Source organism: Bordetella sp. BOR01, assembly GCF_019218885.1.
Lineage (GTDB): Bacteria > Pseudomonadota > Gammaproteobacteria > Burkholderiales > Burkholderiaceae_B > Bordetella_A.
The window spans coordinates 1,465,876-1,523,113 of sequence record NZ_JAHUWT010000001.1; the positions used below are offsets into that span (position 1 = coordinate 1,465,876).

Annotated in this window: 50 protein-coding genes (2 of these 50 running past the window's edge); 23 read left to right on the forward strand and 27 right to left on the reverse strand. The window is 66.9% G+C overall.

Annotation, left to right across the window (positions count from 1 at the left end):
• The 4 genes from KW845_RS07080 to KW845_RS07095 form a co-directional block, all read right to left on the reverse strand.
• Positions 1-148 carry the start of a DMT family transporter gene (locus KW845_RS07080; RefSeq protein ID WP_218368425.1) on the reverse strand. Its footprint begins 758 nt before the window's first position, so the window shows 148 of its 906 coding nt (coding positions 1-148); it begins with the start codon at positions 146-148; its stop codon lies off the left edge, out of view.
• A gap of 303 nt (positions 149-451) precedes the next feature.
• Positions 452-787 carry a thioredoxin gene (locus KW845_RS07085; protein ID WP_218368650.1) on the reverse strand — a complete coding sequence of 112 codons (336 nt, stop codon included), beginning with the start codon at positions 785-787 and terminating at the stop codon, positions 452-454.
• Between the two features lie 73 nt (positions 788-860).
• A complete protein-coding gene (locus tag KW845_RS07090) occupies positions 861-2,123 on the reverse strand; it encodes a Zn-dependent hydrolase (RefSeq protein WP_218368426.1) in 1,263 nt (420 codons plus the stop codon).
• A gap of 70 nt (positions 2,124-2,193) precedes the next feature.
• Positions 2,194-3,615: an MATE family efflux transporter gene (locus KW845_RS07095; protein WP_218368427.1), complete on the reverse strand. Its 1,422-nt coding sequence runs from the start codon at positions 3,613-3,615 to the stop codon at positions 2,194-2,196.
• A 299-nt stretch (positions 3,616-3,914) separates the two neighbouring features.
• Here KW845_RS07095 and KW845_RS07100 point away from each other — a divergent pair, with 299 nt between their 5' ends.
• From KW845_RS07100 to KW845_RS07110, 3 genes are all read left to right on the forward strand, one after another.
• The gene (locus KW845_RS07100; RefSeq protein ID WP_218368428.1) at positions 3,915-5,771 is read left to right on the forward strand and encodes a phosphoenolpyruvate carboxykinase (GTP); all 1,857 of its coding nucleotides are present in this window, start codon (positions 3,915-3,917) and stop codon (positions 5,769-5,771) included.
• Positions 5,772-5,873: 102 nt separating this feature from the next.
• Entirely contained in the window at positions 5,874-6,503 is a 630-nt protein-coding gene (locus tag KW845_RS07105; RefSeq protein WP_218368429.1) for a class I SAM-dependent methyltransferase, read from the forward strand.
• A gap of 83 nt (positions 6,504-6,586) precedes the next feature.
• Positions 6,587-7,027, forward strand: a complete 441-nt coding sequence (locus KW845_RS07110) for a DNA-deoxyinosine glycosylase (protein WP_255592494.1) — start codon at positions 6,587-6,589, stop codon at positions 7,025-7,027.
• A 19-nt stretch (positions 7,028-7,046) separates the two neighbouring features.
• On the opposite strand, the gene KW845_RS07115 is transcribed toward KW845_RS07110, so the two are convergent.
• Complete coding sequence (locus KW845_RS07115) at positions 7,047-8,012, reverse strand: 3-hydroxyacyl-CoA dehydrogenase family protein (protein WP_218368430.1); 966 nt, start codon at positions 8,010-8,012, stop codon at positions 7,047-7,049.
• A 101-nt stretch (positions 8,013-8,113) separates the two neighbouring features.
• On the opposite strand from KW845_RS07115, the gene KW845_RS07120 reads away from it, so the two are divergent.
• Positions 8,114-9,031, forward strand: coding sequence for a LysR family transcriptional regulator (locus tag KW845_RS07120; RefSeq protein ID WP_218368431.1), 918 nt, complete (start codon positions 8,114-8,116; stop codon positions 9,029-9,031).
• Between the two features lie 47 nt (positions 9,032-9,078).
• On the opposite strand, the gene KW845_RS07125 is transcribed toward KW845_RS07120, so the two are convergent.
• Positions 9,079-10,824: an IlvD/Edd family dehydratase gene (locus KW845_RS07125; RefSeq protein WP_218368432.1), complete on the reverse strand. Its 1,746-nt coding sequence runs from the start codon at positions 10,822-10,824 to the stop codon at positions 9,079-9,081.
• Between the two features lie 244 nt (positions 10,825-11,068).
• Here KW845_RS07125 and KW845_RS07130 point away from each other — a divergent pair, with 244 nt between their 5' ends.
• From KW845_RS07130 to KW845_RS07145, 4 genes are all read left to right on the forward strand, one after another.
• Positions 11,069-12,073 carry a tripartite tricarboxylate transporter substrate binding protein gene (locus KW845_RS07130; protein ID WP_218368433.1) on the forward strand — a complete coding sequence of 335 codons (1,005 nt, stop codon included), beginning with the start codon at positions 11,069-11,071 and terminating at the stop codon, positions 12,071-12,073.
• Positions 12,074-12,153: 80 nt separating this feature from the next.
• Positions 12,154-12,915, forward strand: coding sequence for an IclR family transcriptional regulator (locus tag KW845_RS07135; protein WP_218368434.1), 762 nt, complete (start codon positions 12,154-12,156; stop codon positions 12,913-12,915).
• Positions 12,916-13,050: 135 nt separating this feature from the next.
• Positions 13,051-14,235, forward strand: coding sequence for a CaiB/BaiF CoA-transferase family protein (locus KW845_RS07140; protein WP_218368435.1), 1,185 nt, complete (start codon positions 13,051-13,053; stop codon positions 14,233-14,235).
• Complete coding sequence (locus KW845_RS07145; protein ID WP_218368436.1) at positions 14,232-15,005, forward strand: enoyl-CoA hydratase/isomerase family protein; 774 nt, start codon at positions 14,232-14,234, stop codon at positions 15,003-15,005. The genes KW845_RS07140 and KW845_RS07145 overlap by 4 nt, the downstream gene beginning before the upstream one ends.
• A gap of 22 nt (positions 15,006-15,027) precedes the next feature.
• Here the strand turns inward: KW845_RS07145 and KW845_RS07150 are convergent, their stop codons facing one another.
• The 4 genes from KW845_RS07150 to KW845_RS07165 are packed head-to-tail and all read right to left on the reverse strand — an operon-like array spanning position 15,028 to position 19,274.
• Complete coding sequence (locus tag KW845_RS07150) at positions 15,028-16,632, reverse strand: GMC family oxidoreductase (protein ID WP_218368437.1); 1,605 nt, start codon at positions 16,630-16,632, stop codon at positions 15,028-15,030.
• Positions 16,633-16,651: 19 nt separating this feature from the next.
• A complete protein-coding gene (locus KW845_RS07155) occupies positions 16,652-17,656 on the reverse strand; it encodes an ABC transporter substrate-binding protein (protein WP_218368438.1) in 1,005 nt (334 codons plus the stop codon).
• Positions 17,657-17,694: 38 nt separating this feature from the next.
• On the reverse strand, positions 17,695-18,510 hold the full coding sequence (locus KW845_RS07160) for an ABC transporter ATP-binding protein (protein WP_218368439.1): 816 nt from the start codon (positions 18,508-18,510) through the stop codon (positions 17,695-17,697).
• Entirely contained in the window at positions 18,507-19,274 is a 768-nt protein-coding gene (locus KW845_RS07165) for an ABC transporter permease (protein WP_218368440.1), read from the reverse strand. The genes KW845_RS07160 and KW845_RS07165 overlap by 4 nt, the downstream gene beginning before the upstream one ends.
• Positions 19,275-19,366: 92 nt before the next feature.
• Between KW845_RS07165 and KW845_RS07170 the strand changes: the two genes are divergently transcribed.
• From KW845_RS07170 to KW845_RS07180, 3 genes are all read left to right on the forward strand, one after another.
• Entirely contained in the window at positions 19,367-20,092 is a 726-nt protein-coding gene (locus KW845_RS07170) for a GntR family transcriptional regulator (protein WP_218368441.1), read from the forward strand.
• Positions 20,093-20,100: 8 nt separating this feature from the next.
• A complete protein-coding gene (locus tag KW845_RS07175; RefSeq protein WP_218368442.1) occupies positions 20,101-21,243 on the forward strand; it encodes a mandelate racemase/muconate lactonizing enzyme family protein in 1,143 nt (380 codons plus the stop codon).
• A gap of 167 nt (positions 21,244-21,410) precedes the next feature.
• Complete coding sequence (locus KW845_RS07180) at positions 21,411-21,884, forward strand: DUF2501 domain-containing protein (protein ID WP_218368443.1); 474 nt, start codon at positions 21,411-21,413, stop codon at positions 21,882-21,884.
• Positions 21,885-21,935: 51 nt separating this feature from the next.
• Here KW845_RS07180 and KW845_RS07185 read toward each other — a convergent pair whose 3' ends face one another.
• The 5 genes from KW845_RS07185 to KW845_RS07205 form a co-directional block, all read right to left on the reverse strand.
• The gene (locus KW845_RS07185) at positions 21,936-22,268 is read right to left on the reverse strand and encodes a YegP family protein (protein ID WP_218368652.1); all 333 of its coding nucleotides are present in this window, start codon (positions 22,266-22,268) and stop codon (positions 21,936-21,938) included.
• A gap of 138 nt (positions 22,269-22,406) precedes the next feature.
• Entirely contained in the window at positions 22,407-23,600 is a 1,194-nt protein-coding gene (locus KW845_RS07190; RefSeq protein WP_218368444.1) for an MFS transporter, read from the reverse strand.
• A gap of 115 nt (positions 23,601-23,715) precedes the next feature.
• A complete protein-coding gene (locus KW845_RS07195; RefSeq protein ID WP_218368445.1) occupies positions 23,716-24,087 on the reverse strand; it encodes a VOC family protein in 372 nt (123 codons plus the stop codon).
• A 106-nt stretch (positions 24,088-24,193) separates the two neighbouring features.
• Positions 24,194-24,886 (reverse strand): YafY family protein, encoded by a 693-nt coding sequence (locus tag KW845_RS07200; protein WP_218368446.1) that lies wholly within the window; start codon positions 24,884-24,886, stop codon positions 24,194-24,196.
• A 10-nt stretch (positions 24,887-24,896) separates the two neighbouring features.
• A complete protein-coding gene (locus tag KW845_RS07205; RefSeq protein ID WP_218368447.1) occupies positions 24,897-26,774 on the reverse strand; it encodes an ABC transporter ATP-binding protein in 1,878 nt (625 codons plus the stop codon).
• A 504-nt stretch (positions 26,775-27,278) separates the two neighbouring features.
• Between KW845_RS07205 and KW845_RS07210 the strand changes: the two genes are divergently transcribed.
• Together KW845_RS07210 and KW845_RS07215 are read left to right on the forward strand one after the other, a co-directional pair.
• A complete protein-coding gene (locus KW845_RS07210) occupies positions 27,279-27,476 on the forward strand; it encodes a hypothetical protein (RefSeq protein ID WP_218368448.1) in 198 nt (65 codons plus the stop codon).
• Between the two features lie 29 nt (positions 27,477-27,505).
• Positions 27,506-27,907: a VOC family protein gene (locus KW845_RS07215; protein ID WP_255592415.1), complete on the forward strand. Its 402-nt coding sequence runs from the start codon at positions 27,506-27,508 to the stop codon at positions 27,905-27,907.
• A 20-nt stretch (positions 27,908-27,927) separates the two neighbouring features.
• Here the strand turns inward: KW845_RS07215 and KW845_RS07220 are convergent, their stop codons facing one another.
• The 7 genes from KW845_RS07220 to KW845_RS07250 form a co-directional block, all read right to left on the reverse strand.
• A complete protein-coding gene (locus tag KW845_RS07220; RefSeq protein WP_218368450.1) occupies positions 27,928-29,409 on the reverse strand; it encodes a PepSY domain-containing protein in 1,482 nt (493 codons plus the stop codon).
• Positions 29,406-29,681 (reverse strand): iron transporter, encoded by a 276-nt coding sequence (locus tag KW845_RS07225; protein WP_218368451.1) that lies wholly within the window; start codon positions 29,679-29,681, stop codon positions 29,406-29,408. Before KW845_RS07225 ends, KW845_RS07220 begins: the two co-directional genes overlap by 4 nt.
• Entirely contained in the window at positions 29,675-32,173 is a 2,499-nt protein-coding gene (locus tag KW845_RS07230) for a TonB-dependent siderophore receptor (protein ID WP_255592416.1), read from the reverse strand. Before KW845_RS07230 ends, KW845_RS07225 begins: the two co-directional genes overlap by 7 nt.
• A 103-nt stretch (positions 32,174-32,276) precedes the next feature.
• Entirely contained in the window at positions 32,277-33,230 is a 954-nt protein-coding gene (locus KW845_RS07235; RefSeq protein ID WP_218368452.1) for a FecR domain-containing protein, read from the reverse strand.
• Positions 33,227-33,742 carry a sigma-70 family RNA polymerase sigma factor gene (locus tag KW845_RS07240; protein WP_218368453.1) on the reverse strand — a complete coding sequence of 172 codons (516 nt, stop codon included), beginning with the start codon at positions 33,740-33,742 and terminating at the stop codon, positions 33,227-33,229. Before KW845_RS07240 ends, KW845_RS07235 begins: the two co-directional genes overlap by 4 nt.
• Positions 33,743-33,838: 96 nt before the next feature.
• Positions 33,839-34,819 carry a tripartite tricarboxylate transporter substrate binding protein gene (locus KW845_RS07245; RefSeq protein ID WP_218368454.1) on the reverse strand — a complete coding sequence of 327 codons (981 nt, stop codon included), beginning with the start codon at positions 34,817-34,819 and terminating at the stop codon, positions 33,839-33,841.
• 28 nt (positions 34,820-34,847) lie between these two features.
• Positions 34,848-36,287 (reverse strand): CoA transferase, encoded by a 1,440-nt coding sequence (locus KW845_RS07250; RefSeq protein ID WP_218368455.1) that lies wholly within the window; start codon positions 36,285-36,287, stop codon positions 34,848-34,850.
• 124 nt (positions 36,288-36,411) lie between these two features.
• Here KW845_RS07250 and KW845_RS07255 point away from each other — a divergent pair, with 124 nt between their 5' ends.
• Complete coding sequence (locus KW845_RS07255) at positions 36,412-37,308, forward strand: LysR family transcriptional regulator (RefSeq protein ID WP_218368456.1); 897 nt, start codon at positions 36,412-36,414, stop codon at positions 37,306-37,308.
• Between the two features lie 33 nt (positions 37,309-37,341).
• Here the strand turns inward: KW845_RS07255 and KW845_RS07260 are convergent, their stop codons facing one another.
• From KW845_RS07260 to KW845_RS07270, 3 genes are read right to left on the reverse strand one after another with little or no spacing between them, the layout of a single operon-like run.
• Positions 37,342-38,136, reverse strand: a complete 795-nt coding sequence (locus KW845_RS07260) for an APH(3')-II family aminoglycoside O-phosphotransferase (RefSeq protein ID WP_218368457.1) — start codon at positions 38,134-38,136, stop codon at positions 37,342-37,344.
• Positions 38,137-38,138: 2 nt separating this feature from the next.
• Entirely contained in the window at positions 38,139-38,978 is an 840-nt protein-coding gene (gene pdxK, locus KW845_RS07265) for a pyridoxine/pyridoxal/pyridoxamine kinase (protein ID WP_218368458.1), read from the reverse strand.
• Positions 38,975-39,757 carry a YggS family pyridoxal phosphate-dependent enzyme gene (locus KW845_RS07270; protein WP_218368459.1) on the reverse strand — a complete coding sequence of 261 codons (783 nt, stop codon included), beginning with the start codon at positions 39,755-39,757 and terminating at the stop codon, positions 38,975-38,977. The genes pdxK and KW845_RS07270 overlap by 4 nt, the downstream gene beginning before the upstream one ends.
• Positions 39,758-39,925: 168 nt before the next feature.
• Between KW845_RS07270 and KW845_RS07275 the strand changes: the two genes are divergently transcribed.
• The 6 genes from KW845_RS07275 (at position 39,926) to KW845_RS07300 (ending at position 52,335) form a co-directional block, all read left to right on the forward strand.
• The gene (locus KW845_RS07275) at positions 39,926-40,903 is read left to right on the forward strand and encodes a tripartite tricarboxylate transporter substrate binding protein (RefSeq protein WP_218368460.1); all 978 of its coding nucleotides are present in this window, start codon (positions 39,926-39,928) and stop codon (positions 40,901-40,903) included.
• A 20-nt stretch (positions 40,904-40,923) separates the two neighbouring features.
• A complete protein-coding gene (locus KW845_RS07280; RefSeq protein ID WP_218368461.1) occupies positions 40,924-41,883 on the forward strand; it encodes a ketopantoate reductase family protein in 960 nt (319 codons plus the stop codon).
• A 199-nt stretch (positions 41,884-42,082) separates the two neighbouring features.
• Positions 42,083-49,981 (forward strand): autotransporter outer membrane beta-barrel domain-containing protein, encoded by a 7,899-nt coding sequence (locus KW845_RS07285; protein WP_218368462.1) that lies wholly within the window; start codon positions 42,083-42,085, stop codon positions 49,979-49,981.
• Between the two features lie 115 nt (positions 49,982-50,096).
• The gene (locus KW845_RS07290; protein WP_218368463.1) at positions 50,097-51,038 is read left to right on the forward strand and encodes a sulfurtransferase; all 942 of its coding nucleotides are present in this window, start codon (positions 50,097-50,099) and stop codon (positions 51,036-51,038) included.
• Between the two features lie 25 nt (positions 51,039-51,063).
• A complete protein-coding gene (locus KW845_RS07295) occupies positions 51,064-52,149 on the forward strand; it encodes a YeeE/YedE family protein (protein WP_218368464.1) in 1,086 nt (361 codons plus the stop codon).
• Between the two features lie 15 nt (positions 52,150-52,164).
• On the forward strand, positions 52,165-52,335 hold the full coding sequence (locus KW845_RS07300; protein ID WP_218368465.1) for a hypothetical protein: 171 nt from the start codon (positions 52,165-52,167) through the stop codon (positions 52,333-52,335).
• Between the two features lie 28 nt (positions 52,336-52,363).
• Here the strand turns inward: KW845_RS07300 and KW845_RS07305 are convergent, their stop codons facing one another.
• The gene (locus KW845_RS07305; RefSeq protein ID WP_218368466.1) at positions 52,364-52,813 is read right to left on the reverse strand and encodes a PaaI family thioesterase; all 450 of its coding nucleotides are present in this window, start codon (positions 52,811-52,813) and stop codon (positions 52,364-52,366) included.
• Positions 52,810-54,024, reverse strand: coding sequence for a CoA transferase (locus tag KW845_RS07310; RefSeq protein ID WP_218368467.1), 1,215 nt, complete (start codon positions 54,022-54,024; stop codon positions 52,810-52,812). The genes KW845_RS07305 and KW845_RS07310 overlap by 4 nt, the downstream gene beginning before the upstream one ends.
• A 259-nt stretch (positions 54,025-54,283) precedes the next feature.
• On the opposite strand from KW845_RS07310, the gene KW845_RS07315 reads away from it, so the two are divergent.
• The 3 genes from KW845_RS07315 to KW845_RS07325 all read left to right on the forward strand — a co-directional run.
• The gene (locus tag KW845_RS07315) at positions 54,284-54,988 is read left to right on the forward strand and encodes a haloacid dehalogenase type II (RefSeq protein ID WP_218368468.1); all 705 of its coding nucleotides are present in this window, start codon (positions 54,284-54,286) and stop codon (positions 54,986-54,988) included.
• Between the two features lie 101 nt (positions 54,989-55,089).
• Positions 55,090-55,995, forward strand: coding sequence for a LysR family transcriptional regulator (locus KW845_RS07320; RefSeq protein WP_218368469.1), 906 nt, complete (start codon positions 55,090-55,092; stop codon positions 55,993-55,995).
• 156 nt (positions 55,996-56,151) lie between these two features.
• Positions 56,152-57,238 carry the 5' portion of an aldehyde dehydrogenase gene (locus KW845_RS07325; protein WP_218368470.1) on the forward strand. 395 nt of this gene lie beyond the right edge of the window, so the window shows 1,087 of its 1,482 coding nt (coding positions 1-1,087); it begins with the start codon at positions 56,152-56,154; its stop codon lies beyond the right edge, outside the window.

The following is a 57,238-nucleotide window of genomic DNA, read 5'->3' on the forward strand; positions in this document are numbered from 1 at the left end:
AAACCGAACGCAGGCCGATCTGCAGCGTGGGCGAAATGTCGGCGGCCACCAGCTTGATGGCGATCTGCTGGAACCCCCAGCACAGGCACAGCATCAACATCAATCCGGTGGCACGGATATCCAGCGGCAGGCGAGCGGCGGGCAACATGGTGTCAGTATTCCATTGCGCTACAGGCCACCCATGTCGCATGAAGCAGGCGCAACGAGATCGGGGACGCCGCGGAGCCGGCTTCGCCGGTCCGCCAGCGTCGCCCCCTCGAGGTGGATGAGCCCGGACATGGAACAGTCCTTGAGGACTGTCCCCTGCCTGGCGAATCCGAGTAGCCTGCCAGCCGCGAGGTGGATGAGCCCGGACAGGGAACAGTCCTTGAGGACTGTTCCCTGCCTGGCGAATCCGAGCGGCCTGCCAGCCGCGAGGTGGATGCGCGCAGCGCTTCGGGGGTGGGGCCTTTCAGGGCAGTTCGGCAGGATAGCTGTCCAGTGCCAGGCTGATCTGCTGGCGCAGGTCCCATTCGGCCAGCGATGCATTGACCGGGCCGTAGAAGGCGCCGTCCCGGGCCAGGAACAGGGCAGGCAAATGGAAGACCTCGTAGCGCGCCACCAGTCCGCCGTTGTCGCCGGCATCGATCCAGCACAGGCGTTCGACCGGCAGGTCCAGCAAGGGCAGTTGCTCGCGCGCGATCTTGCAGGTGGCGCAGGTGCGGCTATGGAAAGCCAGCAACGACAGGCCCGGGGCATCGAGCAGATAGCGGTCGGCGGTGCTGTCGGTCAGTTCGATCTGCTGCATGCGGATGGGCGGTGGCTGGGGAAGTACGGACAATAGCGCATTCGGCGGCGCCCGCGCGGGGCGCCGCGCACGTTCAGCGCGCCAGGTTGCGGTCGAGTTCGAGCACGGTTTCGTACAGCACGCGCGTGCCATCGAGCAACTGCGCGGGCTCGATCCATTCCTCGGGGCAATGGCTGCGTCCGCCCAGGCACGGGATGAACACCATGCCGATAGGGCCGGTGGGCGCCATGTACACCGCATCGTGGCCGGCGCCGCTGGGCAGTGGCATCGAGGCATAGCCCAGGCGGCCGGCCGCCGCTTCGATGGCCTGCATGACCAGCGGCGAGCACGCGGTGGGATGGGCGCGGCTGACCGGCGCCACGGTGGCGGCCAGGCGCAGCGCTGCAAGGTCGTCGGCCAGGCCGGCCATCAGGGTTTCGGGAAAGGCATCCAGCACGGCATCGCTGTCGCTGCGCACTTCCAGCATCAGCTCGGCGCGGCCCGGCACGGCGTTGGCGGCGTTGGGCGTGATCTCGATACGGCCCACGGTGGCCACCACATAATGCGGCTTGCCGCTAAGGTGGCTGGCCTGGCGGTGGGCGGCGTCGATCACGCGGGCGGCGCCCACCAGGGCATCGCGGCGGATGTCCATGGGCGTGGTCCCGGCATGGTCGGGCTGGCCCTGTACGGTGATCAGCACGCGGCGGATGCCCACGATATGCGTGACCACGCCGATGGGCAACTGGCGGGTTTCCAGCACCGGGCCCTGCTCGATATGCAGTTCCACGAACGCGGCCGTGTCGCCCGCGCCGCGCAGCGGCGTCGTCAAGGCGGCCGGATCGCCGCCGATGCGCCGCAGCCCGTCGGCCAGCGATTCGCCCTGGGGATTGCGGGCCGCCAGCATGGCGGCGTCCAGTTGCCCGCACAGGGCCCGGCTGCCCACGCACGATATGCCGTAGTCGCTGGGCTCTTCGGACAGGAAGTCGATGACCTCGAACGGGTGCTCCAGCGCGATGCCCTGTTCGTGCAGGGTACGGGCCACTTCGATGCCCGCCAGCACGCCGATGATGCCGTCGAACCTGCCGCCGCTCATGACGGTGTCGCAGTGCGAACCGGTAACGATGGGTTTGCGCGCAGGGTCGCGGCCGGCGCGCCGGCCCACCAGGTTGCCGCCGGCATCAAGATGTACCTCGAGGCCGGCGTCGGCGAATTCCTGGGCCAGCCAGGCGCGTGCCTGTTCAAACAGCGGCGAGAAAGCGCGGCGTGTCCAGGGGACGTCGGGCAGGGTGTAGCGGGCAAGCGTTTCGACGCGAGACCAAAGGCGTTCGGTGTTCAAGGGGGGGAAAACGGGGGGCATAGAAATCCTGGATAAACATTGCAGGCGTGCACGGCAGTGCCGCGGGCACGGCACGCAACGCCTGCGGCGATTATGGCATGGCCGCGTCCGGTGACCGGATCGTCGGCGGCAGTGGCGGAGCCAGCCCGTCGCGTTCGCGACGCAGCCAGCGGCGCGTCATCAGCACGGCCACCACGCCCAGCCCGATTGCCAGGCCGCTCCAGATGCCCGCGCCGCGCCAGCCCGCCCAGAAGGCCAGCGCGGCGCCGGCCGGCAGGCCCAGGCCCCAATAGCCAATGGCTGCGTAGACCATGGGAACGCGCGTGTCATGCAGGCCGCGCAGCATGCCGGCCCCCATGACCTGCGCACCATCGACGATCTGGAACACCGCAGCCACGGCCAGGTACGACGAGGCCAGGGCCAGCAACGACGCATTGGCGGGGGCGTGCACATCGAAGAACGCGGCCAGCAGCCAGTGCGGCACGGTGATCATCAGCATGGCCGCGATCAGCATCGATCCCACGCCCAGCGCGTACGCGGTCCAGCCGGCGCGCTGGATGGCGGCCGCATCGCGGGCGCCGTAGGCATGTCCCACGCGTACGGTGGCGGCCTGGGCAATGCCGTAGGGCACCATGAAACTGATGCTGGCGATCTGGATGGCCACCGCATGCGCGGCCAGTTCCGCCTCGCCCAGCCAGCCCATCAGGAAGGCCGCCGCGTTGAAGATCGTGACCTCGAAGGCCGTGGCCGCCGCGATCGGCAGGCCGAGTTTCCATAAGGCCACCAGCCTGTGCCAGTCGGGCTGCCAGGCCCGGCTGAACAAGCGGTAGCGGCGAAAGCGGCGCTCGCAGGTGACGACGACAATCATGCCCAGGAACAGGAACAGGCTGGCCGCCGCGCTGGCGATGCCCGCGCCGGCCAAGCCCATTTGGGGAAAGCCCAGGTTGCCGAACACCAGTACCCAATCGGCCAGGGCGTTGAACAGGATGCCCGCCAGGGCCACCCATAGTGCCGAGCGCGGCCGCTGCAATGCGGCCACGAACGAGCGCAGCACCAGGAATCCCAGGAAGGACGGCAGCGCCCAGAGCAGGGCGCGCAAATAAACGGCTGCCTGCGCGGCCAGTTCGGGCGGCTGGCGGATGGCCAGCAGAATGGCCTCGCCGTGCCACAGCGCCAGGCAGCCGGGCACGGAAATAATGACGGCCGTCCATAGCCCCTGTGCCACGGTGCGGCGCACATCGCGTACCGAATGGCGGCGTGAGCCCAGTTCGCGCGCCACCATGGGCGCCGTGGCGGTAACCAGGCCCAGTGAAAAGAATGCGAAAGCCGCATACAGGTTGGCGCCCAGGGCGCTGGCGGCCAGGGCGTGCGACCCCAGCCGTCCGATGAAGATCACATCGGTGGCGGTCATGGCGATCTGCGCCAGGCTGGTCAGGACAAGAGGCAGGCTCAGCGCCAGGGTGGCGCGAATTTCCCGCGTCCAGGCCGCGCGGGCGGCAATGATGTACGACATTGGGTTTCCCGGCGTCAAGGCGGCATGATAAGCCCTGCCTGGGGTTTTCCCTGAATTTCCCCCGGGTGCTCCGGGGGAAATTCCCAGGCCTGGTGCGGCCGGAGGGCAAGGCCGCAAGCCGTCCCCGCTCGCCTGGCCCCGCTGTTTATAGGGACGCAGCAGACATACGATGTTTCATTCCTTGCGCCGTAGATTGGCAAGGACGGCACGTAGGCAAGTAATATGACGCCACTGATTCAACAAACAATGCGGGTCCCTTGCGGGCCCGCATGGTCTTTTACCCTTAGGAGATGGGCCCGATGAATAAACCGTTCGACGGAGGGATCGCTTCGCTCAATGTTCCCGCATACGTCAAGCACCAGGGGCTGATCGAGTGGGTCGCGCGCGTAGCCGCGCTGACCAAGCCCGATAACGTAGTCTGGTGTGACGGATCCCAAGAAGAATACGATCGCCTGTGCGAACAGATGGTCCAGTCGGGCATGCTGCGCCGGCTGAATCCGGCCAAGCGCCCCAATTCGTACCTGGCATGGTCCGACCCTTCCGATGTCGCGCGGGTCGAGGACCGTACTTTCATCTGCTCCGAACGCGCCGAGGACGCCGGCCCCACCAACAACTGGGCCGATCCTGCCGAAATGCGCGCCACCCTGGATGGCCTGTTCGACGGGGCCATGCGCGGGCGCACCATGTACGTGGTGCCGTTCTCGATGGGGCCGCTGGGCTCCGATATCGCCCACATCGGCGTCGAGCTCTCGGACAGCCCCTATGTGGTGGTGAACATGCGCATCATGACCCGCATGGGCCGCGCGGTGTTCGATGTGCTGGGCGCCGAAGGCGAGTTCGTGCCCTGCGTGCATAGCGTGGGCGCGCCGCTGGCCGCGGGCCAGGCCGATGTGGTGTGGCCCTGCAACCCCACCAAGTACATCGTTCACTACCCCGAATCCCGCGAAATCTGGAGCTTCGGCTCGGGCTACGGCGGCAATGCGCTGCTGGGCAAGAAGTGCTTCGCGCTGCGCATCGCCTCGACCATGGGCCGCGACCAGGGCTGGCTGGCCGAGCACATGCTGATCCTGGGCGTTACCTCGCCCAAGGGCCGCAAGTACCACGTGGCCGCGGCCTTCCCGTCGGCTTGCGGCAAGACCAACTTCGCCATGCTGATCCCGCCCCAGGGCATGGATGGCTGGAAGGTTTCCACCGTGGGCGATGACATCGCCTGGATCAAGCCGGGCGCCGATGGCCGCCTGCGCGCCATCAACCCCGAGGCCGGCTATTTTGGCGTGGCCCCGGGCACCAGCGAGAAAACCAATTTCAACGCCATGGCCACCTTGAAGGCCAATGTCATTTTCACCAACGTCGCGCTGACCGATGACGGCGATGTCTGGTGGGAAGGCATGACCGATACCGCGCCCGATCACCTGGTCGACTGGCAGGGCCAGGACTGGACCCCGCAGTCCGCCAAGGAAACCGGCCGCAAGGCGGCGCACCCGAACGCCCGCTTCACCGCGCCGGCCGCGCAGTGCCCGTCCATCGACCCCGAATGGGAAAACCCCGCAGGCGTGGTCATCGACGCGTTCATCTTCGGCGGCCGCCGTTCCACCACCGTGCCGCTGGTGACCGAAGCCCGCAACTGGGTCGAAGGCGTATACATGGCCGCCACCATGGGCTCTGAAACCACCGCTGCCGCGGCAGGCCAGCAGGGCGTGGTGCGCCGCGACCCGTTCGCCATGCTGCCGTTCTGCGGCTACAACATGAGCGACTACTTCGGCCACTGGCTGAAGCTGGGGCAGCGGCTGCAGGCCGCTGGCGCCGTGCTGCCGCGCATCTACTGCGTCAACTGGTTCCGCAAGGGACCCGATGGCAAGTTCGTGTGGCCGGGCTTCGGCGACAACATGCGCGTCCTGAAATGGATGCTGGGCCGCATCGACGGCACGGCCGATGGTGTCGAGCAAGTGTTCGGCGTATCGCCCACCTATCAGGACATCGACTGGACGGGTCTGGAATTCAGCCCCGATAAATTCCAGCAAGTGATCTCGGTGGACGTCGCCTCGTGGCGCGACGAACTGGCGCTGCACGACACGTTGTTCCAGCAACTGGCCGACCGCCTGCCGGGCGAACTGCCGGATGTGAAGTCCTCCATCCAGAACCGCCTGGCTGCTTGAGGCCGGCGCGCGATGCGGGCAGCGCGCCAGGCACCCAGCGGGTGCCTGGCGCGTTTCGGATATCCATATTGCGGCCCCGTCATTTTGCAAGCACCTGAGGCCATGCCGCTCAACCCCGACGACCTGCGCCACATCAGCGGCCAGACACTGGCCCACTACAACGAACGCGCCGACAGCTTCGCGGCCGGCACGCGCGACCACGACGTCAGCCAGAACATTGCCGCGCTGCTGCGCCACTTGGGTGGCGCGCCGCCCTACGACATCCTTGACCTGGGCTGCGGCCCGGGCCGCGACTTGCAGGCCTTTGCCGCGCTGGGCCATCGCGCGGTGGGGCTGGATGGCGCCGCCCGCTTCGTGGCCATGGCGCGCCAGGCGTCGGGCTGCGAGGTGTGGCAGCAAGACCTGCTCGACCTGGACCTGCCCGCCAGCCGCTTCGATGGCATTTTTGCCAACGCGGTGCTCTTTCATGTGCCCAGCCAGGAACTGCCGCGCGTGCTGCGGCAACTGCATGCCGCCCTGCGTTGCGGCGGCGCGCTGTTCTGCTCGAATCCGCGCGGCGACAACCAAGAGGGCTGGAACCGTGGCCGCTACGGGGCCTATCACGACCTGGACGCCTGGCGGGTGCTGATGAACCAGGCCGGCTTTGACGAACTGGAACACTACTACCGGCCCGCTGGCCTGCCGCGCGACCAGCAACCCTGGCTGGCCAGCGTCTGGCGACCCCGGTCTTGAAGCGCAACGATCCCGCGCCGCCGCGTGTCCGGGGCTTTTTGCCCCTGGCCGGGCCGGCCGCCCGCATCCTGGTGCTGGGCTCGATGCCAGGCGTGGCGTCGCTGCGCCGGCAGCAGTACTACGCGCATCCGCGCAACGCCTTCTGGCCGATTGCCGCGGCCGTGTTCGGCTTCGATGCCGGCGCGGGCTATGCCGAGCGCGTAGCGGCCCTGGCCGCCGCCGGTGTGGCATTATGGGATGTGCTGCAGGCCTGCGACCGTGCCGGCAGCCTGGATGCCGACATCGACGAAGCCACGGCCGAACCGAACGATTTCGATGCCTTCTTCCGCGCCCATCCCGGCATCGCGCGGGTGTACTTCAACGGTGCCAAGGCGGCTGCCTTGTACCGGCGGCGCGTGCTGCCGCGATTGGTCGACGGCGGTCGCCTGCAATACCTGGACTTGCCATCGACCAGCCCGGCCCATGCCGCCATGAGCCTGCAAGACAAATCGGCGGCCTGGCAGCGGGCGCTGGCCGGCGCATAGCCGGCGGCGCGGGCTGCCTTCAGGGTTCGACGGGCGGCAATTCGTCGGCGATCAGCGCCAGTCCGGCGCGCAGCAGGCGGTCATAGCGGGCCCGTTCGGCCGCGATGCTCTCGGGCGTCCATTCGTAGAAGCCCTGGCCGGTCTTCATGCCATGCCGGCCGTCCTGAGCGCGCTCGGCCAGGCAGCGTGCCGGGTGGTCGCTATTGCAGAACGACGGATACATGGTGGCGCCCGCCGCCGCGTGCACATCGATGCCGGCATGGTCGCGCTGCAAGACCGGCCCCGCGGCCAGAAAGCGGAACCCGAAGCCAAAGCGCACCGCTGCATCCACATCTTCGGGCGAGGCGATGCCGCGGTCGATCAGGTCGAAGGCCTCGCGCGACAGCGCATGTTGCAGCCGGTTGGCCAGGAAGCCGGGCAGGTCCTTGCGCACCTTCACCGGCACCATGCCGCAGCGGCGCATGAAGGCGATCAGCGCGTCGGCGCAGGGCATTTCGCTGGCCTCGCACAGCACCACTTCCACCAGCGGCACCAAGTGCGCGGGCATGAAGAAATGCAGGCCCAGCATGCGCCCGCGCGTGGCCAGGCCCTGGCCGATGGCGCTGATGGGAAAGCTGGAACTGTTGCTGGCCAGGATGGCATGGGCGGGGGCGCGGCGCTCGAGTTCGGCGAACAGGGCCTGCTTCAGGTCCAGCCGTTCGGGAATGCACTCAATCACCAGGCCCACGCTGTTCCAGTCCACGGCATCCAGGTTGGCCGCGGCCTGCACGCGGGCGGCGGCGTCGGCGCATCCGCCGGCCGCCAGGCTGCCCGCCACGCGCGCCGGCAGCGCCGCGGCGCGCGTGGCGTCGGGTTCGACCACGGTGGTGCGGCACAGGGCGCGCGCCAGTACGACCGCCACGTCGGCGCCCATGGTGCCGCCGCCCACCACCACGGCGTGGGTCGAGGCCGGATCGGCCAGGGCGGGTTGCTGTGTCGTGCTCATGATGTCTCCTTCGATGGAATATGGGCGCCAGTGTAGAGAAGGAAGTTTGATTGATGAATCAGATTCTTTGGATAGAATGATCAATAAACGAGATCAATGCAATGAAGATCAACCTGTCGATGCGCGATGTCGAAACCGTGCTGGTCCTGGGCCGCACGCTGAATTTCCGGCAGGCTGCCGCGCAGCTGCATTTGTCGCAATCGGCACTGTCCACGCAGGTGCTGCGCATTGAAGACGCCTTGGGCGTGCGCCTGTTCGATCGCACGACCCGCACCGTGCGGCTGACGGCGGCAGGGCAGGTGTTCCTGCGGCAGGCCGCCAATTTGCAGGTGGCGTTTCGCGAAGCCATCGACGCGGTGGGCGGCATCGCCAGCGCCGAGCGGGGCACGGTGTCGGTGGCGGCCTTGCCGTCAGTGGCCGCGCGCCTGCTGCCGCGCGTGTTGATGGCCTTCCGGCAGGCGCACCCGCATGTGGTGCTGAAGGTGCACGATACCTTGTCGGGCCCGGCTTTCGACCTGGTGCGCGCGGGCGAGGTGGATTTCGCCATTACCGCGGCCGATCCACAGCAGGCCGATCTGCACTATGTGCCCATGCTGTCCGACAGCTTCCTGCTGCTGATTCCGCAAGGCCACGCGCTGGCGCGTCGCAAGGGGCCCCTGCGCTGGGCGGACACGGTGGACGCAGCACACGTGTCGATGGTGCAGCCCAGCAGCGTGCGGCAGTACACCGAATGGGCTTTCCTGCAGAACCGCATCCGCTTCCAGCCGGCCTTCGAGGCCGAACACCTGACCACCATCATGGCAATGGTGGAGTGCGGCTTCGGGGTGGCGGCCCTGCCGGCCATCGCGTCAGACGCGGTGGCGCACCCTGGCGTAGTCGAACGGCCGCTGGTGGCGCCAGTGGCCGAACGCTCGATCGGGCTGGTCACGGCCCGCCACCGCAGCCTGTCGCCGGCAGCCGCGGCCTTGCTGGACGTATTGCACGCGCATCTGCCAGCGGTGCGCCATCCGGCGACGTAGAGGCATAAGGCATGGGGCATGGCGCAACGGCGCCGGCCCTGTCGGCCCTAGGGCTTGCCCGGCACGGTTTCGCGCGCAGCCGGGGCACGCAGGAAATCGAAATCGGCGCCCTGGTCGGCCTGGGTGACGCTTTGCAAATACAGCTTGTGATATCCACGCTCGCCTTGCGGGCGCTGGATTGGCTGGGCGGCAGTGCGCTGCGCCAGTTCCTCGTCGCTGACCAGCAGCGCGATCTCGCGCCGCTGCACCGACAGGCGGATGCGGTCGCCGTTGCGCACGTAGGCCAGCGGTCCGCCCACGGCGGCCTCCGGCGTGACGTGCAGGACGATGGTGCCGGCCGCCGTGCCGCTCATGCGGCCATCGGAAATACGCACCATATCCTTGACCCCGGCGCGTGCCAGTTTGAGCGGAATCGGCATGTATCCCGCCTCGGGCATGCCCGGGCCGCCCGTGGGGCCGATGCGCTTGAGCACCAGCACGTCGTCGGCCCGCACGTCCAGCGCATCGTCGTCGATACGCTGGGCCATGTCCTCGGCATCCTCGAACACCACGGCCCGGCCCTCATGTTCCATCAGCTTTGGGTTGGCGGCCGACTGCTTGATGATGGCCCCGCCTGGCGCCAGGTTGCCACGCAGCACCGCCAGGCCGCCGGCCGGATAGATGGGCGAGGCGAATGACCGGATCACGTCTTGCACGAAAGCCGCCGGGGCGGCGTCCAGTTCTTCGCCCAGCGTGCGGCCTGACACGGTCAGGGTGTCCAGGTGCAGCAGCGGACGCAGCTCGCGCAGCAGCGCGGGCATGCCGCCGGCCTTGTGGAAGTCTTCCATATAGTGCTGGCCCGACGGTTTCAGGTCTACCAGCACCGGCGTTTCGCGGCTCAGACGGTCCAGGCCGGCCAGGTCGATATCGATGCCCAGCCGGCCGGCCATGGCCGTCAGGTGCACGATACCGTTGGTGGACCCGCCGATGGCCAGTAGTACGCGCAAGGCGTTCTCGAAGGCCTTGCCGGTCAGGATGCGATCGGGCGTCAGGCGGCTGGCCGCCATGGCGACTGCCGTGGTGCCCGTGCGTTCGGCCACGCGCACCCGGTCGGCCGTGACCGCTGGCGCCGACGCGCCGCCAAATACCATGATGCCCAGCGCTTCGGCCAGGCAGGCCATGGTGCTGGCCGTGCCCATGACCGAGCAGGTGCCTACGCTGGCCACCAACTGGTTGTTGACGTCGGCGATTTCGGCCGAGTCGATTTCCTGGGCGCGAAAGCGGCCCCAGTAGCGGCGGCAATCGGTACAGGCACCCACGCGTTCGCCGCGATGCGAGCCCGTCAGCATGGCGCCGGTCACCAGTTCGATGGCGGGCACGCCGGCCGAGGCGGCACCCATCAACTGCGCCGGCACGGTCTTGTCGCACCCTCCGATCAGCACCACGGCATCCATGGGCTGCGCGCGGATCATTTCCTCGGTGTCCATCGACATCAGGTTGCGCAGGTACATGCTGGTGGGCTGGGAAAAACTCTCGTGCACCGAAATGGTGGGAAAGTCCACCGGCAGCCCGCCGGCCAGCATGACGCCGCGCTTGACCGCGTCGATCAGTTGCGGCGCATTGCCGTGGCAGGGGTTGTAGCTGCTGCCGGTGTTGACGATGCCGATCACGGGGCGCGACAGCGCGTCGTCGGTATACCCGGCGCCCTTGATGAAGGCCTTGCGCAGGAATAGCGAGAAGCCGGTATCGCCGTAGTTGGTCAGACCTTTGCTCAGGCCGCTGGCCGGCGCGGAAGGAGATTTCTTGGCAGCCATTGAAATTCCAATAATATTATTGATAATGTACGGGCGCATCATATCCGGCGCGCGTATCGGCGTGCAAGTGCGGGGTTCCGCGCCTGTCATCCCGTGCCGGATGGCTTTTCTATTGATCACGAAAACAGATCGTTCAATAGAAAAGTACTGATTCTTCTATCAAGATGCACCCCCTACACTCTGTGCGGCACGACGAGCCGGGCGCCAGATTGATCCGAATAACCATCCCGGCCAGGAGACATGCATGTATCCCTTCAGCAAGACCACGCCGGCGCGCCGCGCCTTCCTGGCGTCCGCCCTGGCATTGTGCGCCGGCTTTGCCTTGCACGCAGCACCCGCGGCAGCCGCGTACCCCGAGCGCGCGGTACGGCTGGTGGTGCCGTATCCGCCCGGCGGCGCCACCGATGTCATCGGCCGGGTATTGGCCCAGGAATTGTCGAACTCGCTGGGCCAGCAGTTCGTGGTCGAGAACCGCGCCGGCGCGGCCGGCAATATCGGCGCCGACCAGGTGGCGAAGTCCGATCCCGATGGCTACACCTTGCTGATGGGCGCGCTGACCAGCCATTCGATCAACGCCGAGCTCTACAAGGGCAAGGTGCCCTACGACATCGAGAAAAGCTTTGCCCCGGTGTCCATCGTGGGCACGGTGCCCCTGGTGTTCGTGGTGCATCCGTCGGTGCAGGCCAAGTCGCTGCAGGAATTCATCGCGCTGGCCAAGGCGCGTCCGGGCTACCTGACCATGGCGTCGGCCGGCAACGGCTCGCCCCAGCACCTGGCTGCCGAAATGTTCAAGAGCATGGCGGGCGTGGATGTGCTGCATGTGCCCTACAAGGGCAGCGGTCCGGCCATGACCGACCTGATGGGCGGACAGGTGCTTAGCATGATCGAGACGGTGCCGGCGGCCCAGGGGCACGTGAAGGCAGGCAAGCTGCGCGCATTGGCCGTGACCTCGGACCAGCGTGCCGAAGCCTTGCCCGACGTGCCCACCACGGCGGAAGCGGGGCTGGCCAATTTCCAGGTCAGTTCCATGTTCGGCATCGTGGCGCCGGCCGGCACGCCGGCTCCGGTGCTGGATAAACTCAACAGCGCGCTCAAGCAGATCGTGGCCAAGCCCGAGGTCCGCGCGGCGCTGCTGAACCAGGGGGCCGTGGCAACCTGGACCACGCCGGCTGATGCCGCCGCGCGCATCGCGGCCGAGCGCGCCAAGTGGGCCAAGGTCATCAAGGACGCCGACGTCAAGCCCGAGTAATACCCGCAGGGCGGCAGCGCGCCGCCCGGTTCTACAATGTGCGGCCACGATGGCACATTACGGAACAGGGCGGCGCACAGATGAACAACACCTTGCTCAAGGGCCTGGCGATCATCGAGCTGCTGGCCCACAGCGAACGGCCGCTGGCCCTGACCGAGATCGCCGTGGCGTCGGGCCTGGCCAAGAGCAATGTGCACCGGCTGCTGCAGGCCCTGCTCGAGACGCGCTATGTGGTACGCGACGAAGGCACGGGGCGCTATGTGGGTTCCATCAAGCTGTGGGAACTGGGTTCGGCGGTGCTGGGCAAGCTGGACCTGCGCACGCATGCCGAGCACATCATGGAAGCGCTGCTCGACCACACCCGGGAAACCGTGCACTTGTCGGTACTGGACGGCATGGAAGTGGTGTACGTGCACAAGCTCGACAGCCCCAATCCGGTGCGGGCCTATACCCAGATCGGCGGACGCGCGCAGGCCTACTGCGTGGCCACCGGCAAGGCCATGCTGGCGTTTCGCGCCGAACCGGTGCTGCAGCGCGTAGCGCGGGAACTGCATCCCTACACGGTGCGCACGCACACCGACCCGGCCAGGTTCCTGCGGGAAATGCGGCGGGTGCGCGCGCAGGGCTATGCCGTCAATCGCGGCGAATGGAATGAAAACGTCTATGGCGTGGCGGCGCCGATCCGCGATGCCAGCGGCCGGATCGTGGCGGCGCTGGGACTGTCCGGGCCGCGCGAGCGTTTCAAGCCCGCGCGGATCAAGGAATTCGCCGGTTGCGTGGCCGATGCGGCCGCGCAGGTATCGGCCAACCTGGGATGGCGCCAGCCGGCCTGGAGCCACTAGGCGGTATCGGGCGCAGCCGGTGCCGGTTCGGATTCCTGTCCCTGTTCCTGCCTCTGTTCCGGTATATGGAACTTTTGTTATCTAAAACGTAATTCGCCTACCATGGCGCCTTTTCCGGCCATTCCCGCGAACACTATGTCCCATTCCGATTTCCCCGCCGCGCAGCCCCTGGCGGGCGTGCGCGTGGTCGAGTTCTGCTCTACCGCGGCCGGCCCGTTCGCCGCCTTGTTGCTGGCCGACATGGGCGCCGACGTGATCAAGGTCGAGCCACCCACAGGCGACGGCCTGAGACTATGGCCGCCGCTGTCCGAGGGCTACAGCGAGAATTTCGCTTCGCTCAACCGCAACAAGCGTTCCGTGGTGCTGGACCTGAAGGCGCCGGCCGACCAGGCGCTGGCGCGGCAATTGATGCTGGATGCCGATGTGGTGGTCGAGAACAATCGCCCTGGCGTCATGGATCGCCTGGGGCTGGGCTATGCCAGTTTTGCCGACGAGCATCCGCGCTTGCTGTATTGCTCGATCTCGGCCTACGGGCAGTCGGGGCCGCGCTCGTCCGAGGGCGGTTTCGACCTGACCATCCAGGCCGCCGCGGGCGTGATGAGCGTCACCGGCGAAGCCGGCGGCGCACCGGTCAAGTGCGGCGTGCCGCTGTCGGATTTCGCCTCGGGACTGTACGCGGCTTATTCCATTGCCGCGGCGCTGGCCAGCGTGCGGGCTGGCGGGCAGGGCGCGCATATCGACGTGCCCATGTTCGGCTGCACGCTGGGCGTGGCCGCGTTGCAGACCAGCGAATACTTCGGCAATGGCCGCAGCCCGGCCAAGCTGGGCTCGGCCCATCCACGCAACGCGCCATACCAGGCGTTTCGCGCGGCCGATGGATACTTCGCCATCGCCGCCGGCAACCAGAAGCTGTGGCTGTCCGTCTGTGACGTGGTTGGCATGCCCGGCCTGGCGCAGGATGCGCGCTTTGGCACCACCAGCGATCGCGCCCGCCACCAAGAGGCGCTGCGCGACCTGCTGGAACAGGCGTTCACCACCCGTCCGGTAGACCACTGGATCGATGCTTTCATGCAGGCTGGCGTGCCGCATGCGCGCATCAATGACTACGCCGCCGCGCTGGCCGACCCGCAGACCGTGCATATGCAATGGGTGCAGCCGCTGACGCTGCCCGGCGGGGCGCAGACGCATACCTTCGTCTCGCCCATCCGCATGAACGGGCAGGGCTTTCCCATTCGGCGCGCGCCGCCGGCGCTGGGGGAACACACCGCCGAAGTGCGCGCGGCCTACGCCCAGGGCGCCGGCCGGCCGGAACAGGCATGACGGGCGCCCCGGATACCGGCGCCGCGCTGCAAGTGGCGCGCGACGGCGCGGTATGGACCCTGACGCTGTGCCGGCCCGATAAAGGCAATGCCTTGTCGGCCGAGCTGGTGCAGGCGCTGGGCGCCGCGGTCGGTGCCGCGAGCGCCGACGGCGGCGTGCGCCTGCTGATCCTGGAAGGGGCCGGCCGGCACTTCTGCACGGGCTTCGACCTGTCGGACCTGGACCGCGAAACCGACCAGACGCTGCTGGCGCGTTTCGTCGATGTCGAATTGCTGTTGCAGGCCTTGCATGCCGCGCCCTTCATGACCCTGGCCATTGCCCACGGGCGCACCATGGGGGCGGGCGCGGACCTGTTCTGCGCTTGCGCCGAACGCTGGGTGGCAGGCCAGGCGTCGTTTGCTTTTCCAGGGGCGGCGTTTGGCCTGGTGCTGGGCACCGCGCGGTTGGCCGACCGGGTCGGCCCGGCGCACGCCAGTGCCTGGGTCGAAGGCGGCGTGCCGGTCGATGGTGCGGCGGCGCTGCAAGCCGGCCTGGCAACGCGGCTGCTGGACGAGGCTGGGCTGGATGCCGCCCGCAACGAACTGAAGGCCCGCACGCAACGCCTGGATCCGGAGACCGGCCGCGCCATCCATCTGGCGATCGGCGCCGTGCGTCGTCCGCGCGGCGATGACGGCGACGCGCACGACCTGGCGCGGCTGGTGCGTTCGGCCGCGCGGCCGGGCCTGCGCGACCGCATTGCCGCCTACCGTGCGGCGCAGTTGCGCAAATAGCGCGAACCGTGCCCGCCGCGGGCTAGCCGCGGCCCTGCCGCACCAGTTGCGCGCCTTTCTCGCCGATAAGCACCGTGGCCGCGTTGGTGTTGGCCGAGACCATCGCCGGCATGACAGACGCATCGATGACGCGCAGGCGGTCGACTCCCTGCACGCGCAGCGCCGGGTCGACGACCGCGTCCGCGTCGCTGCCCATGCGGCAGGTACCCGACACATGGAATACCGTGCCGCCGCGCTGGCGCGCAAAGTCGGCCAGTTCCTGGTCGCTGCGCAGGGCCTCGCCCGGCATGTATTCCGGGCCGGCAATGTATTTGCGGAAGGCGGGCTGGCGGTGGATGTCGCGCAGCATGCGCAGCCCGGCCACCAGCACCTTGATATCCCGTGACTCGGTCAGGTAGTTGGACACGATGCGCGGCGGCTGCAGCGGGTCGGCCGAACGGATCTCGACCGTGCCACGCGAATCGGGCCGGCACTGGGTGGCCGATGCCGAGAATCCCGAGAACGGATGCAGCGCGTCGCCGGGCTTGTCCACCGACAACGGCATCACGTTGAACAGCACATCGGCGCGGCCATTGCGCGCATGTTCCGTGCACACCATGCCGCCTACCTGGCCGGCGCCCACGGTCAGGGGGCCGTCCTGGCCGAACAGCCAGCGCGCGCCCATGCGCGCCAGCTTCAGCGGATTGCGCACGTCGTCGTTGAGCGACAGCTTGTTCTTCACGCGCACAATGACGCGGGCCTGGTAATGGTCTTGCAGGTTGCGGCCGACTTCCGGCGCGTCGACCTGCACGGTGATGCGGTGATTGCGCAGCAGGGCGGCCGGCCCGACGCCCGACAACTGCAGCAACTGCGGCGATTGCAGTGCGCCGGCGGCCAGGATGACTTCGCAGGCCGCCTGCGCGCGCTTGCGCTGGCCGTCCTGCAGCCAGGCGACCCCATGGCAGGCGCCGCGCTCGATCAGCAGGCGGGTGACGTGCGCCCCGGTGATCACGGTCAGGTTGGGGCGGGCGCGCACCGGGTGCAGGAAGGCCGTGGCGGCACTGTCGCGCCAGCGGCCTTTCAAGGTCAACTGGTAGCATCCCAGGCCGCTATCGACCGCCCCGTTGAAGTCCGGGCTGGCCGGCAGGCCGGCTTGCGCGCCGGCGCGCAGCCAGGCGTCGCACAGCGGATGGTCATTGCGCAGGTCAGATACATGCAGCTCGCCTCCGGCGCCGTGATAGTCGTTGGCGCCGCCCGCATAGCATTCCGATTGCTTGAAAACGGGCAGCACGTCGCGATAGCCCCAGCCGGTCGCGCCCAGGCGGGCCCAGTCGTCGTAATCGGCATGCTGGCCGCGGATGTAGATCAGGCCATTGATCGAGCTCGACCCGCCCAGTACGCGGCCGCGCGGCCAGACAATGGCGCGGTTGCCGGTCTCGGCCTGCGGCTCTACGGCAAACTGCCACGAATAGCGCGGATCGTAGATCGAACGGAAATACCCCACCGGCAACTTCAGCCAGAACCCCCGGTCGGCGCCGCCCGCTTCCAGCAGCAGCACGCGGCAGGCGGGATCGGCGCTCAGGCGGTTGGCCAGCACGCAGCCAGCCGAGCCCGCGCCGATGATGATGTAGTCGTAGCCGGAAGTCATGGGGGCGCGGCGGGCGGGATCAGGCCTTGACGATGTCCAGGTACGGCTTGGGATCGAAGTAGGTGCTGGCCGGCACGGGGTTGGCAATGTTGGCCGTCTGCACGAAGAAGTCGGTGACCTGCTGCAGCCAGTTGGTGACGGTGCCATCGGCATACTTGCCGCGCCATTCGGCCGAGGTGAAGTACTTCGATGCCTTGAACTGGTCTTTCAGGGCGGCCAGCGGCACTTCGGGATAGTGCTTCTTCTGCAGGACGGCCACCGCTTCGTCCGTATGCGACAGAAGGTGGTCGTTCGCAGTGACCCAGCCCTTGATCAGCGCCTGGACCAACTTCGGATTCTGCTCGTAATAATCGTTGCGCGCGGCCCAGCCACCCACGATGGCCGCCTCGGGGTAGAAGGCCGAGGCGTCGACCAGCATGCGCGCGCCCTCGACCTTTTGCTTGACGGTCACATCGAAGGGCACCCACAGCGCCACGGCCGGCACTGCCCCCGAGATGAACGAGGTCACCGCCTCGGTCATGCGCTGGTTGACGATCTGCACATCCTTGCCTTCCTGCAGCTTGGCGTCTTTCAGCACGCGGTCCAGGAACACGTGCGCCGTGGTGCCCGCAGTCGTCGATATCTTCTTGCCTTTCAGGTCGGCGGCGGTCTTGATGCCGGCATCCTCGCGCACCCACAGTTGGGCCGTGGCATATTCCACGTTGTTCAGCAGGAACACCTTGCCCTGGCCGCGCGCCGGGAAGTTCGACACCACCGCACCCGTGGACAGCACGTCGAGGCTGCCGCCTATCATGGCCTGGAACAGTTCCAGGCCGGTGGTGAACTTGATCATCTGCAAGTCCAGGCCCTGGTCGGCGAATGCGCCGGTCTCCAGGCCTGTCCAGATCTGGCCGTCCACGGCGGGCGTGTGCAAGTAGCCCACGCGCACTTTCTGGGCGGCATGCGCCAGCAGGGGCATGCCGATGCCCGACATGGCAGCCGCCAGGGCGCCGGTCTTCAATAGGGTTCTGCGCTGCGGATTCATGGTGCGGGTTCCTTTCTTGCGGGGATAAAGGGCAACGACTAATTGGCCAGGCGCACGGCCTGGTTGGCTTGCCTGGCATATTCCTCCATGACCAGGCTGCGGATCTGCGAACGCAGTTCGCCGAAACGGGGATCTTCATGCAGGTTCTCGGCGCGCGGATAACCGAACGGCACGTCGATGACGGTGCGGATGCGCGCCGGGCGCGCCGTCACCACCACGATGCGCGACGATAGATAAATTGCTTCTTCCACCGAGTGGGTGATCAGCATGACGGTCTTGTCTTCGGCCAGCAGCACTTGCAGCAGCAGGTCTTGCATGGCCGAGCGCGTCTGGGCGTCCAGCGCGCCGAAGGGTTCGTCCATCAGCAGGAACTGCGGCTTGACCGCGTAGGCGCGCGCCAGCGCCAGCCGCTGGCGCATGCCGCCCGACAAGTGCTTGGGATGATGATGGGCAAAGTCGGCCAGCCCCATCAGCGTCATGTAGCGCTGGCAGATCTCATCGCGTTCGGCGCGGCCGACCCGATTGGCCCGCAGCGTCAGCCCGAAAGCGATGTTTTCCTTGACCGTCAGCCACGGAAACACGCCGTATTCCTGGAAGATCACGCCGCGGTCGGGGCCGGGGCCCGTGATGGGCTTTCCGTCGAGCAGCACCTCGCCCTGCGTGGGTTGCACAAAACCTGCCACGATGTTCATCATGGTGGTCTTGCCGCAGCCCGATGGCCCGATCACCGATACGAATTCGCCCTGGCGGATTTCGTAGTCGATGGCATCGAGCACCCGCATCGGCCCATTGGCCGTGGGGTAGTCCACCGTGACGTTGCGAAAGCGGATGCGGGCGGAACTGTCGGCACTCATGCGATGCGCTCCTGCCAGGCCACCAGGCGGCGCGCCGCGGCGCGCAGGATCAGGTCCATGACCAGGGCGATCAGGCCGATGCAGATGATGCCCACGTAAATGATGTCGAGCTGGAAGAACGACGACGCATCCTGGATCAGCGCGCCCAGGCCTTGCTGGGCGGCGATCAGCTCCGAGGCCACCAGCGTGGCCCAGGCCACGCCCAGCGCCACGCGCAGCGCGGTCAGCATGTGGGGGATGGTAAGCGGCACGATCACCTTGCGGAATATCTCGCCGTCGCTGGCCCCCAGGGTGCGCGATACGCGCACGAAGATCGGGTTGATCTGCGCGATGCCTTCGTACATGACGATCACGCCCGCAAAGAACGAGGCGTAGAACAGGATGGCGATCTTGGCCGATTCGCCGATGCCGAAATACACGATCACCAACGGGATCAGCGCAATGGGGGGCAGGGCGCGAAAGAAATTGATGACCGGGTCCACGAAGCTGCGCACGCTCTTGTACCAGCCCAGCACGAAACCCACCGGCACTGCCAGCACGATGCCCAGCACCACGCCGATCACCACGCGCTGGGTCGACATCAGGATGTCATGTGGCAACCGCGTCTGCATCAGCGCCATGAACTTGGCCAGTACTTCGTGCGGGCTGGGCACCAGGGCGGGGCTGACCAACCCGCTGGCACGCACGGCATACCATGCCAGCACGATGAGTACCCATGGGGCGGCGATCAATGCCGCGCGTTGTGGCAAGGAGCGGTTACGCAAGATGTCTCCTCCATTCGAAGGCGCTTGACCTTTTAATGGTCAAATCGTACTGTAGACCATACGTTCAGCAAACAATATATGGCTATTTGTTTATGGCTATCAATTTCCACGACAGTCCCATTCCACGCTATCTGCAGCTGGCCGACCTGATGCGCCAGCGCATCGCCCGCGGCGTCTGGGACCAAGGCCAGAAAGTACCTTCGCTGGAAGAACTGGTGGCCGAATTCGGCGTGGCGCGGGTCACGGTGCGCCAGGCCATTGACGTGCTGACGCGCGAAGGGCTGGTGTCGCCGCAGCAGGGGCGCGGCACTTTCGTTACCGGCCTGCCGCCCAACGACCGCTGGCTACGCGTGCAGACCACGCTGGCCGAACTGGCCAAGGTGTATCGCGATACCCGGCCCAAGATCGTCACCATCGACGAATCCATTCATTCGGCGCCACTGACCGCGCAAGACGGCATCCCGGCCGAGCGTTACGTGTTCATGCGCCGCATCCATGAACGCGAAGGCCGGCCGTATTGCGTCATCAGCATCTACCTGGCCGAGCACGTATTTCGGCAGGCCCCGGCGCGCTTTCGCAATGAAACGGTGATCCCGCTGCTGGTGTCCATGCCCGGCGTGAAGATCGCCCAGGCGCGCCAGGCGCTGACCATCGGCACCGCCGATACCGAAGTGGCGCAGCAATTGCAGGTGGCCGTCAACGCGCCCATTGCCGAAGTGCGTCGCGTGTTCGTCGATGGCGAGGGCTGCGTCATCTACCTGAGCGAAGTCTCGTACCGCGGCGACTTCATCCATGTCGAAATGAACCTGATCCCTTGAGGACTGCCATGGGCGATGCCAGCAGCGTGTATCCAGCCGAAGTCAGCGTGCATGTCTTGCGCTACCCCGTCGAGCGCCCGGTGCGCACCTCGTTCGGCATCATGCACGACCGCCCGGCGGTATTCGTGCGCGTGCAAGACCGCGATGGCGCGCATGGCTGGGGCGAAGTGTGGTGCAATTTTCCAGCTTGCGGCGCCGAGCATCGGGCGCGCCTGGTCGACACGGTGCTGCGGCCGCTGCTGGTGGGCCGCGCGTACGACGGGCCCGCTGCGGCCTATGCGCACCTGACCGCAGCCACCGAAGTATTGGCGCTGCAGTCCGGCGAACCCGGGCCCATGGCGCAGGCCATTGCAGGCATCGACCTGGCGCTGTGGGACTTGTGCGCGCGCCGCGCCGGCCAGCCGTTGTGGGCCTACCTGGGCGGCACCAGCGACCGGGTCGAGGTATACGCCAGCGGCATCAATCCCGATGAGCCCGAGCATGTGGTGCAGCAAAAGCACCGCGAAGGTTATCGTGCCTTCAAGCTGAAGCTGGGCTTCGGCCACGAGCGCGACTTGCGCAATTTGCGGCAAGTGCGCCAACTGCTGGGGCCGGGCGTGCCGTTGATGGCCGACGCCAACCAGGGCTGGGACGCGGCCGGCGCCGCCACGATGGCGGCCGCCATGGGCGAACTGGATATCGCCTGGCTGGAAGAGCCGCTGCGGGCCGATCGGCCGTACGCGCAATGGCAGGCCTTGGCGCGCCAGTCGCCCGTGCCGCTGGCGGCGGGCGAGAACTACCTGGGCGCAGAGGCGTTCCAGTCCGCCATCGATGCCGGTTTCCTGAAAGTGGTGCAGCCCGACCTGGCCAAGTGGGGCGGCATTTCGGGCTGCCTGCCGGTGATACGCGCGGTGCGCGCCGCCGGGTTGCGCTATTGTCCGCATTACCTGGGCGCGGGCGTGGGATTGATGGCGTCGGCCCATTTGCTGGCTGCGGTCGACGGCATCGGGCATAAAGGCCTGCTCGAGATCGACTCCAACGACAATCCGCTACGGACCTTGCTTAGCGGGCCTTTGTCGCAGTTGGAAGATGGCGTGGCGCAACTGGGAACCGACCCGGGGATCGGGGTCGAGCCTGATCTGGCTGCCCTGCGGGAGTATTGCGGTCGGTGATTGTCCTTGGTGACAATAGGAATCCAGGTGCTACGGCTCGCGGGCGGGGCTGGGCGATTTCTTCATAATTTGTCGCATTCGGCGTAAGCCGCGTGCGCCGCGCGCCTTGTGATGGGGCATGCGGAGCCCTAGGATGGTTGCGGTTGTCTCAGCCTAGGGAGCACGCAATGAAATTCCATTATCGGCATGTCATCGGCGCGGCCGCCATCGTGGCGGCGCAGTGCATCGCGGCAGGCGCGCACGCGCAACTGCTCGATACCGTCAAAGGCCAGCTTGGGGGTGGCGGCGCAGAGCAAGGCGGTGCGGCCGCCGGTGCGGCACAGGGCCTGGGCCTGGGTGGTGGCGGCTTGCCGTCGTCGCTTAGCGCGGGCAGCGCCGGCAATGCGGCCGGCGTGCTGGAATTCTGCATCAAGAACAACTACCTCAGCGGCGGCGATGCCCAGTCGGTGAAAGACCAATTGATGGGCAAAGTGGGCGGGTCGGGGCAAGCCGAGTCCGACCCAGGCTACGCCGCGGGCGCGGAAGGCGTCTTGAAGGGCGGCGACGGCAAGTCAGTGGACCTGAGCGGCGGCGGCCTGAAAGAAGAAATCACCCGCAAGGCCTGCGACCAGGTGCTGGAGCAAGGCAAGTCATTCTTGTAGGCCATGCCTGAATGGCCACCCTGGCCGCCTGGCGCGGCCAGGGTGAGGGACCTAACTGTTATCCCGGATATCCTGCGTCGCGCCATTCTGCTTGACGGATTCGATACCGTTATCGCGCGCGGCCTCGGTGCCGTACATCTGGCTGTTGCCGATGATCTGGTTGTTGGCGGCGCGCAGGGTGAAATAGAACTTGCCGTTCGAGGCGGTGGCCGAGTTGTAGCGGGACGCATCGCCGCTGTTTTTCTGTACCGACGCGATACCATTCTCGGCCGAGGCCTTGGCGGCATACATCTCGCTCGTCAGGATGGTTTCCGCATTGCCGGCTTTCAGGGCAAAGTGGAATTGTCCGTTGCTTGCTTTTTTCAATTCAAACCAACCTGCCATGATGTGGACTCCTTGGATTGAAGCGATGGGCGGAACGACGCCCCTGGAGCGGTGCCCGTCAGCCAGGGGTTTCCCGATCATAGGTAATGCAGCCGGTTTTGCCTAGGTTTGTGAGGCCGGTGCCATGAATGCGCAGGCTCAGGCCGGCTGGCTCAGCGGGCGGCGCTGCCGGTCCAGCGCTACCGACAGCAGCCACAGTACGAAGCCGCCCAATGCCAGCAAGGCGCCGACCCAGCCCGGCGAACGCCAGCCATGGCCGTGGGCCAGCGCCAGGCCGCCCAGCCAGGGCCCCAGCGCGTTGGCCGTATTGAAAGCGGAATGGTTCAGGGCGGCGGCCAGGCCCTGGGCGTCGTCGGCCACGTCCATCAGGCGCGTCTGCAGCACGGTGCCAAGCGCGCCGCCCATGCCCACCAGGAACACGGCCACCGTAATGGCCCAGACATTGCCGATGCTGAAGGTGAACAGCGCCAGCGCCGCGGCGCTGAACAGCAGCAAGCCGCCGGCGGTGGGCATCAGGGCACGGTCGGCGAACTTGGGAATCACCAGGTTGCCGATGGTCATGCCGATGCCGAACACGCCCAGCACCAGCGGCACCGTGGCGGGCGCCACGCCGGTGACCGTCATCAGGATGTCGGCCAGGTAGGTATACACGGCGAACAGGCCGCCAAAGCCGATGGCGCCGATGCCCAGCGTGATCCACACTTGCGGGCGCCGCAGCGCGCCCAGTTCGCGCAGCGGGCTGGCATGCGGGTCGGCCGGGGTGGCGGGCGCGAACATGGCCACCAGCGCCACGGTAAGCAGTCCGGCGGCGGCCACCAGGGCAAAGCCCCAGCGCCAGCCTACGGCGTGTCCCAGCCAGTTGGCCAGCGGCACGCCGATGATGGTGGCTACCGTCAGGCCCAGGAACATGCGGCCCACCGCCTGGGTGCGGCGGTGCTCGGGAACCAGCGATACGGCCACCAGCGATGCAATGCCGAAATACGCGCCGTGCGGCAGGCCGCTGAGAAAGCGCAGCACCATCATCCATTCATAGCTGGGGGCGAAGGCGCACAAGCCGTTGAACAGCGCGAACAGCGTCATCAGCAGGATCAGCAGGGCCCGGCGCGGCAGGCGCGCGGCCGCCACGGTGATCAGGGGGGCGCCCACCACCACGCCCAGTGCATAGGCGCTGATGACGTGGCCGGCGGTAGGGGCATCGATGTGCAGGCTGTGCGCGAAATACGGCAGCAGGCTCATCGTGGCGAATTCGGTGGTACCAATGGCGAAGGCACCGACGGCCAGCGCAAACAGCACCAGGCCGGGCGAACGGTGCCCGGAAACAGCGGAAGTCATGGGAATCAGATCAGGCGGAGGTTGAATGACCCGCGGGTGGAACGACCCGCGGGCGGCAAGCAAGGCATTGTAGCCGCCCTCTGTGACAGCACGGCGGCGTGGCAGGTTGCGGCGGTCAGTCCTGCTTGCGGGCGAACACGCGCAGCCGGTGGCCGTCGGGGTCGAGTCCGACGAAGGTATGCCCGATATCCAGGTCGGTGGGGGGCTGGGCAATGGGAATGCCGCGCTCGGTCCAGTCGGCGTGCAGTGCCAGGACGGCTTCACGGCTGGCCACCGGAATGGCCAGCTCGCCGCCGCGCCCGGCCGATATCGCCCGCGGGGTGACGGTCTGGCGGGCCCACAAGCCCAGCATCAGGCCGGAGTCCAGCTTGAACTTGGTGAAGCTGGGCGTGGCGTGTATTGGCTGCTTGTGCAGCAGATCCGTGTAGAACCGGGCACTGCGGTCCGGGCTGTCGACATACAGGATGATCAAATTGGGATCGGTCATGGGAATGCTCCGCATTGGCGATGGCATCGGCGGGCGCCTTGCTAGCGACGCCAGCAGACGCATCGTAAAGATGCATGCTGTCAGAAACTGTCAGTGGCCAAGGGCGCTAAGGCGGCGCCATGATACGCATGGCCCGCCAGGCTTGCATCAGCACCTGGCGCTTGCGTGGATAACACTGCTTCGACACCGTCAGGCTGGCAATGCGGTCGGCCCGGAAATGGCGAAACGCCTGGCGCAATTCGCACCAGGCCACCACCAGCCATACATGGTCGAAGCACGCCAGCGCGAACGGCCAGATGGTGCGGGCCGACTGGATGTCCTGCAGGTCGTGGTAGACGATGTCGATCTTGTGCTCGGCGCGGATGGCCTGGCGCAGCGCGGGCAGCACCGCGCCATCGATCGGCACCGTCGACTCGGCGCCCACCAGCAGCGTATCGGCATCCACCAGCATGCGCAGTTCGTGCGGCAGCACGGCGGCGATCTTGGCCAGCGCGCTGCATGCCGCTCCGCTCAGGCGGGCGTCGCCGCCGCGGTCGGCCACCCAGCGCGAACCCAGCACCAGGGCCTCGATCTCGTCTTCAGAGAACATCAGCGACGGCAACGCGAAACCGGGCCGCAGCAAGTAGCCGCGGCCCGGTTCGGCGTCGATCTGCGCGCCCTGTTCCTGCAGGGTGGCAATGTCGCGGTACAGCGTGCGCAGGCTGACGCCCAGCTCGCTGGCAAGCTCGGCCCCCGCGACGGGGTAGCGATGGCCGCGCAGCAACTGGATCAGGGCAAACAGGCGTTGGGTACGGGCCATGACGGGTTCCTCAGCCTTGTGCCAGCACGGCTTCGTCGTCGGCATCGCTGCGGTCGGGCGCCGTGCGCCGCCGCGGCGCCACGGGCAGTTCCAGGCCCTGCGTCAGGTCCAGCGCCTGGCGCTCGAGCAGGCGGCGGTACAGCCCGCCTTCGCGCCGCACCAGGGTCTCGTGGCTGCCTTCTTCGGCGATGCGGCCCTTGTCGAGCACCAGCAGCCGGTCCATGGCGCGCACCGTCGACAGGCGGTGCGCCACCACCAGCGTGGTGCGCCCGGCCATCAGGCGTTCCATGGCCTGCTGGATCAGGGCTTCGCTCTCGCTGTCCAGGCTGGAGGTGGCTTCGTCCAGGATCAGCACCGGCGCATCGGCCAGGAAGGCCCGCGCAATGGCTACCCGCTGCCGCTCGCCCCCCGACAATTTCACGCCGCGCTCGCCCACCAGCGTTTCATAGCCCTTGGGCAAGGCCATGATGAAATCGTGGGCGCTGGCCAGGCGCGCCGCCTGTTCGATCTGGGCGCGGCTGGCGCCCGGCCGCCCATAGGCGATGTTCTCGGCCAGCGTGCGGTGAAACAGCACGGGTTCTTGCTGCACGATGGCGATCTGGCTGCGCAGCGAGCCTTGCTGCACATGGGCGATGTCCTGCCCGTCGATGGCGATGCGCCCCGCATTGATGTCGTACAGGCGCTGGATCAGCTTGATGAACGTGGTCTTGCCTGATCCCGAATGCCCCACCAATCCCACGCGTTCGCCCGGCGCGATGCGAACCGAGAAGTCATCGTACAACGGCGTGGCGTGGGCGCCGTAGCGGAAGGTCACGTGCTCGAAGCAGATCTCGCCCCGGCCGATCGCAATGGGTTGCGCGCCGGGCGTGTCGTCCACGCCCAGGGGCTGGGCATGCAGCGACACCAGTTCTTCCATGTCGTTGACCGAACGCTGCAGGTTGCGGATGTGCATGCCGATATCGCGCAGGTAGCCTTGCAGGATGAAGAACATGGTCAGCGCGAACGTGACGTCGCCCACGCTGGCCTGGCCGCGCGTCCACAGCAGCAGCGCCGAGCCCAGGATGGCTGCCTGCATGGCCGCCAGCATGACGCCCTGCACGCCGCCGTTGATCGAGCCGCGCACCCAGCCGCGGCGGGTGCGGTGCCGCCATTTGCCCAGTATCAGCCCAAGCCGGTCTTCCTCGCGCTGTTCGGCGCCGAAGGCCTTGACCACCGGGTTGCAGGTGATGGCGTCGGCCAGCACGCCACCCAGCCGGGTGTCCCAGGCGTTGCCCAGGCGCGCTGCCGGCGCCACGAAGCCCAGCGACAGCGCTGCCGTCACCAGCACATACAGCAGCGAGCCCACGCCCACCACGGCGCCCAGCACGGGCCAGTGCCAGCCCAGCACCACGGTCGCGCCCACCAGCATGGCCACCGAAGGCAGCAGCGCCACCAGCAGCGTGTCGTTGAGCAGGTCCAGCGCCCACATGCCGCGCGTGATCTTGCGCACCGTCGAGCCCGCGAAGCTGTTGGCATGCCAATCGGTCGACAAGCGCTGCACGCGGTGGAATGTCCGCGCCGCAATGGCGCTCATCATCTTGAGCGTCAGTGCGATGATGTTGAAGTACACCATCTGCAGCAAGATGGTGCTGGCCAGTCCCAGCGCCGCCAGCGTCCAGAACGAGGCGGCAGCCATGTCCCAGGCGGCCGGGCCGCTGGCCACGCCGGACGCCACGGCATCGATCAGGCGGCCGGCGAACAAGGGCGTCAGCACATCGGCCACGGCCGACAGCAGCACCAGCATCACGATCAAGAAAATGCGCCAGGGTTGTTCGCCCCAGTGCCGGAAGGTAAAGCCCAGGACATCCTTGAAGGCCTGTCCGCGCAAGTCGATTTTTCTTCGAGCCATTTATCACGGCCCGGCGCGGTAGGCGCCGGGACTTCAGTCGGAAGCAAAAGGAACAGGCCACTGCGCGTGCCGGCGATCAGCCGGCATGCAAAACCAAAGTGCCTGGAACGGGCGAGAGGCCGCCGTAAGCGCGTGCTTACGTGCCAGCGTCGAGTCAGTAGCGACCAACGGCTGGCGGGCGGCCCAGCGCCAGCGACGACTTAAAAGTGTCGCGAGGCCACGCTGGGGATAGCGGTGCGGACTACGGACATCGAACGCCTCCCTGGTGGATGTGAAGAAGATGGAAGAGGTGGGTAGGTAAATACCCGAGGCGGCAATCTTATCAGGTCGATCTTGACATTGGCAATATCTGTTGTATGAAAAAGCGACAAGCGCGCTGGCGGACTTCGCTCGGCCGGTAAGAATTACTCAGGGCATGCAGTTCGCATTGCCATGCGCCGCGCGCATCCGCATGGGAACGCTACTTGCGCGGGCCGCCTTCATGGTCTTGTTCAGGAGCTCGCCATGCCCGACATCAATGATGTGCAAGCCGCCATGCGTTTGTGGCACGAAGCCCATACCGCGGTAATGGATTTCTACGAAGCGAACAACGTCCTCGAACCGGACAGGTTCGAAGAATGGACGGCGTTGCGCCGCGTGGAAGACGACATGCGGCAGCAAGCCGATATCCTGATCAAGCAGGCACGCGGCCAACCCGCCTAGGTGTGATGCCGGCAACAGGGAGTCTTGCCATGTATACCCACATTCAGATCGGCGTGCGCGACTGGCCGCGCCTGGTGGCGTTCTATGATGCCGTGCTGGCCCCGCTGGGCCTGGTACGCCAGAATGAAATCGAGAATGCCGGGCCGGCCGGCGTGATCTGGCACCCGCCCACGCTGCGCTGGCCGTCTTTCGTGGTGGCTCCGCCGTTCAATGGCCTGCCGGCGACCTGGGGCAACGGTACGCAGGTCAGCTTCGAGGCCGCGTCGTGCGGCATTGTCGACCGCTGCTGGACCCTGGCAGTGGAGGCGGGCGGCCGCGACGAAGGGCAGCCGGGCCTGCGCACCTGGTATGCGCCGGATTTCTACGCCGCCTATTGCCGCGACCCGGAAGGCAACAAAATCGCCTTCGTCTGTGCCGCCAAAGGCGCATAGCGCGGCCAGAGACGCGTGTGTCAGGCCTTGCGCGGCGGCCGCGCGGCGCGCATGCACAGGGCTGCGGCAAGGCCGCACGCCACCCACATGGCGGGATACACCACGGTGGCTGTCGCGGCCGGCAGGCTGCCTGCCGCCGCCAGCGTCCAGGCGTCGGCCACGGGTATGGCCAGCAGCAGCGCCGCCAGGCCCAGCCATTGTTCGCGCCACAGGCGGGCAGGCGGGCGCAGCGCGGCGTGCAGGGCCGACAGGCCCCACAGCGCGAAGAAGACGGCCACTTCGCGTTCATGCAATCCGGGCGACTGGGGCCAGTACAGGCGGTTGGCCAGCAAATAGCCGGCGCAGGCATAGAGCGGCCCGGCAATCATGGCGATATTCATGCGGGCCGCCAGGCGATCGAAACGCGAGGGGCGCTCGCTTCGGCGCACGGTGTACAGCAGCAGGCCGGTGGCAATCATGGCCGCGCCGGCGGCGCCCAGCAGGAAGTACATCCAGCGCAGCAGCGGTTGCGCGTAGCGGCCGTAATGCAGGCCGCCCAGGGTGCGCACCAGCGTCAGCGAAGCGCGGTACTGGTCCGACACCTGCAGCACGTCACCCGTCGCGCCATTCAGGCTGACGCGATCGGGAAACGCCATGAAACGGTCATCGTAGGCGCGCAGTACATCCACCACCGTATCGGTACGGTTCGGCTGGCGCACCAGCACCATGGCGGCCTTGTGCCGGCCCAGGTGCGCTTCGGCGCGCGTCACCGCGTCAATCAACGGCAGGGTGGCCGCGGGTTGGCCGTCACCCGTCGACGTGGCGGGCGCAGGGAAGGCCTGGGCCACGAACTCGCCCGGGTCGCCGCCGTAGCGGCTGTCGATGCCGGCCGGCAGATAGGTCAGCAATAGCGTCGACAGCGCCGTGCACGTGATCATCAGGTGAAACGGCAGCGGCAGCACGCCCAGCACGTTGTGCGCGTCCAGCCAGGACCGGCCGGGCGAGGCGCGCGGGCGGAAGGTGAAGAAGTCGGCGAGCAGGCGGCGATGCACGATCAGTCCGCTGACGAGCGTCACCATCATGACCAGGCTGGCCAGCCCCACCAGCAGGATGCCCGGCAAGCCCGCGTGCAGGCTGTAGTGGAATTCGATCAGGAATTCCCCGCCTTCGGTGTCGCGTGGCGCCAGGGCCTGGCCGCTGGCCGGGTCCAGCAAGGCCGCTCCGCTGTCGCCCGGCTGCTGCCAGGCCACCCGCAAGGCAGGATTGCGTGCGTCGGGCAGTTCGATCTGCCAGCCTTGCGCGCCAGCGGGCGCGTGCCGTGTCAACCAGTCTTGCGCCGCGCGCAGGGCCTGCGCGCGATCGGCTGGGCGGGCCGCCAGCGTCTCGGGCGTCATCCAGCGCGTCAGTTCGGCCGCGAATACCGTCAGGGCGCCGGTCAAGAACACCGCATACAACAGCCAGCCGAACAGCAGCCCCGCCCAGGTATGCAGCCATGCCATCGATTGGCGCAGGCTGCCGATCATGCCTGCAGCCCCAGCCGCGCCAGCATGCAGGCCAGGCAGGCGGCCACGATAAGCGCCCAGACCCGCGCGCCGCTGCGCGCGGCAAAGGCCCATATGGCTACCGCCACATACAGGACAATCGACAGCAGGCTGGGGTAGAACACGGCATCGGCCGGGTGCAGCGGCAGCAGGGCCGCGGCGGCCGTGAACGTGTAGGCCAGCGCGTATCCGCCGATGGCCGCCGCCGCGGTACGCGACAGCACCTGGCCGATCGGCGCGCGACGCTTCACCATGTGTAGCGCAGGGTGGCGTACAGCATGCGGCCGGCGCCGTACGTGCACGCGGTGTCGGTAACGCACGTGCCCACGTAGCGGCGATCGAACAAGTTGCTGGCGTTCAACACTATGCTCAACCCGCCCAGCGATGGATGGGCGCGGCCGAAGTCATACGACAGCGCCGCATCGACCAGGGTGGCGGCCGGAATGCGCAGCGTGTTGGCCGGATCGCCCCAGTCCGCGCCCACGTAGCGCACGCCGGCACCCAGCCCCAGGCCTTGCAGCGCGCCGCTTTGCACGGTGTAGTTCAACCAGGCGGCCGCCTGGTGGCGCGGTGCGTAGTACTGTTTCTTGCCTTGCCGCGATTCGGGTGCGCCATTGACCAGGTCGGTGTTGTCGCTGCGGGTGACGACCGAGTCCACATATGAATACGAGGCGATCATGTCCAGGCCGCGGGCCAGGCTGGCCTTGCCTTCCAGCTCGATGCCGCGCGCCCGTGTTTCGCCGGTCTGGTTCTGGAAGCCGGGCGGCCGGCCGGGCGTCGTGTCGGCGCTCAGCACGTTGGTCTGCGTCAGTTGGTACACCGACAGCGTAATCATGCTGTCGCTGCCTGGCGGCTGGTACTTCACGCCGGCCTCGATCTGCCGGCCCTTGCTGGCTTCGAACGGGTTGCCTTCGAAATCGGTGCCGGCGGTGGGAGCGAACGAGGTCGAGTACGACATGTAGGGCGCCCAGCCGTTGTCGAACAGGTAGGTCAGGCCGGCGCGGCCGGTGAAGGCGTTGTCGCGCTGCACGACTTTCTGCGAGGCCAGCAGGTTGCGGGTACTGCTGTCGGCAATGTCGTAGCGGCCGCCCAGCGTCAGCAGCCAGTTGTCATAGCGCAGTTGATCTTGCGCGTAGAAGCCGTACTGTTCGCTGTTCTGGCGGGCATCGATGCGCGGGGTCAGGTCGTCGATGCCGGGCAGGGGCAGCCCATATACCGGGTCATACAGATCCAGCGGCGGCACGCCGGCAATGACGTTGGCGAACCGATAGGTGTCGCGCATGTTCAGGTAGTCGAAGCCCAGCAAGGCTTCGTGGCGTACCGGGCCGGTGTCGAAGCGCGCCAGCGCTTGCGTGTCGACCGTGACCGTCGAGCCGGTGCCGCGGCCGCGCGACATCGTGCGCGACCACGTCCGCATGTCGACCGGGTTCAGCATATAGCCCGGCATGGAGCGGGCTTCGGCGCGCATGTGGTTGTAGCGCAGGTTCTGCTTGAAGGTCCAGGTCTCGTTGGCTTGGTGGCTGAACAGATAGCCCACCGAATACTGTTCGCGGTTGTAGCGGTCCCAGTCCCGTTCGCCGGTGAAGCGGTGGCGCGGGATTCTGCCGTTGGGGTTGTCGTGCAGCGTGCCCGCGGCGGGCAGGTTGCCATACAGCGGCACCTGGCGGTCTTTCTGGTAGAAACCCAGCAGCGTCAGCGACGTGGCGGCCGATGGCCTGAAGGTCAGGGCCGGCGCCGCGAAGGTGCGGTCGTCTTGGCCGTAGCGCGGCGATTGCGATGCGTCGCGTTGCAGCGCGGTCAGGCGATAGTTCCACTGGCCTGCCTCGTCTACCGGGCCGCTCAGGTCCACCGCGGCTTGCGCGCGGCCATAGCTGCCAGTCTGCAGCGCGACTTCGCGCTGCGGGGTATCGGTGGGCAGCTTGCTGACCATATTGATCAGGCCGCCCGGCGTGTTCTGCCCATACAGCACTGATGACGGCCCCTTCAGCACTTCCACCCGTTCCAATCCGTAGGGCTCGATCTGCAGCATGCCGAAGCTGTATGCGCCGTACGGCAGGCGCGAACCATCCAGATTGCTGCGCGCGGCATATCCGCCGCGCAGGTAGATGTTGTCGTAGCGCAGGTCGGCACTGCCGCCGGGGGAATACAGGCCCGGAGTGTATGACAACGCCTCCACGATGGTGCGGGATCCGCGCACGGTGATTTCGTCGCGTGTGACCACGTTTACCGTCTGCGGGACTTCGATCAGCGGGGTGTCGGTCTTGGTGCCGGTGGCGCTGCGCCGCGCAACAAAGCCCAGCACCGGTCCCGTGGCCGATTCGCGCGCGCCTTCCACAGTGACCGCGGGCAGTACCGCAGCCGCGCCGCCGGGCGTGCGCCGCAAGGTATAGACATCGCCGCTGGCACGCACCGGCATGAGCCCGGTGCCGGCCAGCAGCCGGCCCAGCCCCTGGTCTACCGTCCAGCGCCCTTGCAGGCCCCGCGACTGCTGGCCTTCGGTAAGCGCGGGGTCGAACGACAGGTTGATGCCCGCCGTGCCGGCGAAGGTGGCCAGCACCGTGCCCAGCGGGCCGGCCGGTATGTTGAATTGCTGCGCCGTGGATTGCGCCTGGGCGGCGGCCTGCGCATGGGCGCCAGGCGCGGCTGCCGACAGGGCCATGGCGACCGACAGGGCGGTCAGGGCACCCACGCGGCGGGCGGTCGGCGCGATGCGCGCGCGAGTCGGGAAAGGGCGAAGTCGGGTCATCCTGGCAGCGTCCGGGTTGGGGATCTGCCGGGTTTGTCGTGCGAAACGCGAAAAGGGGACAAGAAAAAGTGTAACGGCGCGCGGGCGCGGCGTCGGGCCGGGTTCAAGCCGCCGCCAGCGTCACCCAGTAGCGCGTCCGGTAGACCACTTGCACGGGCAGGCTGCGTGTTACCGCGTGCAGCGCGGTATCGGTATTGCTCAATTGGAATGCGCCCGAGACATGCAGGTCGGCGATCTCCGGTTCGCAACGCACGATGCCCGGCCGGTAGCGGTTGATCTCGGCGGCGAAATCGGCCAGCGACAACGCATCGGCATACAGGATGCCCTGCGTCCAGGCTTGCGGCGGATATCGTAGCGGCCGAGCGGGGCCCACCGTGTCGCGCCAGAAATACGCGGCGTGGCCCGCGGCCAGGTCCAGCCCGGTGCCCGCCGCCGGCTGGACACCGACACGGCCATCGATCACCGACACCTCGCTGCGGTCGTCGAACTGCCGCACCGTGAAGCGCGTCTGGCCAGCCTGCACGCTGCCTTGAGCGGTTTGCACCAGCAAGGGCAGCGGGCTGGCGTGGGCCGACTCCACCAGGATTTCGCCGGCGCGCAGCACGATCTGCCGCAGGGTGCTGGTGAACGAAATGTCTACCGCACTGGCGGTATTCAGGGTGACCAGGCTGCCGTCGGGCAAGTCGACGCGGCGCTGCTCGCCCACGCCGGTGGCGCGGTCGGCGATCCAGTTTTGCCATGGCGCCACGCGCCAGGCCAGCCAACCGGACGGTGCCGCGATGGCCAGGCCGGCCAATACGCGCAGGGCCGCGCGGCGGTCATGCCGTACGTCGCGGTCCAGCGCGGCCCGGCCCAGCCCCGGCGGCAGGCCGCCCAGCTTGGACAGGACATCCTGCGCGCGGCGCCAGGCGCGTTCGTGTTCGGTACTGCGCTGGCGCCACCGCTCACAGGCTTGATGGTCTTGCGGCGAACAGTTGCCCGAGTGCATCAGTACCAGCCAGTCGGCCGCTTCCGCGGCGATGCCCGGGTCGATGGCGGATGACTGCGGAGAACTCATGGTGCGGCCAGGATGCAGTGGCGAAATGCCTCGGCCATGTAGCGCTTGACCGTGCGTACGCTGATTTCCATATGGGCGGCAATCTGCTCATACGTCAGGCCATCCAGTTGCGATAGCAAGAAGGCGCCGCGCACCTTGGCGGGCAGGGCGTCGAGCAAGGCATCGATCTCTTGCAGGCTCTGCAGAATGATCAGGCGCTGTTCTTCCGACGGCGCATGGGCATCCGGCACTTGGGCCAGGGCGTCCAGGTAGGCGCGCTCAAGCGCGTGGCGGCGGTACAGATCCACCACCAGGCGCTTGGCGATGGTGGTCAGGTAGGCGCGAGGCTCGCGCAGGTCGGGCAGGGCGTGCCGCCGGCATGCCACCAGAATGCCCGCGAACGCATCCTGCGCCAGGTCGGCGGCGTCGGCGCTGTTGGCCAGGCGCTTGCGCAGCCAGCTGGAAAGCCAGCCATGATGCGCGTCGTACAACTGGGCAACGACCAAGGACGGCGTTGGATCGGGGGAGGGCATGCGGGCGGCGATAATTTGTAATAGGAATTAATCTCAATTATCGCCAGAAAACCCGCCGGACCGCAACGGCGGGCTGCCCGCCCGCCGCTTTTGTTGTTATTGCGCCTTGAGCCCCAGCCGGTCGATGGTGGAAGACCAGCGATCATATTCGCCGTCGATAAAGTCCTGGCATTGCGCCGGCGTCTTGTCCATGACTTCGGCACCCTGGAAACGCAGGCTCTCGAGCACGGTGGCGTCTTTCATGGCGGCCTGCAGCGCGGTGTTCAGTTTTTCCAGGATGGGTGCCGGGGTGCCCTTGGGCGCCAGCAGCACCTGCCAGGTGCCGGCATCGTAGTCCTTGAGGCCCGCCACGCTTTCCGACAGCGCCGGCACATCGGGCAGGGCGGCCGAGCGTTCGCGCGACGTGACCGCCAGCGCCTTGACCTGGCCGCTCTTGATGAACGGCATGGCACTGTTGAACGAGCCCGAATACATGAAGCTGGTGTTGCCGCCGGCCAGGTCGGTCAGCGCCGGCCCATTGCCTTTATAGGGCACGTGCTGGAACTCCAGGCCGAGCTTGGCGGCGATGTCCATGGCCACCAGGTGGTCGATCGAGCCATTGCCCGACGAGCCCATGAAGTACTTGCCGGGTTGCGCCTTCACCTGCCGATAGAAATCCTGGGCATCGGCGGCCGCCAGCTTCTTCGATGTCAGCAGGATCAGCGGCACGGCTACCGAGCACCCCGCCGCCACGAAGGCGGTCTTGGGGTTCAGGTCCTTGCGGTCGAACAGCGCGGGCGCGGTCGTGATCGACGATGTGCCGTACATCAGCGTATAGCCGTCCGGCTTGGCGCGCAGCAGTTCCTGCGCACCGATATTGCCGCCGGCGCCGGGCCGGTTCTCGATGACGATGGGTATCTTCAGTTCTTCGGACACCTTCTTGAACAGCACCCGGCCGATGGCATCGGTGGGGCCGCCCGGCGCGAAGCCGATGATGAGCGTGATGGCCTTGTCGGGATACGCGTCGGCGGCCTGCGCGCAGGGCATGCCGGCCAGCAGCCCGGCCAGGGCCGCTGCGATGGTGGTTTTTTTCGTCATGGTGGGGTCTCCTCCTGGGGCACAGCAATCAACAGGGATGCCAGGCCGCCGGATGGGCACCGTTGGGGGCGGGTGGCAAATCCCAATGGGCCGGGGTGCGCGAGAACTGCGCGACCGGCGGCAGTTGTTCCAGCGGGCCATAGGCCGACTGGCGGGTTTCCAGCGTGGGTGTCAGGCCTTGCGCGAAATGGCGGCGCGGACGTTGCGGGTCGGCGTCGAAGCCGGGTTCCAAGCCCAGGCCTTGCACCCACATCGAGGTGCGCGCCAGCGATACCCTGACGTGATAGCTGCCTCCTTCCCGGGCGCGCCGGATCAGCGCCAGCATGGCGCCGGCCGCGCCCAGGTAGCCGGTCAGGTAGTCGTTGAGCAGGTAGGTGGGCACCACCCGGGGACGGCCCTTGCCGCCTTCGCGCATCGCAATGCCGCTGACGGTCTGGCCCAACTGCTCGAACCCGCCGCGCGTGGCCCAGGGGCCCTCGTCGCCATAGGCCGTGACCGATACGTACACCACGCCCGGCCGGATGGCCGCGGCTTCTTGCGGACCGAAGCCGCGCCGCGCCAGGCTGCCGGGCCGCCACGATTGCACCACCACGTCGGCGCCGGCCATCAGTTCGCGGGCCTGCTGGCAATCGACGGCGCGGTCCAGGTCCAGGAAGGCCGAGCGCTTGCCGATATTGGTATCGACAGTCTGGCGAAACGGGTCCTGCAGCGTGGGCGAGGTCACGCGCAGCACGTCCGCGCCATGCTCGGCCAGCGTGCGGGCCACGACCGGGCCGGCGATCACGTGGCCCAGGTCCAGCACGCGCAAGCGGTCCAGCGGACGCTGTCCGGCCAGGGCCGGCTCGGGTTCGCTGTCGTCGATCTTGCGGATGTCGATGGCCGGCAGTTCGGCCAGCATGCGGCCCTGCGGATGTGCCAGCCATTCCTCTTGCGTACGCGCAAACGCGCCCGGCAGCTTGTACGTGGCAAAGGCTTCTTCGAGTTCCAGGCTGTTCCAGCGGCCGATGGCAGCGCCCAGTGCGGCGGCGTTGTTGGGGCATTGCAGCAGGTCCAGCACGCCGTCGCGCAGATGCGGGTACGAGCCGATGGGAAAGAACCAGCGTCCGTCCGCCGTTTGATAGAAGTCGGCCTTCAATTCGGTCAGCAGCGACAGGGCAGGCAGGACATAGCCGCTTTGCTTCTGGAAATGGCCCGGGTTCAGCGAACTGGCCGCCTGCATCCAGTCGATGGCGACATGCTGGCGCTGGCCGGTGGCCAGGTGCCACCAGCGCTCGGTGGCCAGGGCGTAGGCGCCGACGGCGCTGGCGGCCGCCACGGTCAGTTTGTGCGGCGAATCGAATGGCGGCGCGGCGCCGTGGAAGTGCAGGCGCTGGCCGGTGGGTTCATGCCAGGCCGACTGCGCGCCGAGCAAGGCGGTTATCGCCTGGTGGGCCTGGTCGGCCGAAGATGCTGCGTGATCCTGATCCATGCGCGACTCCAGAAGCGTGGGGCGGTTTGCCGGCGCCGGGCCGCTCCCAGGCAGAGAAGTCTAGCCGCGGCAAAAATCCGCGTCCAACATATAATTTGCCACTCTGTAAGATAAAAAATGTCTCATGCTGAACAGCCGCCTGCTCCGGCAATTCATTGCAGTTGCCGAAGAACTGCACTACGGCCGCGCCGCGGCTCGCGTGGGTATCGCGCAGTCGCCGCTCAGCCAGGCCATCCAGAAGCTCGAGGCGCACGTGGGCACGCCGCTGTTCCTGCGCAACAAGCGCACGGTATCGCTTACCCCCGCCGGCAAGATCTTCCTGGAAGAGGCCTATCAGTGGCTGAAGTACGAGCGCGTGGCGATCGAACGCACGCAGCATGCCCGCAACGGCGAAACCGGCCAACTGTCGCTGGGCTTCATCGGCAGCGCGGGCTATGGCTTCATGCCCGAACTCATCAATCACTTCCGGCGGCAGTACCCGCACGTACGGCTGCGCGTGGTCGAGATGACCACCAAAGACCAGCTTGAACAACTGAAGGGCCGCGGCCTGGACCTGGGCCTGCTGCGCACGCCCTTGCCGCAAGAGGCCGCGTTGATCGAAACCCGCCTGTACAAGCGCGACCGGCTGATGGTGGCGCTGCCCAGGACGCACGCCCTGGCCGGGCAGTCCAGCATCGCCTTGAAGCAGTTGGCGGGCGAGTCGTTCGTGGCCTTCTCGCGCGAGAAGGTGCCGGCCGCCCACGCGCAGTTGATCTCGGCCTGCAACGCGGCGGGCTTCTATCCGGATATCGAGCAGGAATGCTCGCAGGTGGGCGGCGTCATCTGCCTGGTGGCGGCGGGCTTGTCGGTGGCGCTGGTGCCCAGCAACCTGGCCTCGCTGATGCATCCCAAGGTGCAGTACCTGCCCCTGGCCGACCGCAGCCGGTTCCTGAACCAGGAGATCTCGGTGGCCTGGCGCAAGGGCGATGACAATCCCGCGCTGGCATCGTTCTTGAAAGTGGCCCGCGCGCAGGCAGGGTAAGGCGCGGCGCGATGCCGGCGCCCGGATCTTGCGTCAGAAGAATTCGTCGAGCAAGCGGTAGAACGCCAGCCGAGCGGGGTCGATGTTGCCGCCATAGGCATCAAGAAATGCCGGCACCCAGTCGGCGCCCAGGTTGTACTGGATGCTCCAGGCGGCCAGCGCCAGGTCCTGGTGGCGGTCGGCCACGCCCAAGCGGCCGCAATCGACGAAGCCGGTAAAGCCGCTGTCGTTGGCCATCAGGTTGGGCAGGCATGCATCGCCATGCGTGACGACCAGGTCTTCGTGGGCTGGCCGTTGTTCTTGCAGGGCCGCGAATGCCTGCGCCGCGCTTTGGCCCAGGCGCTCGGCGTCGAAATCGCCTGCATCGACGCGGCCTGCCTGTACGCGTTGCCGCGCGTGCTCGATACGAATCGCGGCACGATGGTCGAAAGGGCAATCGGCAACGTCCAGGCCATGCAGCGCGCGCAATGCCGAGGCGGCGATAGCGACAACGCGCGCCGGGGGCAGCGCAGGTGATGAGGCCAGGTCCAGGCCTGGTATGGCGCGCATGAACAGCCAGTCGTGACTGTGGGTACGGGCTTGGCCCATGACCTGCGGGCAAGGCTGCCCATGCGCCGCGAGCCAACGCAGCCGTTGTGCTTCGCCGCGCAGTTCGTCCAGGGGGCCGCGAGGTTCGATCTTGATGAACAGGTCGGGGCGGCCAGGTGCTGTCAGGCGAAACACCGCGGCGCCGGACCGGCCGATGGTTTGCGCCGTCCAGCCGTAGCTCGCCAGCCTGGCGTGCCAGGCGGCGGGCGGCACGCCGGGCGGGCCGTCTGGAACAGGCATGGTCATGGCGCCGTCGTCGGCAGGGCCAACTCTTCCCAGCCGCGCTGCGCCGTGTCGCGCAGTATGGCGACCACATGCTGGCAGGCCTGGTCGACGGCCGCTTCGATCGGCTTGCCGGCCAGCAGGTGCCCGGCAAGCCGAGCGGCGAACATATCGCCCACGCCCTTGGCCGCGCATGGCACATGCGGATGGCTGAACACACGCCGCTGGGTACGCGTGACCAGCGCTACCTGCATTTGCCCGGCCGGCCAGCCTTGCGGCGCGGCGCTGGTCACCACCACCCATTCGGTACCGCCGTCCAGTAGCCGCGCGGCCGCGTCCTGGGCCTCGTCCAGCGTGGCCAGCGTATCGCCGGTAAGCCGTTCCAGCTCGAAGTGGTTGGGGGTCAGTCCGTAGGCGCGTGGCAGCAACTGGGTGCGCCAGGCCTGGGTCAGGCGCGGGTCGGTGTAGACGCCGTGGTCGAAGTCGCCGATGACTGGGTCGACATGGACACGCAGGCCCGGGTTGGCGCGCGTGGCCTGGTCCAGCCAGTCGGCCACCAGCGCGGCCTGGCCGGGGTCGGCCAGGAAGCCTACCAGTACGGCCCGGGCGCGCGCCACGGCGCCGCGCGCGATCAAGTCGCGCAGGTAGCCGGCGAACCAATCGGATGCGATGGCGCCGCCATGCACGCTGGGATAGTGCGGCGTGTTGCTGAGCAGCACCGTGGGCACCGCGGCCACCCGCAAGCCCATGGCCTGCAGCGTGGGCACGGCGGCATTGTTGCCCACGTGCCCATACACCACCTGCGATTGGATCGAGATGACGTCGATGGGCAGCGGCTGCGGCGCGGTTGCGGCGTTCATGGCTGCGAACCGGGCTGCGCCAGGCCGGGCCAGTAGTGGCTATCGGGCAGCGCGCGCGCGCCAAAGATGGCCTGGCCCACGCGCACCGTGGTGGCTCCTTCTTCGATGGCCAGGGCGTAGTCGCCCGACATGCCCATCGACAGTTCGTCGATGGCAATGCCGGCCGGCGCTTCCTGGCGCAGGCGTTCGCGCAGTTCGCGCAACCGCACGAAGCAGGGCCGTACCTGGGCGGGGTCGGACGAGAACAGCGCCAGGGTCATCAGCCCACGCACGCGCAGGCTGGCGAAGGCCGGCAGTTCGCGCACGAATGCGGCCGCCTGGCCGGGATCCAGCCCGAACTTGCTGGCTTCGCCGGATGTGTTGATCTGCACCAGGACGTCGAGCGCGCGGCCTTCGGCCTGCAGGCGGCGATCCAGCGCCTCGGCCACGCGCAGGCTGTCGAGCGCCTGGAATTCGCTGGCAAAGCGCGCCACCAGCTTGGCCTTGTTGGTTTGCAGGTGGCCGATGACGGCCCAGCGCAAGTCGGCAAGGTCGGCCATGGCTTCCCATTTGGCATGGGCTTCCTGGACCTTGTTCTCGCCCAGTTCGCGGCAGCCGGCCTGGTAGGCTAGCCGGATGCGGGCTTCGTCGACGGTCTTGCTGACGGGCAGCAGGCGCACTTCGGCGGGATCGCGGCCGGCGCGGCGGCAGGCTGCCGCCATGTTGTCGCGCACTTGGGCAAGATTGCGACGAAAGTCGTCCACCGATGTGGCGGGGGGATAAGCAGGGGTATCGGTCATCGTGCGGTTCAAGAATAGTCGGCGCGAGGCTGGCGCGAGCATTTTGCCAGCATGCCGCAATTTGACACGTACGTCGAGGCACCGGACGCAAGCTGATATCCTGCAGGGCAGCGGCTACGATGGTGCCGCGGTTCGCGTGGAACCCATAAAAAAATCAGGAGGATGACAATGCTGTTGAAGACTCTGGCCCGGTTCTGCCTGGGTATCGCGGCTGCATGCAGCCTGGCCGCCAATGCCGGGGCCGCCGATTGGCCGCAGCAGCCCATCAACCTGGTGGTCGGGTCGCCGCCGGGCGGGTCTACCGACTACCTGGCGCGGCTGCTGGCCGACCCCCTGGGCAAGGAACTCGGCCAATCGGTCGTGGTGGTGAACAAGCCGGGTGGCTCGGGCAACCTGGGCAACGGCTACGTGGCCAATGCCCGGCCCGATGGCTATACGCTGGTGTTCGGCTACAACGGCTACCTGGTATCGAACCCGCATCTCTTCAAAGACCTGGACCTGGATCCCGTGAAGCGATTCACGCCGGTGGCCTTTGTTGCCAGCGCGCCGCAATTGCTGGTGATCAGCAGCAAGGCGCCGTTCCAGGATCTGCCGGGCCTGATCCAGCATGCCAAGGCCAACCCCGGCAAGCTGAACTACGCATCGTCCGGCCAGGGGTCGATCCCTCATGTGGGCGCGGTGATGCTGGAACAGATGGCGGGTATCTCGATGGTGCACATCCCGTTCAAGGGCGCGGGTGATGCCATGCAGGCCGTGGCGGCCGGCACCGTCGATTTTTACATCACCAGTCCGGCTGGCGCGATGGGCCAGGTCAAGGCCGGGCTGGCCAAGCCGATCGCGGTGTCCGGCGACAAGCGGCTGGACGCCTTGCCCGACGTGCCGACCGCGGCAGAGCTGGGCCTGGATGACTACAACGTGGGATCCTGGTTTGCCATCTATGGCCCCGAAGGCCTGGATCCGGCCATTGTCGCCAGGCTCAATACGGCGTTCAACCGTGTGCTGGACACCGAGAAAATCCGCAAGGGCGTGCTGAGTGCCGGCATGTATGTGGACACCATGTCGCCCGACGAACTCGGAAGCTACACCGGCGAAGAGTTCGAACGCTGGGGCGCGATCATCAAGCAGGCCGGCATCAAGCTGGACTGACCACCGACAAGGAACGAACGATGGCAAAGGTATGTATCGTGGGATGCGGCGCGATGGGCTCTGTGTACGCCGGATTGATGGCGGCGGCCGGGCACGAAGTGCATGCGGTCACGCCATGGCAAGAGCACGTCGACGCCATCAACGCCAATGGACTGCGCGTATCGGGCTATAGCGGCGATCGCGTGGTGCGGCTGGCCAGCGCGTCGACCGGTACGCACGACATCGGACCTTGCGACCTGGTCATCATCGCCACCAAGGCCTTCGACGTCGAGGCGGCGGCGCGGTCGGCAGGGGCGCTGATGAATGCGGACACGGTGGTGCAAACCATCCAGAACGGCGTGGGCTCGCCCGAGCGCGTGGCGCGCTATGTCGACCCGGCGCAACTGGCGGTGGGCGTGGTGGGTGGCTACGGCGCCTCGATCCCCGAGTGGGGCCATGCACACCATAACGGCCTGGCGGTGACCTGGTTCGGGGCCTATGCCAGCCTGCCGCGCGCCAGTCTAAAGGCCTCGGCTGAAATCTGGCGCTCGTCGGGTTTCGAGGTGGCCCTGCACGACGACGTCTCCAGCATGGTCTGGAAGAAGGTCATCATGAACGTGGCGTATTCGGGCACGGCAGGGCTGACCGAATTGACGATTGGCCAGATCATCGAGCACCCCGAAGCCTGGCGCATCGCTTCCGGTTGCGCCCAGGAAGCCGTCGATGTGTCGCGCAAGCTGGGCGTGGAACTGGGGCTGCCCGACCCCATCGCACACGTGCGTGCCCTGGGCGGCAAGATCCCTGGCGCCCGGCCATCGATGCTGCTCGACCTGCAAGCGGGGCGGCGCTGCGAAGTCGATGCCATCAATGGCGCCATTGTCAGGTTGGGCCAAGAGTACGGCGTGCCCACACCCATCAATGATGTCGTGGTGGCGCTGATCCGGGCCAAAGAGTCGATGGCAATCGATGCGGCGCCCGTTGCCCGGGCTGGCGCACACTGAAGACATCTTCCTGTCATAAAACCATCGGCGCGGCGTTCCTGGAACGCCGCGTTTTCATTTCGTCGAGAAAAACCGGAGATTCATCGAAAAATTGCTGCGTTTATCCGAATTCTGCGCATTAATCGCACTTGTCGGATTGTTGCGGTGCGGCGTAACTGCGTGGGCACCGGTAAAAACGGAGAACAAGATGGCCGGTGGCATGAAAATTCGTCGAAAACTCGCGTACAGGCGCCACATCCTGGTGTCGTCGGTGGCAACGGGCTTGCTGGCAGGCACCTCGCCCGCCACGGCCGCATGCACCGAATCCGGCGGTTGGCAGTGCGACTACAAGCCGGGCGAGACCTACACGACCATCCAGGGCAAGAGCGAGGCGGGCTACAGCCCGCCGCACAGCAACGGCACCACGAATGCCGGCGCCGGCCCCTCCATCACCATCAACGATGCCGGTGCAAGCTTCACCGTGTCCTCGGGCTTCGATACTTACCGGGGCGTGCTGTACGGCCAGACGTTTGGCGGGCAGGGCGAAGACGCGGGCAACGGAGGGGGCGCAGGCAGCGTCAACATCACGAGCTCCGGCAAGATGGCGGTGAGTGTCGACGGCGCCACGGACAGCAATGGCAATGTGACGAGGTCCACCCCGCGCGCTTTCATCACCGGGATATCGCAGGGCGGCGCCGGCGAGCTCGACGACAACGACGACAACGACTCCAATGGTGGTACAGGCGCAAATGGCAACGATGTCAGGGTCTCCGTGTCGGGCTCTTACGAGGTCGACGGCACCATCGCCGAGAATTTCGAAGGGGTGCTGGCCCAGAGCGGCGGCGGCCAGGGCGGCCGGCAGAACAGTGCGCTGTTCGACAATCAGCATGGCGGCACGGGCGGTACGGGCCAATTGGCAAAGGTCCAGAATAGCGGCTCGATCAAGATCGGCGCGCAAGCGCCCATCCAGAGTTCCGCCGACCTGGTCAGCGGTATCCGGGCCTGGTCTTTCGGCGGCTATGGCGGCCATTACAACGGAGATGCCGGGGCAGGCGGCACCGTAGAGGTCGATCACTATGCCGGCGCCGAGCTGCAGGTGCGCGTCAACACGACGACCGCGGAGCAGGAAATCTACGGCATCCTGGCCGAGAGCGACGGTGCCCACGGCTATCACTCCGAAGACAACGACGATCGGGGCGGGCAGGGTGGCAACGCCGGCACGGTTACCGTCAATGTCAATAGCGGCATCTCGGTCGATGTCACGGGCGCCAGGCTCGAGCACGGTGCCGCCGTCCATGCCGCCAGCCAGGGCGGTAAAGGCGGCGAGGGTCCGAACGGCAATACCGGTGGCGACGGCGGCGATGCCGGCGCCGTCACCGTGGCACTCAAGCGCAGCGGATCGGCATACGAGATCGCGACTTCGGGCACCGCGGTCAGCGGTGTGGTGGCCATCAGCCGCGGCGGGGAAGGCGGCGATGGGGCCGACAACACGGCCGTGGCCGGCCGGTCCGGCGGCGGCGGGTTCGGTGGCGATGGCGGCGAGGTTCAGGTGAACGCCGATAGCAACATCCGTATTACCACCAGCGGCGACTTCGCCAGCGGCATCGTGGCCATGTCGCTGGGCGGAGGCGGCGGCACGGGCGGCGAATTCACCGGCATCATCGGCGGCGGTGCGGGTAATGGCGGCAATGGCGGTGATGCCGGCAATGTGAAGGTGACCAACTACGCCGATATCGACACGCAAGGCGAGCACGCGTACGGGATCCTGGCCCAGTCCATCTCGGGCGGCGGCGGCGCGGGCGGCGTGGCCGCCGGCCTGGTGCTGGAAGTGGGCGGCGACGGCCAGGCGGGCGGCACGCCCGGCGAGGTGGCGGTGTCCAATGGCGGCACCATCACCACCACCGGGTATGGGTCGCACGGCATCGTGGCCCAATCGATCGCCGACGGCGGGGGCGCGGCCGGCGGCGCCGGAGGCATCATCGCGATTGGCGGAAATGCCGATTCGGAACACGAGTCCCATGGTGGCAAAGTGTCGGCGGCCAACTACGGCACCATTTCCACCCGGGACGATGCCGCGAAGGGCATGCTGGTCCAGTCGGTTGGCGGAGGCGGCGGCAGCGCGGCGGGCACCGCGGGCATCCTGAGCGTGGGTGGGCAGGGCCAGGCCGGCGGCAGCGGCGGCGAGGTCCAGGTCACGTCCATTGGCACGATCACCACGGCGGGCGAATTTTCGCACGGCGTGGCTGTGCAATCGATCGGTGGCGGCGGCGGCGATGGCGGCAATGCCTTCGACCTGGCCATCGTCGCGGGTATCGGCGTGGGCGGTGTCGGCGAAGGGGGCGGTGACGGTGGCGCGGTTACCGTGTCGGGCAGCGAGCAAGCCAGCATCATCACCACGGGCTACGGTGCCAAAGGCCTGCTGGCCCACTCGGTGGGCAAGGGCGGTGGGTCCGGCGGCTTTGCGTTCGGTGCCGGCATTGCCGACCTGACCTTCCAGATGGGCGGCGACGGCGGCGGAAGCGGCTCGGGCGGAGTCGTCACGGTCGATCGATCAAACCTGCATATCCAGACGGCCGGAGGCTTGGCCACCGGCCTGGAGGCGCAATCGATAGGCGGGGGCGGCGGCACCGGAGGCGCCGTGGTCACCGACACCCTCGGCATCGAAGTCAACTTGAACATGAGCGTGGGCGGCGCCGGTGGCGTGGCCGGTGATGGGGGCGCGGTCAATGTGGCGCTGGACCAGAGTTCGATCACGACGACCGGCAGCGTCGACCTGACCGGCGATTCCGAAGATGACGACGATACCGACAATACAGACGCGGATGGCGCTACCGCCATTCTTGCCCAGTCGATCGGCGGCGGCGGGGGCAATGGCGGCAATTCCATCGTCGACAACTTCATTCTCGGCATACCAATCGAGGCAGGCGTGGGGGTATCCATCCCGATCAACCTGACCATCGGCGGCGAGGGTGGCGCAGGCGGCGACGGCGGCGCTGTCAATGTCGATATCGCCAATACCGCCTTGACGACCCATGGCCAATATTCGCGCGGCATTCACGCCCAGTCGGTTGGCGGCGGGGGCGGAAACGGCGGGGATTCCTCCGTCTATTCGCTGGCGGTCGATTTTCCCGACACCGTGAATGTGCAGCTCCAGGCCTCGGTGGGCGGCCAGTGCGCGGACGACAATTGTGTGGGCGGCAACGGTGCGGCAGTCGACGTGGACTTGACGAACAGCGCCATTTCCACCGCGGGCGACTACGCGACTGGCGTACTGGCGCAATCGATCGGCGGTGGCGGCGGATCGGGTGGGGCGGCGTACTCGTCGAGCTATGCCTTCGGTACCTATGCCAGCGTGTCGGCATCGACCGCCGTCGGCGGCAAAGGCGCCGTCGCTGGCGATGGCGGCCTGGTCAACGTAAGCCAGGACGCGGGCAGCAGTATCGTCACCACCGGGTCAGGCGCGCGGGGGATCGTCGCGCAATCGGTGGGCGGTGGGGGCGGAGAATCGCAAGGGGTTTCCGCAGTGGCTTCCCTGGGGGGACACCTGTTGCCCGGCGAAGAGACTGTAGTGCCGTCGTTGACCCTCTCGGTGGCCGTCGGCAGAGAAGGCCCTGGTGGAGGCGACGGCGCCGCCACTGCGGTCCACAACGCGGGCATCATCACGACGCTGGGCCGCAATAGCGACGGGATCATGGCGCAGTCGATCGGCGGCGGCGGCGGCCTGGGAGGCTCTGTCGGGGCTGGCTACGACTCGATACTGAATAACGTCTCGGCCTTGGTCAACCACATCCGAACCAATGGGCGGCGGCTGAGATTCAACACCAGCGGCCGGATGTCGGTGGGCGTGGGCGGCACCGGTGGCGCGGGCGGGCAGGGCGATCTGGTCACCGTCGTCAATCAGGGCGACATCACCACGACAGGCGACTACGCCGACGGCATCGTGGCACAGTCGATCGGCGGCGGCGGTGGCGAGGGTGGCCTTTCCTCGGTCGATGGCAAGACCTCGCTGTATTCCGGCGTGCTTTCCATCGGCGGCAGCGGCGGCGGCGGCGGCCTGGGCGGGCAGGTGGACATCGATCTGCAGGATGGTTCGTCCATCCTGACCCGGGGTGGCACGGCCTATGGCGTCCTGGCGCAGTCGATCGGCGGCGGAGGCGGCCTGGGCAACATGGGATCCGCCATCTTCAGCGGCACGATGAATATCGGTTCGGGCGTGGGCGGACACGGTGGTGACGGCAGCGATGGCGGGGCGGTCAACTTCGCGGCCAGCGGCAACAATATCGTGCAAACGCTGGGCGACGGCTCGCATGGCGTCGTGCTGCAATCCGTGGGCAACGGCGGCGGTGCCGGCGGCACCGCCGACTACGGCGCGAACTCATTCATACTGGATTATTCGCTGGTGATGTCGCTGGGCGGCCACGGCGGCAATGCCGGCAACGGCGGAACCGTGACGGCCTGCGGCTACCAGGTGGAGTGCTCGGCCGTCAATATTTCGACTGCCGGCGACCAGGCTGCCGGATTGATTGCGCAATCCGTCGGCGGCGGCGGGGGCGTGGGTGGGATAAACACCATTTCCAATCCCAAGCGGGTCTGGGGCGCGATCAGGCCCTTCAACATTGCCTTGGGATTGGAACTGGGCGGCAAGGGCGGCACGGGTGGCGATGGCGGCAACGTTGTCGTCGAAGGTGACTTCTCCATCGGCACCCAGGGGGATTTCTCGCCAGGCCTGCTGGCGCAGTCCGTCGGCGGCGGGGGCGGGACGGGTGCGGCCCAGGCGCTTTACCCTTGGGAAAACGGCCTCAACGAAGGCGAGCACACGACGACCCAGCTCACGGTGCATGTGGGGGGGCGTGACGGAGACGGCGGCGATGCCGGCGTGGTCTCTCTGCAGAACAACGGCGATATCGTCACCCTGGGCGACGTATCGCATGGCATGGTGGCCCAATCGATCGGCGGGGGCGGCGGGGTGGCGGGAGCCGTGGTGAAACAGCTGGGCAGCGACGATACCAGCGATCCCAGCGGCGCTCTTCCCTCCGAATCAGAAATGTACCTGAATGTCGGCGGAGATCCCGGTGACGCTTCGGCCGACGACGGCGATGATTCCGGTGACACCGCAGAGTCGGTGCGGGGTGTCGGCAATAGCAATCCGCTGAAAGAGCAGGACGCCGTGTCGATCGCGGCGCTGGGCTCGGTAAGCACCGGCGGCGATTGGGCCATGGGGATACTGGCTCAATCCATAGGCGGCGGGGGCGGTGCAGGCTATGTCGGTTCGAATACCCAGGGCGTGTCTTCCCCCACCGTCGGGGCCGCGAACGTGGGCGGCGGCGAGGGCAGCAACGGGTATGGCGGCGATATCGCCTTGCGGGTGGACGGTGCCGAAGATACGGGCATCCTTACCGCCGGCAATGGCGCGTACGGTATCCTGGCCCAATCCATAGGCGGAGGCGGCGGCCTGGCCGCGGTGCTGGCTTCCGGAACGGGTATCAAGATGAATGTCGGGGGCGCCCAATCTTCCGACTCGTCCCATACCCAGACCGGTGGCAAGGTCAGGCTGTATGGATCCAAGACGATCGTGACGAACGGCGCTGATGCCCATGGCGTGGTGCTGCAGTCGATCGGCGGCGGCGGCGGGGTGGCCGGCATGAGCTTGCCGGCCGACGGCGGCAGCGTGGCCGGAGACATCCTGGTGGGCGGCACCGACTATGGCGACGCGCAAGCGGTCACGGTCGACAATGCCGTCTTGCGTATCGGCACGGCCGGCGATCGCGCCTTTGGCCTGGTCGCGCAATCGATAGGCGGTGGTGGCGGCATCGCCACGGCGGGCGCCGGCGTTGGCCTGTCGCAAGTGACACTGGGCGGGCAGGGCGACGCGGTTGGCCATGGCGGCGATGTGACGGTAAGCCTTGCCGGTGGCAGCCAGATCCAGACGCAGGGACGTGGTTCGCACGGCGTGGTTGCGCAGTCCATCGGTGGCGGCGGCGGAATCGCCGGCGACCCTTCAGTGGGCCCGCTGGCCGTGGCGCCCTCGGCTGCCGACGGCGGCCCCGACGCGGGCGGAGGCAACGGGAATGATGTGTCCTTGTCCATCAACGCCGACATCGTCACCAAGGGCGATAGCGCGTTCGGCATCCTGGCGCAATCCATAGGCGGCGGGGGCGGACTGCGCGGCGACTCGTCGACGGCATCCGCGGGTTCTACCGGTACCGGCCGCACAGGCAAAGGCGGCATGATCCACCTGACCCAGAACGGCAATGTCTTGGCCACCGGCAACGATTCGGTGGGCATTTTCGCCCAGAGCCAGGGCCCGACCGCCGATGGCGGCATCGACCTCACCCTGAATGGCACGGTCGCCGGTGGCAGCGGCAACCAAGGGGCGGGCATCTGGCTGGTGGGGGGCAACCAGAACTGGCTGGCGGTGCAATCGGGCGCGCACGTATCGGCGGACTCGGGCGTTGCCATACGCTATGACGGTACTCGTTCCACCAGCGCGGGCAGTGTCCTGACGCTACAGAACCAGGGTGTCATCGAGGGCGATATCTTGATGACCAACCTGGACAGCGATGCGGCGGGAACGATCAACAACGCGGGCGAGATTACCGCCGGCATGGCCGCGAAGGCCGCCACGCCCGGCCCGACCGGCGGGGTATTGGTGGGCGCCCGGCGCTACGATGCGAACGTGGTCAACGACGGGACGCTCATCATCGGCCACAACAGCATCGTCGACAGTACGGCGATTTCCGGCGACTTCAGGCAGGGCGGTCAAGGCACCCTGGTAGTCAACGCCGATTTCGAGCGTCGCAGCGCCGATCTGCTGCATGTCAAAGGCGATGCCGAGCTCGATGGCAGACTGGACATCGCGGCCCTGTCGCTGATGCCCAAGCGCCGCGTCACGGTGCTGACGGTCGATGGCCAGGCAACCGGCCAGTTGGCGCCCAGGCAATCGCCGATTTTCGATTACGCGCTCCATCGCGACGGCCAGAACTACCAGTTGTCGGTCGATGGGGCGGACTTCGATGCGCCCGCGCTCGGGCTGGGGTCCGGGCAGACCGCGTTGGCTGGCCACCTGCAAGAGATCTGGGATGCCGGCGCGCCCGGCCAGTTCGGCAGGCTGTTCGCGGCGGTGGACAACGTCGCCGTTCAGGGCCAGGGCAATTACCGGCAGTTGCTGTCCAATCTGTCGCCCGATGTCATGCTGGCGCCCGCCACGCAGATGCAGGCCAGCATGAGGCGCTTCGGCAGCAGCCTGATGAGCTGCCCGTCCTTCACCGGCAACGATGCCATGACGGGCGAGGGCGAATGTGTCTGGGGGCAGATTTCGTATCGCGAATCGAACCAGGACCGCATAGGCGACGCCGCCGGTTATTCCGGCAACAGCACCACCTACCAGGTGGGTGCCCAGAAACAAGTGGCGCCGAACTGGTTCGTCGGGGTATCGGCCGCCTACCAGAACGATTCGCTGCGCAGCGATGGCGGCCGGGTCGGCAGCAAGGGCGACAGCGGTTTCCTGGGCGTGGCCGTCAAGCGTGAAATCGGCCCCTGGCTGCTGGCGGCGGGCCTGAGCGGCAGCTACGGCAGCTACGACACCCGGCGGCAGGTCGGCGTGGCCGGCTTCAACGGTAAGGCCTCCAGCGATCCCGACGTCTACAGCGGCGCAGCGCGGCTGCGGGTGGCGCGTACCTTCGCGTCCTCCTCGTTCTACCTGAAACCCTATATGGACGTCGATGCCATCTATTCCCGCATGCCGGGCTACCAGGAAAAGGGTAGCGACCTGGGCTTGAAGATCGAGGGCAGCGACCAGTTCACCTTCGCCTTGTCGCCCACCCTGGAAGTCGGCGGCCGGGTAGATATCAAGGGGGCGACGTTGCGGCCCTATGCCTATGTGGGCGCCACCTTCCTGACCGACGACGAATGGAAGACCAAGGCCCGCTTTGCCGGCGCACCGGACGGCAGCCGCGGCTTCCAGACCTCGTTGCCGATCGACGATTCCGTGGCGCGGGTCGGGGCCGGCATGCAGATCTCGACCCAGGGCGGGGTGGACGTGCGCCTGCAGTACGAAGGCGAGTTCTCCAGCCATGCATCCAGCAACAGCGCTTCCCTGAAGGTGGGCATTCCGTTCTGATCGGCCCGGGTACGTACTTTTATATATATAAAAATCATTAAAATGTATTTTTCTATATATACAAATAATGAAAGAATCAGGCTTAGGCTTGGTTCTTTCATGGTGCGTACCCCTTATGAAACGCTTTTCTCTCATGTTTGCCGCCGCGGCGATCGCGGCCGGCGCCTCTTTTGGCGCGCACGCCGCCGCGCCCCTGCTGACCCCCGCTGAATTGAACAGCGCGCGCACCGACGCTTCGGTGCGCATCATCGATATCCGGCCCGCACAGGAATACGCCGCCAACCATATTCCCGGCGCCCTGTCTGCGCCTTACGGGCAATGGCGCGGCCCGGCCGACAACCCGGGGCAATTGCCGCCCGTGGACAAGCTGGCCGAACTGGTGCGCAGCCTGGGCGTCGACCAGGGCATCCACGCCGTGGTGGTGTCTTCCGGTGCCGACGCTACTGATTTCGGCAGTTCGGCCCGCGTGTACTGGACACTGAAATACCTGGGCTTGTCCGAGTTGTCGATTCTCAACGGCGGGGTAAAAGCCTGGACCGACGCCGGCCTGCCGCAAGACCAGGCGGTGCCCACGGTGGCTGCCAGCAGCTACCAGCCGGTGCTGGACCGCTCGCTGATCGCGACGCAAGACCACGTGCTGGCGCAGATCGACAACCCCAAGGCGCAATTGGTCGACGCGCGTCCGTCGAACTTCTTCCGCGGCGAGGTCAAGGCGCCCACCGCCAAGGTGCCCGGCACCATCCACAAAGCGCTCAACCTCGAGCACAGCAAGTGGTTCAAGCCCGGCACCGCGATCTTCGTCTCGCCCGAAGAGGCCAAGGCCATCGCCGCCAGCTCGCTGCCCGAGCCTGCCGACGAAACCATTTCGTTCTGCAATACCGGCCACTGGGCGGCCACCGACTGGTTCGCGCTTTCCGAAGTGGTGGGACAGAAGAACGTGTCGCTGTATCCCGCGTCGCTGGCCGACTGGACGCAGGCTCCCCAGGCGCTGCCGATGGACAACGTACCCGGCCGAGGCCAGCAGATCTTGAAAAGCCTGAAGGACCTGGTCAGCTAACACCCTCCCTGGCAGCATTCATTCCATGACGCGTTTTCCGCTCGCGGCCATATTGGCCGCCTTTTTTCTTGCCCTGGCCTGGTTCGTTTCATTACGCCAGGCAGTGCTTTTCCTGGTTGGCATCGGCATGGGCGGCGTGCTCGCCGGCGCTCGATTCGGCTTTACCACTGGCTGGCGGCGCCTGATCGAACAACGCGACCCCAGTGGCGTGACGGCGCAGCTATTGCTGCTGGCCGCCGCCGCCGCGGTGTCCATGCCCTTGCTGGCGGCGTTTCCCACTGACCTGGGCGCGGCGCTCGGCCCGCCCAGCATCAGCCTGCTGGTGGGCGCCTTCGTGTTCGGGGCTGCGATGCAGGTCGCCGACGGCTGCGGTTCCGGCACGCTGTACAAGGCAGGCATGGGCGTGCCCCTGAACATGGCCATATTGCCGGTCTTCGCCATCGGCAGTTTCCTCGGCTCGGCCCAGCTCGAGCAGTGGCTGCAACTGGGCGCGACCCGCCCGGTAAGCCTGGTGGCCACCTTCGGTCCCTGGGAGGCCTTCGGCCTGACCTGCGCAGGCTTGCTGCTGCTGGGCCTGGCTGTCCGGGCCTGGGTGGGCAAGGGCGCCAGCTGGTTCAACCGGCGCCTGCTCATCGGCGCCATCCTGCTGGCGGTACTGGCGATATTGAACCTGCTGATCGCCGGCCAGCCGTGGGGCGTGGTGTACGGCTTCGGACTGTGGGCCGCCAAGGTCGCCACGGCCGTAGGTGTGTTCGACCCGGCCGCCAATGCGTTCTGGAGCCAGCCCGTCAACCTGAACAATCTATCGCAGTCGGTCTTCCTGGACGTCACGTCCATCACCAACATCGGCATCTTGGCGGGCGCCTTGCTGGTCGCGGCGGGGAAGTCGTCTGCCGCGTCGCGGCGCGCGCCGCTGACTACCCGGCAATGGGTGGTGGGCATCATTGCCGGTTTCCTGCTGGGCTATAGCTCGCGCCTGGCGTTCGGCTGCAATATCGGTGCGATGGTCAGCGGTATTTCCACCGGCAGCCTGCACGGGTGGATCTGGGTGCCATTGGCTTTCTGCGGGTCGCTGATCGGCGTGCGCATCCGTCGCCACTATGCTTTCTAACCGGACATGCACACCATGAAAAAACGCGTATCGCGATTGGGCGTTGCATTCTGGCTCGTCCTGATCGCCTTTTTCGCCTGGGACTGGGCCGCATCCGAGCCCGTCAATGTCAGGCAAGAACCGCCGCTGATCGCGGCTGGTTCGGGCAAGGCGCCTTCGGGCGGCCATTGCGCTTCGACGTTCTAGCCTCTATCCCGACGGCCGGCCGCCGCGATCAGGCGCCCGCCGCCGGGCCCAGGAACTTCCATGTGGCCGTGGCATGCGCCTGCAGCCCGCCATCCGCGTCCGTCAGGCGTGATTCCAGGAAGCAGATGCCGCGGCCCCGCCGCAGCAAGCGGCCTTCCGCGCAGACGCGCCCACCGCGGATGGCCCCCAGGTATTGGGTTTTCATTTCCAGCGTCATGGCCGGGCCTTGCAGGTGGTTCAGAAAATGGCCCATGGATACGTCCAGGGCCAGGGCGATGATGCCGCCGTGCAGCGAGCCTTGGGGGTTGAACATGAAATCGCGAACCTCGAACCCGACCCGGCAGCAATCATCGTGGTAGGCAAGCTCGAAGCCCAGCAGCCGGGCCAGGAAGAAGCTGCCGAAAGCCTGCTCGTACGTATCGCGCGCGTGGCAGAACGCGCCCTCGGCCGCGGCGATGTCGATATGGCGTGGTTTCATGGCGCGGCATCGCCGTCCAGGATACGCACCACGCGACGCTCGGCCAGGCCAGCAACGGCGGCGGCGTCCAGCCCGCACCATTGCGACAGCGCCTGGCCGGTATGTTCGCCATGCCGGGGCGGGGCGCTATGGCAGGCCAGTGGCCGGTCGTCGAACCGGAACGGGCTCAGGATGTTCTGCACTGGCCCCGCACTGGCATGGGGCAGGGTCACGACCATGCCGCGTTGCGTCAATTGCGCGGCTTCGCACACTTCGCCCACGGACCGGATAGCCCCGCACGGCACGCCGGCACGCACCAGCCGTTCCAGCCAGTGGGCACGAGGCTCGCCACGCAGGCGCGCCTCGATTTCGGGCACCAGGGCAGCGCGATGCGCAACGCGGTCCGGCGCCGCGCGAAAGCGCGCATCTTGCGCCAGGCCGGGCAGATCGACGGCATCGCAGAACAGTTTCCAGAACTTGTCGTTGGCCACTCCCACGTTGAGCCAGCCATCCGCGGCGCGAAACGTCTCATAAGGTGCGATGGTTGGATGGACATTGCCCCGGCGCTCGGGTGAAGACCCGGTGGCGAAATAGATGCCCGCATTGAACGTCAGCAGCGATGCCATGCAGTCGAGCATCGACAGGTCCACCGTACCGCCCATGCCGCTGCGTTGCCGCTCGATGACCGCGGCCAGAATGCCCTGGGACGCGTACAGGCCGGTGACGAGATCGGCAATCGAGGTGCCCGCCTTGGTCGGCGGGCCGTCCGGAAAACCCGTGATGTCCATGAAGCCGCATTCGCCCTGGATCACCAGGTCGTATCCGGGGCGATCGGCATCCGGGCCGGTACGGCCAAAGCCGGTGATGGAACACAGGATCAGCCGCGGGTTGGCGGCGCGCAGCATTGCGCGGCCCAGTCCCAGGCGCTCCAGCGTGCCCGGCCGGAAGTTCTCGACCAGCACGTCGGCCTGTTCTGCCATCTGCACGATCAGTGCGCGGCCTTCTTCCGATTTCAGGTCGATGCAGCAACTCTGCTTGTTGCGATTGACCGACAAAAAATAAGCGCTTTCGCCGCCGACAAAGGGCGGGCCGAACGCGCGGCTGTCGTCGCCGGCGCGCGGCTCTTCGATCTTGATGACCTCCGCTCCCAGGTCGCCCAGAAGCATGGTGCAAAATGGTCCCGACACCACTCGGCTCAGGTCGAGAATGCGGATTCCTTCTAGCGGTTTCACAGCGCGGTATCCCGTTGCAGCCAAGACTTGGCCTGTGCCAGCAACAATAGTCGAGCCGATCGAGCCGATCCAATTGATAGTCGTTATTCGACTATTCGTTTTATGGATGGCCCATGCACTGCTCATCCAACATTCAGCGTATCAATTAAGGCATACAGTTAATCCATTGGATGAATGGTTGGGCCTCATCTATTGTTCATCCCAGCCTAGCGGCCGATTCGCGGTCCGCGGCGCCAACATTGCATTCACAGGACTGGCTATGGCAAATACTGAAGAGCTCAAGCGCAAGATCACGGTCGTGATGTTCGACCAGTACGGTACGGTTGTCGATATGCAGAAGGGGTTGACCGAGATGGCGGCGCCTTTCTTGCGCGACAAGGGATGGAGCGGCAATCCAGGCTCGTTCGTGACCTGGTGGCGGCGCACGCATTTCGAGAATTCGATGATCGATGCGCTGCTGCACAAGGAACACACGCCTTATCGCGAGATCGGCCATCGCGCCGTCGCCTACACCATGGACCGTGCCGGCATTTCGTACACGCAGGACGAAGTCGAATACCTGGTCGGCTGCATCGAACGGCTGACCTGCTTCCCGGACGTACCCGAGGCGCTGGCGCGGCTGCAGACCCGGTACAAGATCGTCGTGCTGTCCAACGGCGACCCGGACATGCTGGAAACGGCCAGGCAATACCATGGTGTGCCGTTCGACCGCGTGATCTCTGTTGCCGAGGCCAACAGCTTCAAGCCCCACGTGGCCACCTATGCCAAGGCGGCAGAGATCGTGGGTGTGCGCATGGACGAAGTGCTGTTCGTGGCCAATCACGCCTTCGACTGCCTGGGCGCCAAGGCCGCCGGCATGCACAGCGCCTTCATCGATCGGCGCAAGCGTCCGTTCGGGGGCACCCCGCATCAGCCCGACCTGTGGATCGACGACATGAAGGGCCTGGCCGACATCATGGTCTGATTCGGCAATCGGCGTGGCTGCCAGCCGCCCGGGCGCCGGCAGGGTTATGCTAAGCGGCCCAATCCCTGGAACATCCGGGCATCTCGGGCTTCCTTGTCACGATGAATCTACGTTCGATCGACCTGAACCTGCTGGTGATTTTCGACGCGCTGATGAGCGAGCGCCATGTCACGCGCGCCGCCCGGCGCGTGGCCATGAGCCAGCCCGCGATGAGCAATGCGCTGTCGCGCCTGCGGCATATCTTCAAGGACGAGCTGTTCGTGCGCACGGCCGGGCGCATGGAACCCACCCCGCGTGCCCTGGAACTGGGGGCCTCGGTGCAGCAGATCCTGCGCCAGGCAGAGCGCCTGATGGCCACCGATGTGGCTTTCGACCCGCAGACGTCCGACCGAGAATTCCACGCTCGCCTGTCCGACCTGGTCAGTTACCTGGCGCTGCCGCGCATCATGCAGCAGCTTCGAAGCCAGGCGCCGCAGATGACGCTGAACATCGTGCACACCCCGCCCGACGAGACCCTGAAGGCACTGGAGTCCGACGAACTCGACTTCGCGCTCAGCATGGAGCTGGACCATTCCAAGTCGATCCGCTCGGCGCCGCTGTTCGAGGACCAGATGTGCTGCGTCATGTGCGCCGATCACCCGCTGGCTGGGTCGAACCTGACCATGGCGCGCTTTCTGCGCTATCGCCACATGCGCGTGGCCATGAGCCCCACGGATATCCGCTTCGTCGACCATGTGCTGGTGCAGAGCGGCAAGCGCCGGCACGTGGCCCTGACGGTGCCGCACTGGCTGCTGGTGCCGCGCACCCTGATCGGCACCGACTTGCTGGCCGTGGTGTCGGGCAAGCTTGCGCACGAATTCACGGCCGCAGGGCGCATCGTGGCGAAACCGCTGCCGTTCGATTCGGCGCCTTTCAAGTGGCAGATCTATTGGCATCGCCGCTACGACAAAAGCACTGCCCATGCCTGGCTGCGCCAGGTCGTGCTGTCGGCCTGCTCCGCGCTCTAGGGCAGCGAGGCCAGCCTGGCTGATTATTTGAATATCAAATAATCAGATCACAACAATCAATTGGATCAATTTATTCCGCATCGCTATAGTCGATCGGAAAGCTGCCGCATGGGCGACATATCCGGCCGAGCAGCGCAGGCAGCCAACAGGAAGGCCATGGAGACATTTCGCAATTACATCGGCGGGCAGTATGTCGACCCGGCTTCAGGCCAGTGGATCGATAGTATCGACCCGTTCCTCAATGCCCCATGGTGCCGCATTCCCCGCAGCAATGCCGACGATGCGGACGCCGCCGTCGCGGCCGCCAAGGCCGCATTCGATAGGCCCGAGTGGCGCGGCATGACGGCTACCGCGCGTGGCAAGCTGCTGCGCCGCCTGGGCGATCTGGTGGCCGCCAACGCGCAAGCGCTTGCGCAGATCGAAGTGCGCGACAACGGCAAGCTCATCCAGGAAATGTTGGCACAGCTGCGCTATATCCCCGAGTGGTACTACTACTACGGCGGCTTGGCCGACAAGGTGCAGGGTGCCGTCATACCCATCGACAAGCCCGATTGCATGACATACACGCAGTACGAGCCGCTGGGTGTCGTGGCGGCCATCACGCCGTGGAATTCCCCGCTGTTCCTGCTGGCCTGGAAGCTGGCCCCGGGCCTGGCCGCCGGCAACACGTTCGTCATCAAGCCGTCAGAGCACGCCAGCGCGTCGACGCTGGCATTCGCCCGCCTTGCCCACGAGGCCGGCTTTCCCGCCGGCGTGATCAACGTCGTGGCCGGCTTCGGCACCGAAGTCGGTGCGCGGCTGGTCGAGCATCCCGACGTCGCCAAGGTGGCGTTTACCGGTGCCGATGCCACTGGCCGGCGCATCAACGAGACCTCAGCGCGTACATTCAAGCACGTCACGATGGAACTGGGCGGCAAGTCGCCCAACATCGTGTTCGCCGACGCGGACCTGGATATGGCCGCCGCCGGAGTGATGTCGGGCATTTTTGCGGCCGCAGGACAGACTTGCATCGCCGGGTCTCGTCTGCTGGTTGAACGGCGCGTGCATGACGCGCTGCTGGAAAAAGTGGTCGGCCTGGCGTCGCAGGCGAAGCTGGGCGACCCATCGGACCCGGAAACCCAGATCGGCCCGATTGCCAACCAGCTGCAATACGACAAGGTGTTGTCGTGCATCGCGGCGGCGCGTCAAGAGGGCGCCGTGCTGGCCCTTGGGGGTGGTGCGCCGGGCCGGCCCGGCTGCGCCC

Coding starts and splice junctions, on each gene's coding strand:
- KW845_RS07085 (WP_218368650.1), bottom strand. CDS start 787: ATGCAGCAGATCGAACTGACCGACAGCACCGCCGACCGCTATCTGCTC.
- KW845_RS07090 (WP_218368426.1), bottom strand. CDS start 2,123: ATGCCCCCCGTTTTCCCCCCCTTGAACACCGAACGCCTTTGGTCTCGC.
- KW845_RS07095 (WP_218368427.1), bottom strand. CDS start 3,615: ATGTCGTACATCATTGCCGCCCGCGCGGCCTGGACGCGGGAAATTCGC.
- KW845_RS07100 (WP_218368428.1), top strand. CDS start 3,915: ATGAATAAACCGTTCGACGGAGGGATCGCTTCGCTCAATGTTCCCGCA.
- KW845_RS07105 (WP_218368429.1), top strand. CDS start 5,874: ATGCCGCTCAACCCCGACGACCTGCGCCACATCAGCGGCCAGACACTG.
- KW845_RS07110 (WP_255592494.1), top strand. CDS start 6,587: ATGCCAGGCGTGGCGTCGCTGCGCCGGCAGCAGTACTACGCGCATCCG.
- KW845_RS07115 (WP_218368430.1), bottom strand. CDS start 8,012: ATGAGCACGACACAGCAACCCGCCCTGGCCGATCCGGCCTCGACCCAC.
- KW845_RS07120 (WP_218368431.1), top strand. CDS start 8,114: ATGAAGATCAACCTGTCGATGCGCGATGTCGAAACCGTGCTGGTCCTG.
- KW845_RS07125 (WP_218368432.1), bottom strand. CDS start 10,824: ATGGCTGCCAAGAAATCTCCTTCCGCGCCGGCCAGCGGCCTGAGCAAA.
- KW845_RS07130 (WP_218368433.1), top strand. CDS start 11,069: ATGTATCCCTTCAGCAAGACCACGCCGGCGCGCCGCGCCTTCCTGGCG.
- KW845_RS07135 (WP_218368434.1), top strand. CDS start 12,154: ATGAACAACACCTTGCTCAAGGGCCTGGCGATCATCGAGCTGCTGGCC.
- KW845_RS07140 (WP_218368435.1), top strand. CDS start 13,051: ATGTCCCATTCCGATTTCCCCGCCGCGCAGCCCCTGGCGGGCGTGCGC.
- KW845_RS07145 (WP_218368436.1), top strand. CDS start 14,232: ATGACGGGCGCCCCGGATACCGGCGCCGCGCTGCAAGTGGCGCGCGAC.
- KW845_RS07150 (WP_218368437.1), bottom strand. CDS start 16,632: ATGACTTCCGGCTACGACTACATCATCATCGGCGCGGGCTCGGCTGGC.
- KW845_RS07155 (WP_218368438.1), bottom strand. CDS start 17,656: ATGAATCCGCAGCGCAGAACCCTATTGAAGACCGGCGCCCTGGCGGCT.
- KW845_RS07160 (WP_218368439.1), bottom strand. CDS start 18,510: ATGAGTGCCGACAGTTCCGCCCGCATCCGCTTTCGCAACGTCACGGTG.
- KW845_RS07170 (WP_218368441.1), top strand. CDS start 19,367: ATGGCTATCAATTTCCACGACAGTCCCATTCCACGCTATCTGCAGCTG.
- KW845_RS07175 (WP_218368442.1), top strand. CDS start 20,101: ATGGGCGATGCCAGCAGCGTGTATCCAGCCGAAGTCAGCGTGCATGTC.
- KW845_RS07180 (WP_218368443.1), top strand. CDS start 21,411: ATGAAATTCCATTATCGGCATGTCATCGGCGCGGCCGCCATCGTGGCG.
- KW845_RS07185 (WP_218368652.1), bottom strand. CDS start 22,268: ATGGCAGGTTGGTTTGAATTGAAAAAAGCAAGCAACGGACAATTCCAC.
- KW845_RS07190 (WP_218368444.1), bottom strand. CDS start 23,600: ATGACTTCCGCTGTTTCCGGGCACCGTTCGCCCGGCCTGGTGCTGTTT.
- KW845_RS07195 (WP_218368445.1), bottom strand. CDS start 24,087: ATGACCGATCCCAATTTGATCATCCTGTATGTCGACAGCCCGGACCGC.
- KW845_RS07200 (WP_218368446.1), bottom strand. CDS start 24,886: ATGGCCCGTACCCAACGCCTGTTTGCCCTGATCCAGTTGCTGCGCGGC.
- KW845_RS07205 (WP_218368447.1), bottom strand. CDS start 26,774: ATGGCTCGAAGAAAAATCGACTTGCGCGGACAGGCCTTCAAGGATGTC.
- KW845_RS07210 (WP_218368448.1), top strand. CDS start 27,279: ATGCCCGACATCAATGATGTGCAAGCCGCCATGCGTTTGTGGCACGAA.
- KW845_RS07215 (WP_255592415.1), top strand. CDS start 27,506: ATGTATACCCACATTCAGATCGGCGTGCGCGACTGGCCGCGCCTGGTG.
- KW845_RS07220 (WP_218368450.1), bottom strand. CDS start 29,409: ATGATCGGCAGCCTGCGCCAATCGATGGCATGGCTGCATACCTGGGCG.
- KW845_RS07225 (WP_218368451.1), bottom strand. CDS start 29,681: ATGGTGAAGCGTCGCGCGCCGATCGGCCAGGTGCTGTCGCGTACCGCG.
- KW845_RS07230 (WP_255592416.1), bottom strand. CDS start 32,173: ATGACCCGACTTCGCCCTTTCCCGACTCGCGCGCGCATCGCGCCGACC.
- KW845_RS07235 (WP_218368452.1), bottom strand. CDS start 33,230: ATGAGTTCTCCGCAGTCATCCGCCATCGACCCGGGCATCGCCGCGGAA.
- KW845_RS07240 (WP_218368453.1), bottom strand. CDS start 33,742: ATGCCCTCCCCCGATCCAACGCCGTCCTTGGTCGTTGCCCAGTTGTAC.
- KW845_RS07245 (WP_218368454.1), bottom strand. CDS start 34,819: ATGACGAAAAAAACCACCATCGCAGCGGCCCTGGCCGGGCTGCTGGCC.
- KW845_RS07250 (WP_218368455.1), bottom strand. CDS start 36,287: ATGGATCAGGATCACGCAGCATCTTCGGCCGACCAGGCCCACCAGGCG.
- KW845_RS07255 (WP_218368456.1), top strand. CDS start 36,412: ATGCTGAACAGCCGCCTGCTCCGGCAATTCATTGCAGTTGCCGAAGAA.
- KW845_RS07260 (WP_218368457.1), bottom strand. CDS start 38,136: ATGCCTGTTCCAGACGGCCCGCCCGGCGTGCCGCCCGCCGCCTGGCAC.
- pdxK (WP_218368458.1), bottom strand. CDS start 38,978: ATGAACGCCGCAACCGCGCCGCAGCCGCTGCCCATCGACGTCATCTCG.
- KW845_RS07270 (WP_218368459.1), bottom strand. CDS start 39,757: ATGACCGATACCCCTGCTTATCCCCCCGCCACATCGGTGGACGACTTT.
- KW845_RS07275 (WP_218368460.1), top strand. CDS start 39,926: ATGCTGTTGAAGACTCTGGCCCGGTTCTGCCTGGGTATCGCGGCTGCA.
- KW845_RS07280 (WP_218368461.1), top strand. CDS start 40,924: ATGGCAAAGGTATGTATCGTGGGATGCGGCGCGATGGGCTCTGTGTAC.
- KW845_RS07285 (WP_218368462.1), top strand. CDS start 42,083: ATGAAAATTCGTCGAAAACTCGCGTACAGGCGCCACATCCTGGTGTCG.
- KW845_RS07290 (WP_218368463.1), top strand. CDS start 50,097: ATGAAACGCTTTTCTCTCATGTTTGCCGCCGCGGCGATCGCGGCCGGC.
- KW845_RS07295 (WP_218368464.1), top strand. CDS start 51,064: ATGACGCGTTTTCCGCTCGCGGCCATATTGGCCGCCTTTTTTCTTGCC.
- KW845_RS07300 (WP_218368465.1), top strand. CDS start 52,165: ATGAAAAAACGCGTATCGCGATTGGGCGTTGCATTCTGGCTCGTCCTG.
- KW845_RS07305 (WP_218368466.1), bottom strand. CDS start 52,813: ATGAAACCACGCCATATCGACATCGCCGCGGCCGAGGGCGCGTTCTGC.
- KW845_RS07315 (WP_218368468.1), top strand. CDS start 54,284: ATGGCAAATACTGAAGAGCTCAAGCGCAAGATCACGGTCGTGATGTTC.
- KW845_RS07320 (WP_218368469.1), top strand. CDS start 55,090: ATGAATCTACGTTCGATCGACCTGAACCTGCTGGTGATTTTCGACGCG.